Consider the following 57,143-nt stretch of genomic DNA (forward strand, 5'->3'; position numbering starts at 1 on the left):
TCGGGGGACGCGTAGTGCTGGACGAATTGGGACTCAAGGGACGCATTCTGCTGTTGAGCGTCCTCCCGACCTGCTGCATGGCGGCCCTGCTCGGGGTCTACTTCAGCTGGGTCCAGCTGTCGGACATGCGCAGCCAACTCATCGAGCACGGCCAGCTGGTCGCCCAGCAGATGGCGCCTCTCATCGCGCCGGCCATGCGCACCGGTGACAACGAGCAGCTCAATCGCATCGCCCAACGGGCCCTCGATCAGGCCGACGTCCGGGCGATCAGCTTCCTCGATGCCGATGGCAACGTCCTCGCCCATGCCGGCCCCTCCATGACCGTGGAGCTGACCGGGCGCGACTTCCAGACCATCAGCATGAGATCCGGCCTCGACATCACCCACTTCAATCTGCCGGTGCAGACCCACGATCTGCGCCTGACCCGCAGCGACGGCAGTCCGGCCTCGCCCCAGACCCTGGGCTGGATCCAGCTCGAACTCTCCCACCACGCCACCCTGCTGCGCGGTTATCGCAATCTGGTCGCCGGCCTGCTGCTGATCCTGCTGGGCCTGGCCTTCACCGCCTTCATCGCGGTGCGCATGGGCCGGCGGATCAATCGTCCGCTGCAGGTGATCGCCCAGGGCGTCAGCCAGCTGCAGGAAGGCCGCCTGGAAACGCGCTTGCCCACCCAGCTCGGCAGCCCCGAATTCGACGAACTGGCGACCGGTATCAATCGCATGGCCGAAGCCATGGAAAACGCCCAGTTCGAGATGCAGAACAACATCGATCAGGCCACCGAAGACGTACGCCAGAATCTGGAAACCATCGAAATCCAGAACATCGAACTGGACCTGGCACGCAAGGCCGCCCTGGAGGCCAGTCGCATCAAGTCGGAATTCCTGGCCAACATGAGCCATGAGATCCGCACCCCGCTCAACGGCATCATCGGCTTCACCAACCTGATGCAGAAAAGCGAGCTGACTCCCCGCCAGCAGGACTACCTGAGCACCATCCAGAACTCCGCGGAAAGCCTGCTGGGCATCATCAACGAGATCCTCGACTTCTCGAAGATCGAGGCCGGCAAGCTCGTGCTGGAAAACCTGCCGTTCAATCTGCGCGACATGATCCAGGACACCCTGACCATCCTCGCGCCCTCGGCCCACGAAAAGCACCTCGAACTGGTCTGCCTGGTGTATCGCGACACCCCGACCCACCTGGTCGGCGATCCGCAGCGCCTGCGCCAGGTGCTCACCAACCTGGTGAGCAACGCCATCAAGTTCACCCACTCCGGCACCATCGCCGTACGGGCCATGGTCGAGGAAGAAACCGACGACCATGCCCAGCTGCGCATCAGCGTGCAGGACACCGGGGTCGGGCTGACCGACGAAGACCGGCAGATGCTGTTCCAGGCCTTTTCCCAGGCCGACAACTCCCTGACCCGCCAGGCGGGCGGCACCGGGCTGGGCCTGGTCATCTCCAAGCGCCTGATCGAGCAGATGGGCGGCGAGATCGGCCTGGAAAGCATTCCCGGCGAAGGCTCGGAATTCTGGATCACCCTTACCCTACCCAAGGCCCATGGCAGCGTCGAAAACCACAAGCGCATCGCCCTGGCCGGCCGTCGCGTTGGCCTGGTGGAACCGCACCCCCTCACCCGCCAGGCGCTGCAGCACCAGCTCGAGGAGTGCGGCCTGAGCGTCGAAGTCTTCGAGACCCTTGAACAGCTGAGTGACGCCGTCGCCCATCCGGCGTCCGGCAAGCTGCCGGTCAGCCTGGCGGTGCTTGGCGTCAGCGCGCGTACCATTCCCCCGGATCTGCTCACCGAGCGCATCTGGGAGCTGGGTCGCCAGGACTGCAACACCCTGGTCTATTGCCCGACCACCGACCAGGCGGTGTTCCACGCCTCCCTGCCGGACGTCCACTGCCAGCTGCACGCCAAGCCGGCCTGCAGCCGCAAGCTGGAGCAGGCCGTGGCCGAACTGCTCAACCAGCGCCCACAGCGCAACGAAAGCGGCGGGATGGGCATCACCGACCGTCCGCCCCGCCTGCTCTGCGTGGATGACAATCCAGCCAACCTGCTGCTGGTAGAAACCCTGCTGACCGATCTTGGTGCCCAGGTCACCGCGGTGGACAGTGGCTATGCCGCGGTGGAGGCAGTCCAGCAGGAGCGCTTCGACCTGGTATTCATGGATGTGCAGATGCCTGGCATGGACGGTCGCCAGGCCACCGAGGCCATTCGCGACTGGGAAGCCAGCGAGGGCGGCACCCCGGTGCCTATCGTCGCGCTTACCGCCCACGCCATGGCCAACGAGAAACGCGCCCTGCTGCAGAGCGGCATGGACGACTACCTGACCAAGCCCATCAGCGATCGGCAACTGGCCCAGGTCATTCTCAAGTGGACGGGCTTGCGCCTGCTGCACAGCTCGGCACCCGAGGTCACCAGCCTCAACAGCGGCGGCCAGGACATTTCCACCCTACCGGTGATGGACGCGGACGAAGGCCTGCGCCTCGCCGCCAACAAGCCCGACCTGGCCAAGGACCTGCTGAGCATGCTGCTCGCCTCCCTGGCGGCGGATCGCCAGGCCATCCGCCAGGCCCGCGAGGACGGTGATCGCATTGCGCTCATCGAGCGCGTCCACCGCCTGCATGGCGCTACCCGCTATTGCGGCGTACCCCAGCTGCGGGCCGCCTGCCAGCACAGCGAAACCTTGCTCAAGCAGGGTGCTCCGACCTCCAGCCCGGCGCTGGAAGAGCTGGACGCCGCCATCGTCAATCTCTCCGCCCAGGCCAAGAGCCCGCTCTAGTGGGCGCTAGTCCTCGAACAGCCTGAGCTGCAGCGCGGCTTCGCGCAGATCCAGCAGGCGCACGCCGACGCCCAGCAGCCGGACCGGCCGATTGCCACGGCGATAGGCCTGCTCCAGCAGGCGCCGATAGCTGTCGAGATCCCGACCGGCGCCCTGCTGCTCCAGGGTGGTCTGGGTGAAGTCGTGGAACTTGACCTTGATGAAGGGCCGTTCCGGGCGATAGCGATCGGCCAGCCGCACCAACCGCTCTTCGAGCTTGGCCAGCAATTCCGGCAACTCCTTCACACAGGCAGCGGCGTCAGGCAGGTCCTGGTCATAGGTGCGCTCCACGCTGGCCGATTGCCGCTGACTGTCCACCTTGACCTGGCGCTCGTCGATACCATGGGCCAACGACCAGAGTCGCTCGCCGAAGCTGCCGAATTCTCGCAACAGATCGAAGCGCGACCAGGTCTGCAGATCGCTGCACAGGACGATGCCGCGCCGCTTGAGCTTGTCCGCGGTGACCTTGCCGACGCCGTGCAGCTTGGCCACCGGCAATGTGGCGACGAAATCATCCACCTCGTGCGGCGCGATGACGAACAGGCCGTTGGGCTTTTTCCAGTCGCTGGCGATCTTGGCAAGAAACTTGTTGGGTGCCACCCCCGCTGACACCGTGATGTTCAGTTCCTGCCACACCCGACGGCGGATGTCGCGCGCGATCAGGGTAGCGCTGCCGTTGAACAGGTCGCACTGGGTGACATCCAGGTAGGCCTCGTCGAGGGACAGCGGCTCGATCAGCTCGGTGTAGTCCTGGAAGATCCCATGGATCTGCCGCGACACTTCCTTATAGACATCGAAGCGCGGCTTGACGAAGACCAGGTCGGGACAGAGCTTCTGCGCCTGATGGGACGACATGGCAGAGCGCACACCGAAGGCGCGGGCCTCGTAATTGCAGGTAGCGACCACCCCACGCCGATCAGGGGTACCGCCTACCGCCAGGGGCTTGCCGCCCAGACGCGGATCGTCGCGCATCTCGATGGACGCATAGAAGCAGTCGCAATCGACATGAATGATCTTGCGCTGACGCTTGGGGGGAAGTTGGGCGGTGGAGTTGTCCGGAGCCATGGAGAGAGATGCCGGGCCGGGCACTGCGGCTGATTATCCGTACAGTAAGCCAAGCCCGCCCGCATTTGTCCATGGCGAACGACGAATCGACCGTTAACCGACGTCCTGCAACAGGCGCTGGCGATGAACGACCTCTTCGCGCAGCTCATCGACCACGGCCTTGAGGTCATGGGCGTGATGCAACTGATCATAATAGAGGTGACGCTCGGCGATTACCCCATCCGGCGTGGTGACCATCAGTCGCGCGAAATGGTCGCTGCGCTCGAAGAACTCGATACGCCCCAGACCCTGAAGATGATGAAGCAAGGTTTCCAGCAGGAGATTCATGGCGGCCCCTTGGACTTTCCTGGTCAAACGGCTCAGTCGCGCTGCCCATCGTCGAAAGGTGCACTCTCGTCGCCGGCGATGACGATCCGATCTTCTAATTGGCCGGATCGAACATGGCGAGACGGGGTATCCAGCAGCGCTTGCGCTGCGGTACGAAGCGTCTTCATGTCGTCGACGAGCAATTCGACTTTCTGCACGACTTGAAGTGCCATCTCGCCAGCGCCGTTGATACTGCTGCCGGTCAGGGCAAGGGAAAGATTGCACAGCTGGGCGACGAGCGTCGCTACATCCTGTTCCATCATGCGCATGATGCGCTGATCCAGACAACTCGAATCCTGGGAAGGGTGCATGGGGTTCTCCGCGAGACACCTCGAGGATAGCATATGGCCACCACCGGCCCTGGTGGTGATGCGGCGTTTTGCTATCACCGTCTCACTTGCTCGCGCGCTCTCATCGGATTCGTGGACCCTTTGCCACGCACACGGGTCGACTGATGACGTGCAACCAGGAGATCCCCCATGAAACGCCCCCTACTGCTTTCTTCCGCCCTGTTGATCACCCTGGCACTCAGCGGCTGCTTCGACCGTGATCAGTCGGATCAGCAAAATCGCTCCAGCGGTGAAAAGGCCTCGGTGCAGATGCAGAAAAGCGATACCGACAAGTGACCTTACCTTGCCTCCTTAAATAAGCCTTTGAAGAATATTAAATTTTTCCTTGACGTTTTTTTTCTTGGCCCTATACTGAGCCACATCGGACGCGGGATGGAGCAGTCTGGTAGCTCGTCGGGCTCATAACCCGAAGGTCGTTGGTTCAAATCCAGCTCCCGCAACCAAATTCGAAAAAACCACTCTTCTGAGTGGTTTTTTTTTGCGCTGAATTTGACCTGGGCCAGATCCCAGCGGTGCGAACTCTGGAGCTACAAGAGCTACAAAGGTTGGTATAGAGCTTTTTTATCTGTACAAGGCTTGGCAAACCGCGCGCGAGCAGTAATCTGACGCGCGTTTCCTGTCTAGAGGAGTTTGCATGACTGCACCTGATCCAGCCAAAGAGGTCTCCTCGAAGCCGGTATCCCCTGCGGATCATCCCGTTTCGCCCCCTCCCGCCCTACCCTGGCGCCTGCTGGAACGGCTGACCGCCTACCGGCAACCCATCGAGCTGGGTCTCACGCTGGTGTTGTTCGCCGTCGCACTGGTGGTGTGCTGGCACCTGCTGAGCAGCATCGATGGCGAAGCCCTGCACGATGCCCTGCATGACATCCCGCACTCGTCACTGATCGGCGCCCTCCTGGCGGCGGCAGCCGGCTTCACCATCCTGTTGGGCTACGAGTGGTCGGCCATGCACTTCGCCGACGTCAAGCTGCCGGCGCGGACCTGGACCCTGGGTGGTTTCACTGCCTTCGCCATCGGCAACGCGGTGGGTCTGTCCATGCTGTCCGGTGGTTCGGTGCGCTATCGCCTCTATGCGCGCAAGGGCCTCAGTGCCCTGGAAGTGGCGCAGATGACGGTATTTTCCAGCCTGGCGCTGGGAACCGCACTGCCACCGCTGGCCGCTATCGCCGCCTTGACCAATCTGCAGGCCTCCACCCAGGCCCTGCGGGTACCGGAGGCGGTGATCATCACCGTGGCCGGGCTGATCCTGGTCGGCTATGCGGTGGGTATCCTGGCATTGCGTCGTTGGCGCGCCCCCGAACAGCCCTCTGCCCATGCCCTGCACTTCCGCATCGGCAAGAGAGCGCTGCGTCTGCCGACCCTGCGCCTGTCCGCCCTGCAGCTGGCGATCACCATCCTCGACGTCGTCGCCGCGTCCATGGTGCTCTACCTGCTGCTGCCGACCGCGCCACCCTTCGGTGCCTTCCTGCTCGTTTATCTGCTGGCGCTGGCCGCCGGGGTACTCAGCCACGTCCCGGGTGGCGTTGGGGTCTTCGAAGCCGTACTGCTGGCAGCCTTCGCCAACGAACTGGGCGCTGCCCAGCTGGCTGCCGCCCTGGTGGTCTATCGGCTGTTCTATGTGCTGCTGCCCTTCGTGCTCGCCTGCCTGGTGCTGCTGTTCAGCGAAGGCCGCCGCCTGCTGTCGAACAGTCCGGCAGTTCGCGTGGCGTCCGGCCTGGCGGCGCCCATCCTGGCTATCCTGGTGTTCTTTTCCGGGGTAGTCCTGCTTTTTTCTGGGGTCACCCCTGAAATAGACACCCGTCTGGAAGGCATGGATTTCCTGCTGCCCCAGCGGTTGATCGACGCCTCCCACCTGGGCGCGAGCCTGATTGGCGTCGTCTGTCTATTGCTGGCGCAGGGATTGCGCCGGCGCCTGTCCGCGGCTTGGGCGGTGACCTTGGTTTTACTGTTGCTGGGCTCTCTGCTGTCCCTGTTGAAAGGTTTCGACTGGGAGGAAGCCTCCATCCTGGCGCTGACGGCTGCGCTGCTCGCCATCTTTCGCAAATCCTTCTATCGCCGTAGCCGGCTGATGGAGCAGCCGTTCTCGCCGCTGTACGTGACCGCCAGCATCTGCGTGGTCGCGGCCTCGGTCTGGCTGCTGCTGTTCGCCTATCAGGACGTTCCCTACGATACGCGCCTGTGGTGGCAATTCGCGCTGGACGCCGATGCCCCCCGCGGTCTGCGCGCGGCCCTGGGCAGTTCGGTACTGCTGCTGATCATTGCCCTGGGCTGGCTGCTGCGCGCCGCGCCGCCACCCATCGAAGCGCCCGATACGGCAGAGCTCGAACGGGCCTTCGGCATCGTGCGCAAATCCAGTCAGCCGGATGGCGGCCTGGTGATGACCGGGGACAAGGCCCTGCTCTTCCACGAGAGTGACGACGCCTTCCTGATGTACGGTCGCCGCGGGCGCAGCCTGATCGCCTTGTTCGACCCCATCGGTCGGGCACAACCCCGCGCCGAGCTGATCTGGAAATTCCGCGACCTGTGCGATCTGCACCATGCGCGACCGGTGTTCTATCAGGTACGCGCCGAGAACCTGCCGTTCTACATGGACATCGGCCTGACAGCCCTGAAGCTGGGTGAGGAGGCGCGGGTCGATCTGCACGCCTTCGATCTCGACAGCAAAGGCAAGAAGGACCTGCGCTATACCTGGAACCGAGGCCAGCGCGATGGCCTGTCCATCGAATTCCATGCACCCGGCGAAGCGCCCTTCGACGAACTCAAGGCCATCTCCGACGTCTGGCTGGAGAGCAAGCAGGTGCGGGAGAAAGGCTTCTCTCTGGGCCGTTTCGATCAGGCTTACCTCAAGCACTTCCGCATCGCCGTGGTGCGCTTCCAGGACCGAGCGGTGGCCTTTGCCAATCTGCTGGAAACCGAACGGCCTGACCTGGCCAGCATCGATCTGATGCGCGTCACCGCCGATGCGCCCAAGCAGACCATGGAATTCCTCATGCTCGGCCTGATCCTGCATTTCAAGGCCGCCGGTTTCGCCCGCTTCTCGCTGGGCATGGTGCCACTGGCAGGACTACACCCCCGTCGCGGCGCACCCATTACCCAGCGCCTGGGCGCCATGGTGTTCAGGCGCGGGGAACAGTTCTATAACTTCCAGGGACTGCGTCGCTTCAAGGACAAGTTCGATCCGGAATGGGAGCCGCGCTACATGGCCGTGCCTGCCGGCCTGGATCCCCTGGTAGCCTTCGCAGACACCGCCGCCCTAATCGCCGGGGGTTATACCGGCCTGGTCAAACGTTGAGAGTCCTATGCTGAAACGTGCACTCGTCGTACTGCTCGTCCTTCTGCTGATCGCCGCGGGCCTGGGCTGGTGGTGGTTTCATCGCTGGCCATCGGCTCCCCAGGTCAAGGTCCTGGCGCAGCCGGACGGCCGTCTGCTGACCATGGCCGCGCCCAAGGGCGAGCCGCATGCCCGCGTCGTGCTGGCGACCCCGCCCGATCTGCAGCTGGCGGATGCCGACCTGCTGAGCCTGGCAACCGACACCGGCGCCGAGATCGTTCAGTACGAAATCAAGGTGCTCAACAGCTGCCAGGCCCAGGGTGACGATTTCGCCACTGCGGCCAAGGAACTGAGCGGTGCTCCAACCTTCGTCGGCGGTATCGGCCCAGGCGCGGCCCGGGCATGGCGCTGGCTGGCCACCCAGGACAACGCCAAGGCTGCGGCCCTGAGCGTCGGCTTCAACGTGGAATCCCTGGATTGCCCGGATGCACTGCCGGCCAAGGCCGCGAACGGCCACTGGCATATCGCCTGGAACGATCATCCCACCGATGACTCCGCCATCTTCGTGCGCCAGCAGAGCAATGCCGATCTGACCATCGCCGACTATGGCACCGCCCTGCCGGTGGTACTGCGCGAGCAGCTCAAGACCCGGCTGCTGGGCGAGCACAACGATATCCCCACCATCGAGATGCCGGCCGATCCGGACGTCAAGCCCGGCCACCCCGACGTAGTGACCATCTTCTACTCCGGTGACGGCGGCTGGCGCGACATCGATCGTCTCTCGGCTCAGGCCATGAACGAAGCAGGTTATCCGGTGATCGGCGTGGATTCGCTGCGCTACTTCTGGCAGCACAAGAGCCCGGAACAGGTGGCCGCCGACCTGGCCAACCTGATGCAGGAGTACCGCGAGAAGTGGAACGCCAAGCACTTCGTGCTGGCAGGCTACTCCTTTGGTGCCGACATCCTGCCGGCGGTCTACAACCGTCTGCCCAAGGCGGATCAGGACCAGGTGTCCTCGCTGCTGCTGCTGGCCTTCAGCCGCAAGAGCAACTTCGAGATCGCCGTGGAAGGCTGGCTGGGCAAACCAGGCGACGAAGCCGACACCCTGCCGGAAACCAGCAAGATTCCCGCTGCCAAGCAATTCTGCGTCTATGGCGAGGAAGAGAAGGACGACAGTGGTTGCACGCAACCCGGTCAGCCGGGCGAGAAGCTGGGGCGCCCGGGCGGTCATCACTTCGACGAGAACTACGACAGGCTGGCTGACTTCATGGTCAAGGCTATCGAGGCCCGTACGCCGCAGTAGCCGCTACGTAGAGCGGGCGTGAAGCCCGCTCTACGTCTCCTGAGTTGGAGACAGGCAGGCCTGCAAGGTCCCGTGAAACCCGCTGAAGACGGTACCGGAGTCGCCCGAATTTAAGACGGGCAAGGGAGCATCCTTCCAGGCCATGTCCAACGCAGCCTGACCAGCGCCTAGCAGAGACTGGGCAGTCACTCGGGGCCCGGACGAACGGCTGGAACAACAGGGCGGTCTCCCGCGGTCTATCGCTCCATCAGCCCCGGAGACCTTCGCCATGACTACACCGCTTTCTGCCGACGCCGCCAGCAAGATCCTGGTCGACGCCTTCCAGCCTCTGGGTTGCGTGGTGTCCTCTGGCGCCGATGGCCATGACCTGGCATTGGGCGTAGTCGATGCGCAAGGTAAGACGCTCTACGCGGAAGAGCAGCTCGGCGAAGCCGACTACAGCGATCCGCTACGCCTGGCCGGCTACATAGGTACCGTGCGCAGCGAACTGGAAGGCCGCGGCCAGACCCTCGATAGCTGGCAGATGCCCTTCATCACCGATCCTGACGCCCTGCCCCCGCCGGTATTCAACTAGACAAAGAAAAGGCCCCTTCCGGGGCCTTTGTTCTTTCTGCGCTCGGTCAGATCTCGACCTGGGTGCCCAGCTCGATCACCCGATTCACCGGCAGCTTGAAGAATCTCAGGTTGCCGTTGGCGTTCTTCATCAGGAAGACGAAGAGATTTTCTCGCCAGGGCGCCATGCCCAGGCGCTTGGAGGCGATCACCGTTTCCCGGCTGAGGAAGTAGGTGGTGCGCATCGGGGTGAAATCCAGACCTGGATAGGGGCAATGGCTGAGCGCCAGGGGGATGTCCGGCTCGTCCATGAAGCCGTAGTGCAGTACCACCCGATAGAAGCCGTCACCAAAGTCCTCGACCTCCATGCGCTCGCCGCGCGATACCCGCGGCCGGTCCTCATAGCGCACCGTGAGCAGCACCACCTGCTCATGCAGCACCTGGTTGTGCAGCAGGTTGTGCAGCATGGCATGGGGGACCACATCGGTCCGCGCCGTGAGGAACACCGCGGTGCCCTTGGCGCGGAATGGCGGCTGGGCGCGGATGCTGCTGATAAAGATCGGCAGCGGCAGCGCCCCGTCGTCCAGGCGCTCCACCACCAGCTGCCGGCCACGCTTCCAGGTGGTCAGCAGGATGAAGATGATGATACCGGCGATCACCGGGAAGGAGCCGCCGGAGAAGATCTTCGGCGCGTTGGCGGAGAAGTAAAGGACATCCACCATCAGGAAGCCGATCAGCAGCGGCACCATGATCCAGCGAGGCCACTTCCACAGCAGCAGGATCACCGCCGACACCAGGCAGCTGGTGATCAGCATGGTACCGGTCACGGCGACGCCATAGGCTTCGGCCAGGTTGGCGGAAGACTGGAAGGTGAGGATCAGGAAGATCACACCCAGCATCAGCGCCCAATTCATCAGCGGGATGTAGATCTGCCCCTGCTCCTGGCTGGAGGTGTGCTGGATCTGCATGCGCGGGATGTAGCCCAGCTGGATGGCCTGGCGAGTCATGGAGAAGGCACCGGTGATCACGGCCTGGGAGGCGATGACGGTGGCCAGGGTCGCCAGGCCGATCATCGGCAACAGCAGCCATTCCGGCGCCAGCAGATAGAAGGGATTGCGCACGGCCGCGGGATCAGCGAGCAACAGCGCACCCTGACCGAAATAATTGAGCACCAGTCCCGGCAACACCAGCATCAGCCAGGCGCGGGCGATGGGCTTGCGGCCGAAGTGGCCCATGTCGGCATAGAGCGCTTCGGCGCCGGTAAGCGCCAGCACGGCGGCGCCCAGGACGATGAAGCCCTTCACCGGGTTGACGGCGAAGAACTCCACCGCCCAGTAGGGATTGAAGGCCTTGAGCACCTCTGGCTGCTGGACGATGCCATAGACACCCAGGGCGCCCAGGGTGGTGAACCAGAGCACCATCACCGGCCCGAAGAACTTGCCGATGGTGGCCGTGCCGCGCTTCTGAATGGCGAAGATGCCGACCAGGATCACCAGGGCGATGGGTACCACCCAGGCTTCCAGCCCATCGAAGGCCAGTTCCAGGCCTTCCACCGCCGACAGCACCGAGACCGCCGGGGTGATCATGCTGTCGCCATAGAAGAGCGCCGCACCGAACAGGCCCAGCAGCACCAGGGTGGTGGCCAGCCGGGGCGAGCCTTGCGCCGCGCGACGGGCCAGCGCGGTCAGGGCCATGATGCCGCCCTCGCCCTGGTTGTCGGCGCGCATGACGAAGGTGATGTACTTGAGGGTGACGACCCAGATGAGCGACCAGAAGATCAGCGACAGGATGCCGAGCACGCTGTCGTGATTCAGCGGCAGGCCGTAGTGCGGGGAAAAGACTTCCTTGAGCGTATAGAGAGGGCTGGTGCCGATGTCGCCGTAGACCACGCCGGTGGCGAGCACGATCATTCCCAAGGCCGAAGGGGCTTTACCACCGTGCTCGTGTTCCGGACGGCTCATGCGGGGCTCCTAGAGTCGAAAATCGGCGCATCCTGCGCCGAAGCGGCGCCGGGATCAAGCTGAAAAGGCCAGGGGCGTGGTGCCGGCAACCTCTCAGCGCCGCGCTTCACGCACCCTAGACTCTCTCGTCGGCAAAAAGCTCCGTGCTGTCGACAGGGCTTGCATGCCCCTTCCAAGCAGTGGCAGAGATGGCTAGAATCGCGCGTTTTTTGATCAAGGCGCCTCCTGAGCGCCCGCCGAGGTTAGCCCATGTCCATCCAAACGTCCGCCCCCAAGGTCGGTTTCGTCAGCCTCGGCTGCCCCAAGGCCACCGTCGATTCCGAACGCATCCTCACCCAGCTGCGCATGGAAGGCTACGAGATCGTACCGACCTATGAAGACGCCGACGTGGTGGTGGTCAACACCTGTGGCTTCATCGACAGTGCCAAGGCCGAGTCCCTGGATGCCATTGGCGAGGCCATCGCCGAGAACGGCAAGGTGATCGTCACCGGGTGCATGGGTGTGGACGAGGGCAATATCCGCGGCGTCCACCCCAGTGTGCTGGCAGTGACCGGTCCGCAGCAGTACGAGCAGGTGGTCAGCGCCGTGCACGAGGTGGTGCCGCCGCAGCTGGAGCACAATCCGCTGATCGATCTGGTGCCGCCCCAGGGCATCAAGCTGACCCCGCGCCACTACGCCTACCTGAAGATTTCCGAAGGCTGCAACCACAGCTGCAGCTTCTGCATCATCCCCTCCATGCGCGGCAAGCTGGTCAGCCGCCCGGTGGGCGATGTGCTGTCCGAGGCCGAGCGGCTGGTCAAGGCGGGCGTGAAGGAGCTGCTGGTGATTTCCCAGGACACCAGCGCCTACGGCGTCGACCTCAAGTACCGGCTGGACTTCTGGAACGGCCAGCCGGTCAAGACGCGCATGCTGGAACTCTGCGAGGCGCTGTCGGGCATGGGGGTCTGGGTGCGCCTGCATTATGTCTACCCCTACCCCAATGTCGACGACGTCATCCCGCTGATGGCCGCCGGCAAGCTGCTGCCCTACCTGGACATCCCCTTCCAGCACGCCAGCCCCAAGGTGCTCAAGTCCATGAAGCGCCCGGCCTTCGAGGACAAGACCCTGGCGCGCATCAAGCGCTGGCGGGAGATCTGCCCGGAGCTGACCATCCGCTCCACCTTCATCGTCGGCTTTCCCGGCGAGACCGAGGAAGACTTCCAGTACCTGCTGGATTGGCTGACCGAAGCCCAGCTGGATCGCGTCGGCTGCTTTCAGTATTCGCCCGTTGAGGGCGCACCGGCCAACGAGCTGGGCCTGGAGCCTATTCCGGACGAGATCAAGCAGGATCGTTGGGAACGCTTCATGGCGCATCAGCAGGCCATTTCCGCGGCGCGGCTACAACTCAAGGTCGGTCGTGAGATTGAGGTGCTGATCGACGAAGTGGATGACCAGGGCGCGATCGGCCGCTCCTATGCCGATGCCCCGGAAATCGACGGCAACGTCTATGTCGACAGCGCGACTCCGCTCAAGCCGGGCGACAAGGTCTGGGTGCGGGTCACCGACGCCGATGAATACGATCTCTGGGCGGAAGTGATCTAATCCTGCAAGCGGTGAGTGCCGGGCACATGGGCATGCCCGGCCGCACTGCAACTGGCGGTGGTCGATGACGGCGCCGCCGGCTGGCCGAGTTCGCGCAGGATCCCGCAGCGATCCCCCTCGCCTTCCCCCTGGCACTGGCGCCTCAGGGTCACCAGTTGCTCGCGTAGCTGATCCAGCTCGCGGATGCGCACCTCGACATGGTGCAGGTGAGCACCGATCAGGGCATCCACCTGGGCACACCCGGGTTCGCTGGTATCGCGCAGAGCCAGCAACGCGCGGATCTCTTCCAGGGTCATGTCAAGGGAGCGGCAATGACGTACGAAGACCAGTCGCTCGACGTGGCGCTCGTCGTAACTACGGTAATTGCTGCTGCTGCGGGCGGCAGGACTCAGCAGCCCCTCACGCTCATAGTATCTGATGGTCTCGACCGCGCAGTCGGTGCGCTTGGCCAATTCGCCGATCTTCATCGCCCCCACCTCAAGACTCTGTCAGCCATACAGACTGCCGCGCCAGAGGCTCTGGAGCAAGGTTTATCGGCGCAGGAAGGAGGTACTGGTTCGGGAGCGTTAGTGGGCGGTGGAGAAAAGCCGACGCCCCGGCGATGAGTGGATCGCCAGGGCGTCGTGACAGCGACCAACCTAGTTGGCGTTGTTCTGGTAGAGCGCGGAGGCGCGCGCCGGATGTTCCGACTGGAACTGGGTCTGGGAATTGGCGCGAATGGACTTGCTGGACACATCACGGCTGGCAGCCGATGCGGTGCCTGACAGTAGACCCAGGAACAGAACGGTAACAATGGCTTGGACACCCAGGACTTTCATAGCGAATACCTCTTGGTTGTGCTGTTTCAATAGGCACAGCGTACCTCCAGTACCAATCCGCTAAAAAGTAGCCTTTTAGAGAGTGATCATTACCTAAAAGGCAAATATCGTAGGAGAACTCTTGCCACTCTCCGGTCGTCCCTTGCCTGATCGTCCAGCGGCTAGCGTAGCTCTACCAGATGCTTTTTCAGCCCCATGGCGTCATCAGCACCCAGACTGGTCATGTGGAAGAAGCCATAGTCCTCCAGATAGCTCCAGTGACTCAGGGGCCCCTTGCTCGCCTTGCCATGCCGACACTCCAGCGTCTTGGCTCGTCCGCTCAAGGACGCCAGTAGCTGGCGGGCCTCGCCCTCGGCTACCACCTTGCAGGACACCTGGATCTCCCGCTGCTCGCGACCCTGCAGATTGCCGGTCAAAGTCTGCTGCGCCTGATAACCGACCTGACTGCCCACGGCCAGCGCCCGCCAGTCACCATTGAACGTCAGGCGTGTCAGGCTGGCCGATTCCTCGACCGGCAACCCACCGTTGTCGACCTCCGTACGCCGCACCAGATCGATCAGGCCACGCCAGCTGAGCGCATCCATCCGTGCTGCCTTGCCCTGTGCAGTGAACCTGAACAGGCCTGGCAAGGGGCCGGCACTGACCTGCAGGGCCTGGCGATAGGGATGAGACTGGCCGGCGTAGCGACTCTCGCCCTCCTCCACCACGGTCTGAATGGCGGCACGGGGCGCGGGTAGCGCCAGCGCCTGGAGGGCCTGCAATGGCTGAGGCTGGGCCACAGGCAACTCGGTCGGAGGGGCCATGGTCGAGGCTGGGACCGCGGCGGCTGGAGTGGTCGCCACCGCAGGCATTCGCGGTGCGGCCAGCAGAGCGTCACGATGATCGCATACGGCTTCCAGCACATGCCGACGTTCGACCGGAGCGGTGGTGAAGGTCTCCTGGGTCAACCTGGCCGGTTCGCTATCGGTGATGCGACCGCTGTCATCGAGGCCATAGCGCGCCAGCAGGAGGTAGCGGCGCGCCGTGCAATCCGCGGCCAGGGATTCACGCCACTGGCGCACGGGGGCGCCGTAGCGCGGCGTCTTGACCGTAACGCCCAGTTGCTGCCCGCCCCAAAAACGACGGATGCCCTGACCGTCCACCAGGCTGTTGCGGTCGATGGCCAGGGTATCGCCACCGGCGGAACTGGCCAGGACGCGCCAATCCGTGTTCGCCGGCTGGGCGCAAAGTGCCGCGATATCGGCACGCTGCCTGAGCGCGCCGCTCTTGGCGGTGCTCAGGGGCAGCGGTGCGGCATAGGCATTCACCTGCCCCGGATAGACTCGCTGGGCGCCATCGAGATAGAGCAGCTCCGCCTGATCGGCGGCGCAGTCCAGAGCGACCAGCGCCGACCCCTCTTCCGGCAAGGCCAGCGCGAATTGGAGCCGAGAGCCGTCTCGTAGCACGCTTTCTGGCATGAGAGGACGAGTGAAGAGGTCTTCGGCCTGGGGAGCAGGCTCGGTCGACTGCTGCTGAAGGGTGCAGCCGGCCAGGATCGATAGCAGGCAGAGGGCGGAAAGACGACTGGGAATCATGGATCCTCTCGGCAGCAAATCGCGATGGATATCGCGAACAACGAACTGGACCTGAACGAAATGCGTCTGGTGCGGATCAATAAGGGAAGCATGTCGTTTGGCATGACCTCCCCCGTTCCCACAACACGAGGTGCATTTATGAATACCGATCAGATCATAGGCAATGCCAAGGACGCTACCGGCAAGGTCCAGGATAGCTTTGGTGCCGCCACCGGCAACACCGACTGGCAAGCCGAAGGCAAGTCCCGTCAGCTGGAGGGCAAACTGCAGGAGCAGTATGGCCAGGCTGTCGATTGCGCACGCAACGTGACTGCCGACAAACCCTTTACCGCACTGGCCGTGGCCGGTGGCATCGGTTTCGTCCTCGGCGTACTGCTGTCGCGCTCCTGATCGGAGACGCGGGGCTGGCCGTGATGCCAGCCCCAAAACAAAAAGGCCTGCTCAGACAGGCCTTTTTGTTTTGGGGCTTTTCACTGATTGAAGGTGAGGAGATGCTTGCGTACCGTCTCCACGATGTCGCCGATATTGAAGGGCTTCTGGAAGACGGCGTCGAACAGCTCGGAACTCTCCTGCGCCAGATGCGCCTGAGCGCCACTCATCAGGATGATGGGAAGGTGCTGCAGGCCCTGACGTTCACGTAGCGCTTCTGCGAGCTCGCGGCCATTCATCACCGGCATCATGAAATCGGTGATGACCAGCGACGGTAGTTCGCGATCGAATACGTCTAGCGCTCGGCGGCCGTTGCTCGCCTTGACCACCATGTAGCCTTCGTCTTCAAGAGCGAAGGCCAGGATGTCCGCTATCAGAAATTCGTCATCGACTACCAGTATCGTCGTCATGTGGAAGCTCTCCCAGCCGACGCGATCATGGTTGTATTGAGGGCATGGCTGAACCTGAAAGCACCTTCACCATGTCTTTGAACGCCTTTTTCAGTTCGATTCCCGAGTCATCTATCACCATCTCGCGTAGCGAGGGGTCATAAAGGCTATCCCGCACCTTGAGGATGGACAGGACCCTTTTGATCTCTGCCTCAGCCTCGACGAATCGCAGCAAAATCAGATTGTCCACCATGCTCGAAAGTTCGGGGGCCGGCGCTGCTATATCCGCGCCAAACACGTCCCGTAATTCCCAAGTGGCTAGAACTGTGACGCCCTGGGTACGCAGCTCGTTCAGTAATGCGCTGAAGTATTCGATGAGCCGCCCCTGGGGCAGGGCGAAGCGGGCGATGGCGCCCAGACTGTCGATCACCAGCCGCTTGATGCCATGCTGCTTGACCAGCGCGAGCAGCTTCAGACCAATTTCATCAAGACGCAATTCGGTCGTGGGCTGCCAGTGCATATGCAGCACGCCCTCGTCGATACGACCGGCCAGATCGAGCGCCAGGGCGTCGGCCTTGAGCTGCAGCCGCTCCGGCGGCTCATAGAAGCTGAACATCAGGCCGGGGGCCTCGGGCGTGCAGGCGGCCAGGAAGTTCAGGCAGATGGACGTCTTGCCGGCCCCCGAAGGCCCCATGAGCAGCGTGGTCGAACTTTCCGGCAACCCGTTTTCGATCATCGCATCCAGCGAGGCCACGCCGCTGGTCACCCGCTGGTGACCGACGCGGTAGGTCGCCCCGGCCGAGGGATCGCGATACAGGGTTTCCAGCCGTGGAAACACCGTGATGCCGGCATTGGAGATGGTGAATTCGTGAAAACCCGACAGGGCTCCGCTACCGCGGGTCTTGCGCAGCGCCATACGGCGGATACTGCGACTGCCGATGTCCTCTTCGTGCAGATCCAGCACGCCATCGACCATGGTGTGTTCCGGACTGCCGTCTTCGAGGCGAGCGCTGGTGAGAAAGATCACCGTGCAGCCGGCGAAGGCCGCGTGCCCCTGTAGTTCGGCGATGAACTTCTTGGTGTCGATGGGCGTTTCCGCGCGCGAGCGGGCATTGAGCAGGCCGTCCACCACCAAAAGACTGGCCTTCTGCCGGCTGATTTCTCGCCGCAAGAGACGCACGACTTCATCCAGCCCCTCGCCTTCCATGGTATCGAAGGCACTCAGGTACTGGACCTGATCCCCGATGCAGGAACGATCGAAGAAATCCAGTGTGGAAAAGAACTGGAACATCCGCTCGTGAGTTTCCGACAGCATGGTCGCGAACAGCACCCGGCCACCGCCACGCACATGATTGAAGGCGATCTGATTGGCCATGATCGATTTGCCGGAACCCGGACGACCCTGGATGACATAGGACGCACCTGCAACCAGGCCTCCCTTCAAGATCTCATCCAGCCCCTGGATACCGGTTACGACGCGCTCGAGTCGATTCAAGAACGATGCCTCAAACTAATGATGTGTCTGGGACGCCTTTGGACAGGCGCCCGGTGCTTCGCAGGCAAGAGGGTATAAGCCTGGTGCGCAAATAGCCAGCTAGAGCGCGCGCGTTCAGCCGCGTTTGCGAATCAGGCCTTCCTGGGCCACCGAGGCCACCAGCTGGCCCGCGCGGTTGTAGATGCTGCCGCGGCACAGGCCACGCGCGCCGCCCGCCCAGGGGCTGTCGATGGCGTAGAGCAGCCAGTCGTCCAGGCGGAAATCGCGATGAAACCAGACCGCGTGGTCGAGACTGGCGATCTGCAGCGAGCGATCCCAGAAACTGGTGCCATGGGGCAGCAGCGAACTGGGCAGCAGATTGAAGTCCGATGCATAGGCCAGCAGGTAGCGGTGCAACGCTGGCTGATCCGGCAGATCGCCGGTGGCGCGGAACCAGACGTGGCGGACCGGCTCGGCGGGTTCCGGGTGGAAGGGGTCGGTAAAGACCACTGGGCGCATCTCGATGGGGCGTGGTCCCAGTAGCTTGTCGCGCAGCGGCGCCGGAATCAGCTCGGCATACTGCTGGGCATGGGCGATCTCCGATTGCAGGGTCTCGGGCGCGGGCACCTCGGGCATGGAGGTCTGATGCTCGAAACCCGGCTCTTCTATATGGAAGGAGGCGCTGCAGAAAAAGATGGGTTGCTCATCCTGAAAGGCGGTGACCCGGCGCGTGGAGAAGCTGCCACCGTCGCGGATGCGATCCACCTGATAGGTCACCGCCTCCACCGCCGAGCCGGCGCGCAGGAAATAGCCATGCAGGGAATGCACGCGGCGCTCCGCCGGGACGGTCTGACTGGCCGCCGACAGGGCCTGCCCCAGTACCTGGCCACCAAAGAGCTGGGGAAAGCCGAGGTCCTGACTGCCGCCGCGATACAGGTCGGGAGCCAGGGAGTCGAGGCTCAGGAGATCGACCAGGTTGTCCAGCACCTTGCTCATGGGTAGGGTTCCTTGACAGAGAGCGGCCATCATACGCAAAACCGGTCAAATCCTGTGCGTTCGCCGTGCATCTGCCCACGTTACTCATCGTATGACGACAATTGGTGGAGCTTGTGGCTGCAATAGCGGTCACAATGACGTATTCGCTGTTCGCTCGCAGGCTTCCTCTCCATGACCGAAACCTCAACCGCTTCGTCTCCTGCACCCTCCGCGTCTCAGATTGCGGAGCTGGGCAAGCGTCTCGGGCACAACGACGTCTTCTTCGCCGCCGTGAAGAAGACGCGTATGCCGATGATCGTGACGGACCCGCATCAGCCGGACAATCCGATCATCTTCGCCAACGAGGCCTTTTTGCGCACCACCGGCTACGAGCTGGATGAAGTGATGGGCCGCAACTGCCGTTTCCTGCAGGGGCCTGATACCCGTCCGGAACACATCGCCGAAATCCGCAACGCCCTGCGCGAACACCGCGATTGCAACGTCGAGTTGCTGAACTACCGCAAGGATGGCACCACCTTCTGGAATGCCCTCTTCATATCGCCGGTCCTTGACGCGGAAGGCACGCTCATCTACTACTTTGCCTCGCAATTGGATGTGTCCCGCCGCCGCGATGCCGAGGACGCCTTGCGCCAGTCGCAGAAGATGGAGGCGCTGGGCCAACTCACAGGCGGTATCGCCCACGATTTCAACAACCTGCTGCAGGTGATGGTCGGCTACCTGGACATCCTGCGAATCAATCTGAATCGTCCCGAATTGGACCGCGACAAGGCCAAGCGGCATGTCGACAACACCCGCGATGCGGTGAATCGAGCCGCGACCCTGACGCAGCAGTTGCTGGCCTTCGCCCGCAAGCAGCGCCTGACCGGGCGTGCGGTGGACCTGAACAAGCTCATCGAAGCCGGACAGGGACGTTTCTCGCAGGCGTTGGGCGGCCCCTTCCGCTTCATCTTCCGTCCCGCCCACAGTCTGTGGAATTGTCGCCTCGATCCAATCCAGCTGGAAACAGCGCTGCTCAACATCATCGACAACGCCCGCCTGGCCATGCTGGAGCGTGGTACTGGCACCCTGACCCTGGAAACCCTCAATGTAGAGGTCAATGGGCAGGATCTGGCCCATGGTGGACTTTCCCAAGGACACTATGTCTGCATCGCCCTCACCGACACCGGATGTGGCATGTCCACCGATGTGCTCGGGCGTGCGCTGGATCCCTTCTTCACCACCCGTGACGAGGGCCAGGGCAGCGGCCTGGGCCTGTCCATGGTCTATGGCTTTCTCAAGCAATCGGGCGGTCTGGTCAGACTCTATTCCGAAGTTGGGATAGGGACTTCGGTACGTCTCTACTTCCCGGTCTCGGAGGAAGAGGCGCGCGAGCATCCGGCACCGCTCCCTAGCCTGCACGAGGATGGCGGTGGCTCCGAAACGATTCTGGTGGTGGACGACCGCCCGGACGTGGCAGCCCTGGCCCAGGCCATCCTGGAAGAAACCGGCTATCAGGTGCTGGTCGCCCACAACGGGCAACAGGCTCTGGATATCCTCGCCCGTGAGCCTTCCATCGATCTGCTGTTCAGTGATCTGATCATGCCCGGCGGTATGAACGGCGTCATGCTGGCCAAGGAGGCGCAAAAGCGGCAACCGCACCTGCGTATCCTGCTCACCACCGGCTATGCCAACAATGCCCTGGACGTCGAAGAAGGCAATGGCGAGCGTTTTCCCATCCTCAACAAGCCCTATGGTCGCCAGGATTTGACCCGTTGGATTCGCCGCATGCTGGACGCCGAGCAGCCATGAGTGACGAAGCCCTGGAGCGCGAGCCAGCCAGCTGTGACGCCGGGCAGGATGGCCCGGTGGATCTCCAGAGCTTCCTGGCCTGTCTCGAACGCGTGGGCAACAGTCCCGAACAGGTGTCGGTCCAGCATCTGATCGATGCCATCGGCAGTCGCTCCTTCGGCCCCATGATCCTCTTGCCAGGCGTGCTGGCGATCTCGCCGCTGACCGGCATTCCCGGCATCGCCACGGCCATTGCCGTCTTCGTGATGCTGGTGAGTGCCCAGTTGCTGCTGGGACGCGACCATTTCTGGCTGCCACGCTGGGTCCTGCAGCGCAATGTCTCGCGCGGCAAGCTGCGCAAATCGCTGCGGCTGCTGCAGAAGCCGGCGCGGTGGGTGGACAAGGTGGTCAGGTCACGCCTGCGGGTGCTCACCTCGCGACCGGCGCACTTCGTCACTGCCCTGCTCTGCATCCTCATCGCCGCGACCATGCCGGTGCTGGATCTGGTGCCCTTCGCCAACACCACGGCCGGGCTGGCCCTGACCTCCTTCGCCCTGTCGCTGATCGCCCGCGACGGGCTGCTATTCCTCCTGGCACTGGGCTTCTGCACCGGGATCGTCTGGTTCATCCTGGAGCTGTTGGTGTTTTGAGCGCCCGCCTGCCGCTGGTCTATCACGAGGACTACAGTCCGCCCTTCCCCGCCAGCCATCGCTTTCCAATGGATAAATTTCGCCTGCTGCACGAGCACCTGAGCGCGACCGGCATACTGGGCGCGGACAATTGGCAGCGCCCCGAGCCATGCCCAGACGCGCTGCTGGCCCTGGCGCACGCGCCCGACTACATCCAGGCCTTCCAGGCCGGCGAACTGGCACCGCCGCTGCAGCGCCAGCTGGGCCTGCCCTGGAGCGAAGCCCTGGTGCGCCGCACCGTCCGCGCGGTGGGCGGCTCCTTGCTCACACTGGAGCTGGCGCTGCGCCATGGCCTAGCCTGCCACCTCGCCGGCGGCACTCACCATGCCCACCATGACTATCCGGCCGGCTTCTGCATCTTCAATGACCTGGCGATCCTGGCGTTGTCACTGCTGGAAAGCGGTCGCGCCGGGCGGGTACTGATCCTGGATTGCGACGTCCACCAGGGCGATGGCACGGCACGCATTCTCGCCGAGGTCCCTGACGCCATCACCGTCTCGCTGCACTGCGCCACCAACTATCCGGCACGCAAGGCGCAAAGCGACTGGGATATCCCGTTGCCACGCGGCCTGGACGACGCTGACTATCTGCGGGTCCTCGACGACGCCCTGGGCTATCTGCTGCCCCTCCACCAGCCCGACGTGGTGCTCTACGACGCCGGGGTGGATGTGCATCGCGACGATGCCCTGGGGTATCTGGCGCTCACCGACGCCGGCCTCGCGGCTCGTGATGGCCTGGTCTTGCGACGCTGCCTGGCCGCGGATATACCGGTGGCAGGGGTGATCGGCGGCGGCTACTCGGCCGATCGCACCGCCCTGGCCCGCCGCCACGGGATCCTGCACCACACGGCGACCCAGGTCTGGCATGAGCTGGGCCTGAACTGAACGGGAGTTTTCATGAGCAAGACCGCCAAGACATCCGAATCCAGCCAGGCACGCCTGGCCGTGCAGATCGATGCTGACAACGCACCCGCCGCCATCGTCGACGGGCTCATGGCCGAGATCGCCCGCTTCGGCGTGGCCAGCGTCAAGCGCATCTATGGCGACTGGACCCAGCCGCAACTGAACAGCTGGAAGAAGGTGCTGCTCGACCATTCCATCCAGCCGGTGCAGCAATTCGGCTACACCAAGGGCAAGAACGCTACCGACAGCGCCCTGATCATCGACGCCATGGACCTGCTCTACACCCGGCGCTTCGATGGTTTCTGCCTGGTCTCCAGCGACAGCGACTTCACCCGCCTGGCCGCGCGACTGCGCGAGGAAGGGCTGACGGTCTATGGCTTCGGCGAGGAGAAGACGCCGGATCCCTTCGTCTCGGCGTGCGACAGATTCATCTACACCGAAATCCTCAGGTCCAAGCCACGCGAGGAAAATCGCGAGACGACGCCTGCCGACAAGCCCGCCAGCAGCAACCGCGGCAAGCCCAAGTTGAGCGCCATCCTCAAGCTCATCGAACAGGCGGTGGAAGATGCCTCCGACGAAGGCGGCTGGGCGAATTTGGGGCTGGTCGGTACCAACCTGGGCAAGGTGCGTCCGGACTTCGATGCCCGCCTCTATGGGCATCGCAAGTTCAGCGGCCTGGTAAAGGCCCATGGCGATCGATTCGAGGTTCAGGAACGGGATCCCGCCGATGGCAGCGCCGGCAAGGCCGTCTACATCCGCAACCGCTGACGCCGTCCCGCTTGCCCGGCTCTGGACCGGGCAATAGCAGCGAAAGCCGGTGATCGGTCGCCATCAAGGTGCCATACCATCGGTCTGACGTTGCGGAACCGCTCGGCTGGCGGCGGCCTCCACCTCTAGGTAAACGCTACCAACGGAGACCGCCATGCGAGCCTTGACCTACCACGGTGCCCACGATGTCCGTGTCGATACCGTACCTGATCCGACCATCCAGGATGCCGACGACATCGTCCTGCGGGTAACCGCCACGGCCATCTGCGGCTCGGACCTGCACCTGTATCGCGGCAAGATTCCCACGGTCGAGCATGGCGATATCTTCGGCCACGAATTCATGGGCGTCGTCGAGGAAACCGGACCAGCCGTCACCGCGGTCCAGAAAGGCGACCGGGTAGTGATTCCCTTCGTCATCGCCTGCGGCAGCTGCTTCTTCTGCAACCAGGATCTCTACGCGGCCTGCGAGACCACCAATACCGGGCGCGGCGCCATTCTCAACAAGAAGCAGATCCCGCCGGGCGCGGCGCTGTTCGGATTCAGCCATCTCTACGGTGGCGTACCGGGCGGCCAGGCCGAATACGTGCGCGTACCCAAGGCCAATACCGGCCCCTTCAAGGTGCCCGGCACCCTCGCTGACGAAAAGGTACTGTTCCTTTCCGATATCCTGCCCACCGCCTGGCAAGCCGTGCTCAACACCGGCATCGGCCAGGGTTCGAGCATCGCCATCTATGGCGCCGGACCGGTCGGCCTGCTGTCGGCCGCCTGCGCGCGGATGCTGGGTGCCGACCGTATCTTCATGGTCGACCACCACCCCTACCGCCTGGCCTATGCCCAGCAGACCTATGGCGTGATCCCGATCAATTTCGACGAGGACGACGATCCAGCGGCCACCATCATCGAGCAGACGCCCGGCAAGCGGGGCGTGGACGGAGTAGTGGATGCCGTGGGCTTCGAGGCCAAGGGCAGCACCACCGAGACCATTCTCGCCAACCTCAAGCTGGAAGGCAGCAGTGGCAAGGCCCTGCGCCAGTGCATCGCGGCCGTACGACGCGGTGGCACCGTGAGTGTCCCCGGGGTCTATGCCGGCTTCATCCATGGCTTCCTGTTCGGCGACGCCTTCGACAAGGGCCTGACCTTCAAGATGGGCCAGACGCATGTCCAGCGCTATCTGCCGGAGCTGCTCGAACACATCGAGCGCGGCGATCTCGCCCCTGAGGCAATCATTACCCACCGGATGTCCCTGGAGCAGGCGGTCGAAGGCTACAAGATCTTCGACAAGAAGCAGGAAGACTGTCGCAAGGTGATCCTCACGCCCGGCCGGACCGAGCCACTGGTGCCCGAGCGCCTGGAAGAGCCCTTGGCAGCGCCACTGGGCCAAGCCGGCGTGGTCTAAGAGCCTAGCACCTCGCGTACAATGGCGGCCTTTCCGTAGTCCCCTGGATGCCGCCATGCCGCTCTCCCCTTCCACCCCTGCCGTCGCTGTCATCGGGGGTGGCCCCGCCGGTCTGATGGCGGCCGAGACCCTGGCCGCAGCCGGCATGCCTGTCGACCTCTTCGATGCCATGCCCTCTGTCGGCCGCAAGTTCCTGCTGGCAGGCGTGGGCGGTATGAACATCACCCATGCTGAAGAACAGGCAGCGTTCCGTCAGCGATACCGTGAGCGCGAAAGCCAGGTAGGCATCTGGCTCGACACCTTCGACGGCGACACCTTGCGCGCCTGGATCCATGAGCTGGGCATCGAGACCTTCGTCGGCACCTCGGGGCGGGTGTTTCCCGCCGACATGAAGGCCGCGCCCCTGCTGCGCGCCTGGCTACATCGCCTGCGTGACCAAGGGGTGCGAATCCATACCCGCAGCCGTTGGCTCGGCTGGGACACTGAAGGCCGGCTACGCCTCGCCACTCCGGAAGGCGAACGGTTGTTGCAACCACAAGCCTGTGTGCTGGCATTGGGCGGCGGCAGCTGGCCACGCCTGGGCTCGGATGGCGCCTGGCAAACCCTGCTGGCCTCGCGCGGCATCGAATTGCGACCCCTGGAGCCGGCCAACTGCGGTTTCGAGGTAACGGGCTGGAGCGATTTTCTCAAGACCCGCCATGCCGGCGCACCGATCAAGCCCGCCGCCCTGGCCTTGCCCGGCCGGCCAGCGCGCCAGGGCGAATTCGTCCTGACCAATACCGGGATCGAAGGCAGCCTGGTCTACGCGCTAGCCGCCGAGATCCGTACGGCCATCGACCGCGACGGCCAGGCGACCCTGAGCCTGGATCTGGCACCCCAGCGCAACCTGGCCGAACTGGACCGGGCCCTTTGCAGACCCCGTGGCAGCCAGTCCCTTGCCAACCATCTGCGGCGCCATGCCGGGATCGACGGTGCCCGGGCCGCCCTGCTTCGGGAGCTGGCTCCGGCCGAGGCCTTCCAGGACATGACCCGGCTGGCCCAGGCCTGCAAGGCTGTGCCCCTCACCGTGGTCCGACCGCGTCCCCTGGCGGAAGCCATCAGCAGCGCTGGCGGCGTGCCCCTGGAGGCGCTGGACGACGGCCTGATGCTCCGGCAATTGCCGGGCGTCTTCTGTGCTGGCGAGATGCTTGATTGGGAAGCTCCCACGGGCGGCTATCTGCTCACCGCCTGCTTCGCCAGTGGTCGGGCAGCGGGCCAGGGCGTGTTGCGCTGGCTGGCCGGCCGCTAGCGTCAGGCCGGGCGCTCGACGAACTCGGTGGCTGGGGAGCCATTGGCATTGTGCTGGCGGATCACCGCCGGGCGCCCTTCCTCATCCAGTAGCACCTGACCGATACCGGCCCCGTTCCACAGGCGCTCGCCAGCCTCGCGGCGGTCCGGCAGACGCGGCTGCAACTCCCAGCGCCGTCGCTTGGTGAAGCCGTTGAGCGGCGACCAGGGCGCATAGAGCCAGCGATTGAGCCTGTCCAGGGTCGCCAGCAGACGCGGCGGAAACTCGTTCTTGATACCGCTACTGGTGATCTGCCACAGCCGTGGCTCGCCGCGCCTATCGCGAATACGGATGTCGTAGGCGAAGGAATAGTGGACATCGCCGGAGAGCACCACATAGTTGCCCGGGGTACGGCGATGGCGAAAGATATTGAGCATGGTCTTGGCGGCACCGGGGTGGGCCATCCAGTTCTCGGCATCCACCATCAGCGGCTGGCCGAACCAGGTGAAGATCCGCTGCACCGCCTCGATCAGCTTGACGCCGAACATGGGCGCGGCCGAGACGATCACCGCCGAGGGATGATCCAGCAGCTCCTGCTGCAGCTCGCACAGGGCCTCCCAGTCCATCAGCCCCGAGGGGTGCCCCAGACGCCGCTCGCTGCGCCAGCGGCGGGTACGGGTGTCCAGCACGATCAGCGGCGGTTCGGTCTTGAGCACATAGTGCCAGCCCTGGAAACGCAAGAGGTCGTCGATGCAGGCATTTTGCGTCTGGCAATCCAGCCAGCCGTCTTCGGCGGCCGTGGCCAGTAGTCGATCGGCCGCCGCCAGGGGTTCGGCCACCGACTCGGGCGCGTTACCCCAGGCCTGGCAGAGAAGATAGGCCAGCAGGGCGTTGCCGATGATCCGACGGGAGAACGGATGACCATAGGCGGTCTCCTCCCAGCGCGCCGATAGATTCCAGTCGTCGGTGACATCGTGATCATCGAAGATCATCAAGGTCGGCACTCCGGCCAGGGCCCGCGCCGCCTGGGGCAGCGTCGCGACGAAAGCCCTTATGCACTCCGATTCGGCCGCGTACCGCTCGCGGTCCTTGTCGTCGAGCACGGGTGGCACGACCTCGATCAGGGTCCAGGGCGTCGGCGACCAGCTGAGCAGGTACAGCGCCAGCACCTCGCTCAGGGTCACCAGATGATTGTGGGCATTGGTGGAGGTGAAGATCGGCTTTTCCACCCCACCGAAGAAGCGCTCGCGCAGCGCCCGATTGGACTTGAAGGCCGGCAGCAGGTCTTCGCGGTGATAGAGGTTGGCGGCATGGGCCATCAGCGCATCGCTGTCCGCCACCACGGCGCCTTCGAGACATTCGCCATAAAGGCCGAGGCGCCGGATCAGCGCCTGTACGGCCAGCAGCATGGGGCCGGCCACGTCGTCGGCATAGACCTGGTCACCGGTGAGCAACAGCGCCGCCGGCCGCTCCTCGGGCGTCGCACAGTCCTGCAGCAGGCGATCGACCGCGACCAAGCCATCGGCCGAGGAGTGATGGGGCTTGCGACAGGAACCGTGGAGCAGATGATCGAAGCGGGTGCGCAGGACCAGGCGTGGCAGGTCGCCGTTGGCCGAAAGCAGATGCGGCGCCCAGTCGCGGATCCCGCCCGCGCTCAATTGCAGGTCGTATTGGATGAAGGTATCCAGCGGCAGCTCGATCTCGGGCCGGACGTCCAGCAACTGCAGATAGGCCTGCTCGCCCAGGCGCAGGCACTGGACCTCGCTCTGTATCCCCCACTCGGCCTCACCCTGCCAAAGCCGCGGCACAGGTGGCTCGGTGGTGGTGGTCACCAGCCAGAGCAGCAACCGGGACGACTCGACCCGGCGCAACAGCGGACCGGCCAGTACCGGGGGCAAGGCAGAGGTATCGCTCATGGGCTCTCCTGTGGACGCAGAACTGACCACTATGCCGCGTCCGGATTCAGCCCGCAGCCGCCGCTTGGCTACAAAGTTTGAGCGCGCATCACAGTCAGCCTAGAATTCGCTCCCTTTTCGTCGCCATCCGGGCCTGTCATGACCTTTGCCGACCTCGGCCTCATCGATCCGCTGCTGCAGGCGCTCGCCGCCCTGGAGCACAGCTCCCCCACTCCCATCCAGCGCCAGGCCATCCCGGCGGCGCTGGCCGGACGCGATCTGCTGGCCGCGGCCCAGACCGGTACCGGCAAGACCGGCGCCTTCGGGCTGCCGCTCTTGCAGCGACTGGTGCAGGAAGGTCCGGCGGTGGCGCCCAACCATATCCGCGCGCTGATCCTCACGCCCACTCGCGAACTGGCCGAGCAGGTCCATGCCAGCCTGCATGACTATGCCCGGCACCTGCCGCTGCGCACCGCGGTGGCCTATGGTGGCGTGAGCATCAATCCGCAGATGATGAAACTGCGCAAGGGTGTCGATGTGCTGGTGGCGACCCCGGGTCGCCTGCTCGACCTGTTCAGCCAGAACGCCGTGCGCTTCGATCAGGTGCAGCTGCTGGTGCTGGATGAAGCCGATCGCATGCTTGACCTCGGCTTTTCCCGCCAACTGGGCGAGCTGTTCGTCATGCTGCCGCGCAAGCGCCAGACCCTGCTGTTCTCGGCGACCTTCTCCGACGCCGTGCGCCAATTGGCCGCCCCGGTGCTGCGCGATCCCCAGACGATCGACGTCAGCCCGCGCAACACGGCTGCCGTGACCGTCAAGCAGTGGGTCGTGCCGGTGGACAAGAAGCGCAAGACCGAACTCTTCCTGCACCTCTATCGCAGCGGTCCTCGCCAGCAGGTGCTGGTGTTCGCCAAGACGCGCAAGGGCGTGGAGCAACTGGTGGAGGTGCTGCAGGCCGAAGGCCTGGCGGCGGAATCCATCCATGGTGACAAGCCCCAGCCGGCGCGGCTGCGCGCCCTCGCTCGCTTCAAGGCTGGCGAGGCGGATATCCTGGTCGCCACCGACGTGGCCGCCCGCGGCCTGGACATCCAGGACCTACCCCTGGTGGTCAACCTGGACCTGCCCATCGTCGCCGAGGATTACGTGCATCGCATTGGCCGGACCGGCCGCGCGGGCAACCAGGGCCAGGCGGTTTCGCTGGTCTGCGCCGATGAAGTGGACCAGCTGGCGGCCATCGAGACCCTCATCGGCCAGGTCCTGCCGCGCCGCGACGAACCGGACTTCATCCCCGATCACCGTGTTCCGGAAACCCGGCCCAACGGGCTGGTGGTGAAAAAGCCCAAGAAGCCGAAGAAGCCCAAGGTTGGCGCATCGGTGTCCGACAAGCCGTTGGGGCGCTGGGTGGAAGATGGCAAGCCCAAGGTCAAGTCGGTGCGCAAGTCACCCGGCTTCGGCAAGGCGCGCAAGAAGCCCTGAGGATTGGGGTGGTGGACAAGGCTGCGCCGTTGTCCACCCTACGACGCTGATGTTTTGCCAATCGCGGCCATGGGCCGCTCCTACGGAAGCGCTGCAGTCCCGTAGCCTGGAAAACCGCGCAGCGTTTTCCGGAGGAGGAGCCGTTCCGGTGCCATAGAGCCCGGTAGCCTGGAAAACCGCGTAGCGTTTTCCAGGAAGGACCTACCCCGGCACCAGGGCAAGGTGACGAGGCTGCGCCGTTGTCCACCCTAAGGGGTTAGCAGTGGAGCGGCGGTAGAGGGTGATCGCGGCCATGGGCCGCTCCTACAAGAGAATCCGTACCGATAGCCTGGAAAACCGCGCAGCGTTTTCCAGGGATGGGATCGAAGTGTATTGAACCGGGTGAAGGAGGCGGAGCCGTCATTCACCCGGCCATGACTCCTACTCCGCCAGGCGCCAGGTGGTGCCGCCCTTGCCGTCTTCCAGCACCACGCCCAGAGCGGTGAGCTGGTCGCGGATACGGTCGGATTCCGCCCAGTTCTTTTCGGCACGCGCGCTCAGGCGCGCCTGGATCAGTGCCTCGACCTCGGCCGCATCCACCCGGCCCGCCGCATCGGCGCGCAGGAAGGCTTCCGGCTCCAGCTGCAGCACACCCAGCACATCAGCCAGCTCGCGCAGACGCCCGGCCAGACCGGCCGCGGCGGCGGGATCGCTCTCGCGCAGGCGATTGATCTCACGCGCCAGTTCGAACAGCACGCCGCAGGCACCGGCGGTGTTGAAGTCGTCGTCCATGCACTGGGCGAAGCGCTCGGCGTAGCTTTCGCCGCCTTGCGCCGGAGCCTGGGGCAAACCCTTGAGCGAGTGGTAGAAGCGCTCCAGGGCGCCCTTGGCTTCGCGCAGGTTGTCTTCCGAGTAATTGATCGGGCTGCGGTAATGGCTGGCGATCAGCAGGTAGCGCACCACTTCCGGGTGATACTTCTCCAGCACCTCGCGCAGGGTGAAGAAGTTGCCCAGGGACTTGGACATCTTCTCGCCATTGATGGTGATCATCCCGCAGTGCAGCCAGGCGTTGGCGTAGGGCTTGCCAGTGGCCGCCTCGCTCTGGGCGATCTCGTTCTCGTGGTGCGGGAATTCCAGGTCGTTGCCGCCACCGTGGATGTCGAAGGTGTCGCCCAGGCAGCAGGTGGACATCACCGAGCACTCGATGTGCCAGCCCGGACGCCCGGCGCCCCAGGGCGACGGCCAGCTCGGCTCACCCGGCTTGGCGGCCTTCCACAGGACGAAGTCGAGCGGATCTTCCTTGGCCTCGCCTGGCTCGATGCGAGCGCCGATGCGCAGGTCCTCGACGCGCCGCCGCGACAGCTTGCCGTAGCCGGCGAAGCGGTTGACCCGGTAGTAGACGTCACCGTTACCCGGGGCATAGGCATAGCCCTTGTCGATCAGGGTCTGGATCATGGCGTGCATGCCATCGATGTGATCGGTGGCGCGTGGCTCCTGGTCCGGCTTCTTGATATTCAGCCGTGCCTCGTCCTCGTGCATCGCCTCGATCATCCGCGCCACCAGGTCGGTGAAGGGCTCATCGTTGGCGTTGGCGCGGTTGATGATCTTGTCGTCGATGTCGGTGATATTGCGCACATAGGTCAGCTCATAGCCGCTATGGCGCAACCAGCGCGTGATAACGTCGAAGGCCACCATGCTGCGACCATGACCCAGGTGGCAGTAGTCGTAGACGGTCATGCCGCAGACGTACATGCGCACCTGCCCCGGTACCAGCGGCGTGAAGGCTTCCTTGGTCTTGGTCAGGGTGTTGTAGAGGTGCAGCGCCATCATTGCCCCCAGGAATCGCGCAGGGTCACGGTACGGTTGAACACCGGCTTGCCCGGCGCCGAATCCTTCAGATCGACGCAGAAGTAGCCTTCGCGCTCGAACTGGAAGCGGTCTTCCGGCTGGGCCTGGGCCAGCGACGGCTCGGCACGGCAGCCCTTGAGCACCACCAGGGAATCAGGATTGATGTTGTCGAGGAAGCTGCCGCCCTCCTCGCTCTTCTCCGGCTGCGCCGAACGGAACAGGCGATCGTAGAGGCGCACCTCGCACTCCACGCTGCCCTCGGTCGGCACCCAGTGGATCACGCCCTTGACCTTGCGCCCTTCCGGGTTCTTGCCCAGGGTGTCCGGATCGTAGCTGCAACGCAGTTCGACCACGTTGCCGTCGGCATCCTTGATGGCCTCGTCGGCGCGGATCACGTAGCTACCGCGCAGGCGCACCTCGCCACCCGGCTCCAGGCGCTTGTAGCCCTTGGGCGGATTCTCTTCGTAGTCACCCTGGTCGATGTACAGCTCGCGGGCAAAGGGCAGCTGACGCAGCCCCAGATCCTGCTTGGGATGCCGCGCCAGTTCCAGGTTTTCCACCTGACCCTCGGGGTAGTTGGTGATCACCACCTTGAGCGGCTTGAGCACGCACATGGCACGCGGCGCGTTCTGGTCCAGGTCCTCGCGAATGGCGAATTCCAGCATGGCCACGTCGACCACGCCATTGGAGCGGGTCACGCCGATCATCTCGCAGAAGTTGCGGATGGCGGCCGGGGTGTAGCCACGACGACGATAGCCCGACAGGGTCGACATGCGCGGATCGTCCCAACCCTGCACATGGGCCTCGTCCACCAGTTGCTTGAGCTTGCGCTTGCTGGTGACGGTGTAGTTCAGGTTGAGGCGGGCGAATTCGTACTGGCGCGGCTGGGCCGGCACCGGCAGCTTGGCCAGGAACCACTCGTACAGCGGACGATGGTCCTCGAACTCCAGGGTGCAGATGGAGTGGGTCACGCCTTCCAGGGCATCGGACTGACCATGGGTGAAGTCATAGCTCGGGTAGATGCACCAGGCGTCACCGGTCTGGTGGTGATGGGCGTGGCGGATGCGATAGAGGATGGGATCGCGCAGGTTCATGTTGGGCGAGGCCATGTCGATCTTGGCGCGCAGCACCTTTTCGCCGTCCTTGAATTCGCCGGCCTTCATGCGGGCGAAGAGGTCCAGGTTCTCGGCCACCGAGCGATCGCGGAAAGGACTGTTGCGACCCGGCTCGGTGAGGCTGCCGCGGTATTCGCGAGCCTGCTCGGGCGTCAGGTCGCAGACATAGGCCAGGCCCTGCTCGATCAGGTTCACCGCCCAGGCATAGAGCTGGTCGAAATAGGCGGAGGCGTAGCGCACCTCGCCGGCCCAGTCGAAGCCCAGCCAGTGCACGTCGCTCTTGATGGCGTCGATGTATTCCTGGTCTTCCTTGGCCGGGTTGGTGTCGTCGAAGCGCAGATGGCAGTCGCCGCCGAATTCCTTGGCCAGGCCGAAGTTCACGCAGATCGACTTGGCGTGGCCGATGTGCAGGTAGCCATTGGGCTCCGGGGGAAAGCGGGTGACGATCTTGGCCTGCTTGCCGGCGTCCAGGTCAGCCTGGACGATCTGCCGCAGGAAATGCGCGGGGGCGGCTTTGGCGGCGGTGGACGAGTCGGAAGTCGGCTTGCTCATGGGATCCTTAACTGGGCAGGCGCACGGCCAGGGTAGGCCGAGCAAAGGTAAACCCGTATCATAGCCCAACCCGTCAAGTCCCGGCGAAACCCTTGAGGCCCTCGCCGGGTCTGGATGCTGTCCCCCTTAGCTACGGATTCGCTGCCATGATCAAGCTGCACACCAACCACGGCGTCATCACCCTGGAACTGTTCGAGGACAAGGCGCCCGAAACCGCGGCCAACTTCAAGGAATACGTCAAGAGCGGTCACTACGACGGCACCATCTTCCACCGTGTGATCAGCAACTTCATGGTCCAGGGCGGTGGTTTCGAGCCGGGCATGAAGCAGAAGCCGACCCGCGCCCCGATCAAGAACGAGGCCAACAACGGCGTTTCCAACGAGATCGGCACCGTCGCCATGGCTCGTACCATGGATCCGCATTCCGCCTCGGCGCAGTTCTTCATCAACGTGTCCGACAACACCTTCCTCAACCACACCGCGCCTACCAGCCAGGGCTGGGGCTATGCAGTGTTCGGCAAGGTCGTCGAGGGCATGGACGTGGTCAACGCCATCAAGGCCGTCGCCACCACCAGCAAGGCCGGTCACCAGGACGTGCCGAGCGAAGACGTGATCATCGAAAAGGCCGAGATCGTCGAGTGATTTTACTGGTCTCCGACCTGCATCTCGAACCGCAACGCCCGGACCTGGTCCGGGCGTTTTTGCATTTCCTCCAGAACCGCGCCCGCGGTGCCGAGGCGCTGTACATCCTTGGAGATCTGTTCGAGGCCTGGATCGGCGATGACGCCATGGGTCCCTTCGAGCAGGAGATCGCCACCGCCCTGCGCCAGCTGGCGGACAGCGGCACGGCCGTCTACCTGATGCATGGCAATCGCGACTTCCTCATCGGCAAGGCCTTCTGCCGCCAGGCCGGCTGCCGCCTGCTGCCGGATCGCCATATCGCCGACTTCCACGGCCGCCGGGTGCTGCTGATGCATGGTGATACCCTCTGCACCCGTGACGAGGGCTACCAGAAGCTGCGCCGCATCCTGCGTAATCCCCTCACCCTCTTCGTGCTGCGCCACCTGCCCCTGGCCAGCCGCCAGAAGCTGGCGCGCAAGCTGCGCAGCGAAAGTCGCCAGCAGACCCGGGCCAAGGCCATGGACATCACCGATGTCACCGAGGCCGAGGTCGAGCGAGAGATGCGCGCTGCCCGGGTGACGGCGCTGATCCACGGCCATACCCACAGGCCCGCTCGCCATGAGCTGCTGCTCAATGGCCAGCCGGCCGAACGTATCGTGCTGGGGGACTGGGACCGCCGAGGCTGGGTGCTGGAAGCCAGCCAAGCGGGCCTGACCCAGGTCGATTTCGCTCTCGACGAACGGTAATGGCGCGGCCAGGCATGCCTGGCTTTCTTGCAGCAATTACCTGATCAGCAAGGCAATTTTGCTTGGCTACCCGGTCGCGGCCACTCCGGCTGCGACCGATCGTCACATGACCGCTACAGAAATCCGCGCAGGCGACCGATGACGAGGGTGTAAGGAGATGTAACCCTTTTCGCGGAGACGCCCATGCAACTCGATACCCTCTTTGCCCAGCTGCACAACCTGCCCAACGTCCCCGAAGTGGCGCAGGTCCTGATCCAGCAGTTCGACGACCCCAACACCAGCATCGAAACCCTGTCGCGCACCGTGGCGCGTGACCCGGTCATTGCCGCCAAGGTACTGCGCCTGGCCAACTCGGCGCGTTTCCGTGGCGCCCGCGAATCTACCAGTATCGAAGACGCTGCCCTGCGCCTGGGCTTCAACACCCTGCGCACCCTGGTGTTGGCCTCGGCCTTCGCCAGCGGCTTCAAGGCCGCGCCTGGCTTCGACCTGCAGGCCTTCTGGTACAACAGTTTTCTGGTCGCCAGCCTGTGCAAGCCACTGGCCAAGCAGGCCGGCCTGGACCAGGAAACCGCCTTCACTTGCGGCATGCTGCATGACATTGGCGAATTGCTGATCCAGAGCGGCGCGCCCGAACTGGCACCGAGCCTGGCCGGTCGCGCGACCGCCAGCAGCCACCGCGCCGCCGACGAGACCCTGCAACTGGGCTTCGGCTATCCGGAAGTCGGTGCGGAACTGGCCCGCCGCTGGCAGCTGCCCCAGGTACTGCGCGACGCCATCGCCTTCCAGGCGCGTCCGCTGCAGGCGCCCGAGGGCAAGGGCTATGCACTGATCGTGGCCCAGGCAGTGGCCGTGGCCGAGGTCCTTCACGAGAACGCCGGTGACAGCAAGGTGCAGGACCTGGGCGGCCCGCTGTTCGCCAGCATCGACCTGGAACAGCTCACCGCCGTACTGCCAAGCGCCCGGGATACCGCGGCAAGCTTCAGTCAGGCCGCCTGAATTCCTGGCGCCTGGCCGAATCGCAGGCAAGAAAAAACCCCTGGAGCTTGGCTCTCAGGGGTTCTCTCAGATCTGGCGGTGAGGGAGGGATTCGAACCCTCGATAAGATTTCTCCTATACACACTTTCCAGGCGTGCTCCTTCAACCGCTCGGACACCTCACCAGATTTGCTCGGCATCTGCATCTGCATCACCGAGGCGCGCAACTATAGGCAAAGACGATTTCGATGGCAAGCTTTTTCTTCAATCTATTCATGCATTTGCACGACGCACTGGCGCGAGGGGGTCGTAAGCACCGTTCACAGGATGACCGGCCGGTCGCTGTTGCTAGCCCGCCCGCCTGTCAGGCGTCCGACCAATGGTAGCGTCGTAACCAATTCACTAATCGCCTGAAAGCAAAGGAGAAATATTGCAAGACGACACTTTTGATAACCAGTTGGTCGTTACCTGCCACAAAACTGAAATTTATGTTCTATAGCTACTGGATAGTGCTTAAGTCCGCGGGAATCAGTAGCTACATGCCGCTGTTGCGCAAGCGCTACGCGCTGAAGACGTAAAGGCTCTAAACAGCTAACAATAAAGGCCCCGAGTCATGTTCAAGAATCCCGTCCCCAAGTGGCGTCAGGCGAGCTTCGTATTTATCGTTACCACCGTGGTGTTGGTCATACCCAACCTCTCGCGGTTCTTTGGCTGATCTCCCAGGACCACCGTTCGCGGGTGCGTCCCTTCGCCCAGCCCTTGCATGAGGCCTGGACGCCGGGTTCATTGCATCCCCGAAGCGCCGGCTACTGGCCTGCATCCGAATGAATCTTGGCTGGACCATCGGTACCAGCGGCAGCCCTAACGGCACGTCGCTGCGGATGACAAGAAGACAGCGCGCCGCGCACGCCATCGCTAGCAGGCAATCGAGCATTGGCTTGTCTTACCTGTTCACACCGATCTGGCGAGCAGACCTATCGTGGACGACACCTGTGCCATTGCCGTGAGACTGCTCTATGGCAGCGCAAAAAAGACGAAGGTGGCCCCTGGCCGCCTCCGCGTTTGTTGCAGGCACCTTGATCACTGCTGTTGCTGCACCTGCTGCAGCGGCTCGACCAGCACCCTGGCTTCCATCTGTTCTACCCCACCACCTCGGCGCATGCCCCGTACCGGACAGGCATCGAGGTAGTCCAGGCCTATGGCCAGGCGCAGGTGGCGCTCCGGCCGGATCAGGCGATTGGTGACGTCATAGCTGTACCAGGCACCTTCATGCCAGGCTTCGGCCCAGGCATGGCTGGAGAGGTGCGCGCTGTCGTCGGTGCATAGATAGCCGGACACGTAGCGCGCCGGAATGCCCAGACTGCGGGCGCAGGCCAGGAAGGCATGGGCATGGTCCTGGCAGACGCCAGCGCCCTTGGCGAAAGCCTGGGCGGCGTTGCCATCCACCTCGGTGGAACCAGGTAGATAGGTCATGCGCTCGTGTAGTCGCTCCATGAGCTGGATCAGCGTGGCGCGATCCCGGCGACCGTCGCAGATGTCACGGGCGAAGGCCGTCAGGGCCTCGTCGGCGTCCGTCAGGCGGGTCTGACGCAGGAAGGGAAAGGGTGAGGCCTGGCAGGGCTCGGATTCGAAGCCCTCGTCGATTTCCACCTGACCACTGGCGGTGATGGTGATGGCGTCATGCGGGGTGTCCAGGGTCAGGACATGCAGGATGTTGCCGAAGGGATCGCGCTGTGCCCGCGCCGGGCGCGGCAACGACAGTTCCCAGCCGAGGATTCGCTGACGCGCGTCATCCTGGGGCGTGAGCCGCAGGTACTGGATGCTGGCGCGAACCTGGTCGGCGTAGCGATACAGCGTTTCGTGATGGATCGCGAGCCTCATACGGCCTCCAGATAAGCGGTGTTGATGGCGCTGGCGAGCTGGCGGACATGGACGATGAAGCCGCCGATCCAGGCATGCAGCCCTTCGTCCAGCACCTCGTCGATGCTGGTATAGCGCAGCCGCGCCTCCAGGCCGGCGGCCAGGCGCTTGGCCTCGCGGCCGTTCTCGCCGGGCAGGCTGGCCAGCACCCGGTGCAGTTCGATCACGCAGGCCAGCAGCGAGCGTGGCAGGTCTTCCTGCAACAACAGCAACTCGGCACCGTTGCGCACATTGAGGGCATCGCGATAGAGCTCGGTGTAGGCCTCGAAGGCGCTCAGGGCGCGCAAGAGCGCACTCCACTGATAGAAGCCGCGGGCGGAGGCGTCGCTGATGGCTTCGGCCTCCTCCTCGCCCAGTACCTGGTAGCGGGCGTCGAGCATGCGCAGCGTGTTGTCGGCGCGCTCGACGAAGGTACCCAGGCGGATGAAACGATAGGCGTCGTTTCTCATGATGGTGCCGACGGTGGCCCCACGGAACAGGTGGGACCGCTCCTTGACCCATTCGCAGAAGCGGCTGATGCCGAAGCGGATCAGGCCGGTGACGGCGATCTCGCGCATCTCCAGCCAGGTGGCGTTGACGTTCTCCCACATGTCGGCGGTGATGCGCCCACGCACCGCGTGGGCATTGCTGCGCGCGGCCTGCAGACAGCAATAGATGCTGCCGGGATTGCGCTCGTCCAGGGCGAAGAAGTGCAGGAGGCGCTCGGGGTGCAGGGCCCCGTGTTTTTCCCGGTAGTCATCCAGGGTGCCGGTGATGAGCAGTGGCATGGCCAGTTCATCCAGGCCTCCGCCCTGCCCGCTCTGCGGCATCATCGACAGCGAATAGCTCACGTCCAGCATCCGCGCGAGATTCTCGGCGCGCTCAAGGTTGCGGGACATCCAGTACAGATCGGCAGCGGTACGACTCAACATGGTGGGGTCGCCTTTCAAAGGTCCTTGCGGGGCCGCCGTGGCGGCCACTGTTCTGTGGCGATCTAGTCCTGGACCACCCAGGTGTCCTTGGTGCCGCCGCCTTGGGAGGAATTCACCACCAGCGAGCCTTCCCGCAGCGCGACCCGGGTCAGGCCGCCGGGCACCAGACGCGTCTTGCGCCCGGACAGCACGAAGGGCCGCAGGTCGATGTGCCGCGGCGCGATGCCGCTTTCGACGAAGGTCGGACAGGTGGACAGCGACAGGGTCGGTTGGGCGATGTAGGCGCTGGGATTGGCCTTGAGCCGCGCGCGAAAGGCTTCGATCTCCATGCTGCTGGCGGTGGGACCGACCAGCATGCCGTAGCCGCCGGAGCCATGGACTTCCTTGACGACCAGCTCGGGCAGATTGGCCAGCACATGGGACAGCTCGTCCGGCTTGCGGCACTGCCAGGTGGGCACGTTGTAGAGGATGGGTTCCTCACTGAGATAGAAGCGAATCATCTCCGGCACATAGGGATAGATCGACTTGTCGTCAGCGACCCCGGTGCCGATGGCATTGGCCAGGATGACGTTACCGGCGCGATAGGCGGCCAGCAGGCCCGGCACGCCAAGCATGGAGTCCGGATTGAAGGCCAGGGGATCGAGGAAGGCATCGTCGAGACGTCGGTAGATGACATCGACCTTTCGGAAGCCCGACGTGGTACGCATGAACACCTGTTCGTCGCGCACCAGCAAGTCGGCCCCCTCCACCAGCTCCACGCCCATCTCACGAGCCAGGAAGGCATGTTCGAAGTAGGCGCTGTTGAAACGGCCTGGTGTGAGGACCACCACCGTGGGGTTATTGACCGGGGTGGAGCTGCGCAAGGTATCGAGCAGGATGTTCGGATAGTGGTCGATGGGCGCGATGCGCTCCAGGGTGAACAGCTCGGGAAACAACCGCATCATCATCTTGCGGTTTTCGAGCATGTAGGACACCCCGCTCGGAGTGCGTAGGTTGTCTTCCAGCACGTAGTAGGCACCATCGCCGTCGCGGACCAGATCGACACCGGCGATATGGGCATAGATGCCGTTGGGCAGATCCAGCCCCTGCATGGCCAGCTGGTACTGGTCGTTGGCCAGCACCTGCTCGGCCGGAATGACCCCGGCCTTGATAATGCGCTGGTCATGATAGAGGTCATGGAGAAACATGTTCAGCGCCTGGACCCGCTGAATGCAGCCGCGCTCGATGATCTGCCATTCGCTGGCGGGAATCGCCCGCGGCAGGGCGTCGAAGGGAATCAGACGTTCCGTGCCCTGCTCGTCCCCATAGAGGGTGAAGGTGATACCCGCGCGATGGAACAGCAGGTCGGCTTCGCGGCGGCGCTGGGCTAGGAGTTCAGGGGGTGTTTCCTTCAGCCACTGGGCATAGCGACCATAGTGCGGTCGGCATTGCGCCTGGACGTCGTACATCTCGTTATACAGTTGGCGGCTCATGCCGATCTCCTTGTCACCCACGGTGCAGCGTCGCAAGCCGCGTGCCACCGTAAGGGCCCTCAAGATCAGGCCCTCGCGTAGCTGCGAGGCGCGCGGTGCACCAAAGCCAGGCACGTAAGCGTGCGCATGCACCGCAACGTTTCCGTCATGAGCCTAAGACGGTGCGCCAGGCGGAAAGTGCGATGATTGAGGGGCGCGACGGTTACCGGAGATGAGACGGGCATCCCGTCCGGGATGCCGCCTCGCAACGCGTGGGATCAGGCGGGGCTGCGGTTGACTTCCTGGGTGACGCCCCAGCCATCGAGCTGCCCGCCGAGAGGTACCACCACGGCCTCGAGATCGCTTTCGAAATCATCGATGGTGGCGTGGGTAGCGAACATCACCTTGCTGACCTGCAGGTGCCAGCCGCCCTCTTCGTGGGGCACCACCTGGGCGTTGAGGGACTCGCCGTGAAACTGGTCCGCAGCGATGCGGGCCTTGCCTTCATCGGCGAAGATGGCGAAGAAGTCGATGGGATGAAAGCGGGCAAAATCGAAGCCGCCCTCTTTCATACGCTGCAGCAGGTTCAAGCTCACATCATCGGCAAACGACAAGGACATAGGACTTCCCTCCTCTGGTTCGGATGATCGTCTCGCTGGCCATCGCTACCGACGCCAGCGAGTCGCGGCTGAGAACTCGAACGGTGCCGCGACCGCCAGGGCTTACGCCTTGCCGATGGCCTCCAGCACGTATCGAGGTAGAGCAAAGGCAGCGGCATGCAGCTCCGGGGTGTAATAACGGGTCTGGATGCCTGTATCACTGTAGCGTTGCGCCAGGGTTTCGGCACTCTGCCGACGCAAGGTCGGGTCCTTGCTACCCCAGGCCAGGGTCATGACGCCCCCTATGTAGGTAGGCACCGCCGACAGATAAAAGTGCCAATCGGCGAACAGCCCGGACAGGCGGCTGGCGGTGGTCTTGACCTCGTCCAGCTGCAGGAACGGGGTACCGTTCTGCGCGACCATCACACCGTTGTCGTTCAGGCAGCGGTGGCAGGCCTCATAGAAATTCTCGGAAAAGAGCACCTCGGCCGGGCCGATGGGGTCGGTGGAATCGGAGATGATGACGTCATAGCGCTCGGTGGTGTTGGCGACGAAATTCATGCCATCGTCGATCACCAGATTCAGGCGCGGATCGTCGAAGGCGCCCGCCGAATGGCCGGGGAAGTATTCCTTGCACATCTCCACCACCGAGCCGTCGATCTCGACCATGGTGATGTGCTCGACGCCCTGATGCTTGGCCACTTCACGCAGGATGCCGCCGTCACCACCGCCGATGATGAGCACCCGCCGCGGGGCCGGATGGGCGAGCAGGGGCACCTGGGTCAGCATCTCGTGATAGATGAATTCATCGGCCTCGGTGGTCTGGATGACGCCATCCAGGGCCATGACCTTGCCCAGCACCGCGTTCTCGAAGATCACCAGGTGCTGATGCTCGGTCCGCACCTCGTGGAGCAGGCGCTGGACGGTGAACCGCTGACCGTAGCCGTCGTAGAGGGTTTCCAGGTAGTCGCTCATGTCGATCTCCGCAGGTAGCTGGCCGAGACAGACAATGCCCGACCAAAAGCCGGGCATTGTAAGAGCTGGATGTGACAGGCTCCAGCGTTGCGCTGACTAGCCTTTATGGGTAGGCGCGGTGGCCGATCGATTGCCGCGCGGACCGGCGGCGGCCCAGGCGATCAGGCCGATCACCGGCAGTACGATGATGAGCACCGTCCAGACGATCTTGGCGTTGCTGGTGCTGTCACTGCGGATCACATTGACGATTGCCCAGATGTCGAGCAGGAAGACGATGAAGCCCAGTACACCGCCGATGGTGGAATTGATCATGTCGCGACTCCCGTTGCGAGGACAAAGGTCTCGTCAATTGGGACTGGCGATGAGGGCGTGGAGTTCGGCCGGCTCGCTTGGCAGCGGCGCCGGCCGTGAGCCTCAACCGAAGGCGGTGAGATCGATGTCGGCGAAGGACGTAACGCAAGGATGATCGCCCAGCTGTCCGCCGGCACGCACCAGGCCACAGGTGGGCAGACCGGCCTGCCGCGCGGCATCCAGCTCTTCCACCACGTCGGACAGGAACAGCAGTTCCGCCGGCACGTGGGTGGTAGCCGAAGCGATGCGCGCATAGGACTCGGCCTCGCGCTTGCCGCCGGTCAGGGTATCGAAATACCCGGAAAACAGCGGAGTGAGATCACCATGCTCGGAGCAGCCGAAGATCAGCTTCTGCGCCTGCACCGAGCCCGAGGAATAGACGTACAGTGGAATACCGGCAGCGTGCCACTGGCGCAGGGCCTGGACGGCGTCGGGATAGACGTGCCCCTGGAGCGTGCCAGCGCGATAGCCCTCCTCCCACACCTGGCCCTGCAGCGCCTTGAGCGGCGTGGCCTTGCGGTCGCTGGCGAGCCACTCCAGCAGGATGACGATCACTCGCTCCACATCGGCATCCAGCTCGCCGGCTTCGGCGCGCACGGCGTCGAGCTGTTCGGCTACTGCCGGCTCCCCGGCATGGGCACGGACATGGGCCGGCAGATGCTCGCGGGCATAGGGAAAGAGCACGTCGAAGACGAAGCTGACGGCGCTGGTCGTGCCTTCTATGTCGGTCAGGATGCCCTTGATGGTCACGCCTCGACCTCCAGGCGCGGGAAGCGCTGGGCGATGTCCACGCCGGTGAAGTGGGCGACCCAGCCGTCGGGATTGTCGAACAGGCGGATGGCGACGAAGGACGGCGACTCGCTCATGTCGAACCAATGCGGCGTGCCGGCCGGCACCGAGATGAGGTCATCCTTCTCGCAGAGTACGGCATAGACCTGGTCGTCGATGTGCAGGGTGAAGAGGCCCTGACCGGCGACGAAGAAGCGCACCTCGTCCTCGTTGTGACGGTGCTCTTCGAGGAACTTGGCACGCAATGCCTCCCTCTGCGGGTGCTCCGGGCTCATGCTGATGACGTCGACGGTCTGGTAGCCGCGCTCCTGGATCAGGCGGTCGATCTCCGGCCGGTAGGCGGCGATCACCTCCTCCTGGCTGGCACCGGGCGCCACCGGTGCGCTGGCCTGCCAGCGCTCGAAACGCACCCCGACCTCGGCCAGGGTGGCGGCGATGTGTTCGCCATCGCTGATCACCTTCAGCGGCTGGCGGGGTTCGGCATCATGGTAGACGGTCAGTCGGCTCATGGGCGCAGGCTCCGGGTCTTGAGTTCGCATTCGAAGAGGAATTCGAAGGCTTCCACGTGGCGCAAGGCATCGGCCATGCGCGGACCCCAAGTATAGAGGCCGTGTCCGCGGATCAGGTACCCCACGCAGTCGGGGTGCACGTCCAGCCAGGTCTGCACCTGGTCGGCCAGGCGCGGGATGTCCTGGTCGTTATCGAACACCGGGATCTCCACCCTGACGTCATGGGTGGTGACGCCGTGCAGGGCTTTTTGCAGCTCATAGCCATCCAGCAGCAGACGATCGCCTTGGAGCTGGCGCGAGAGCACCGTCGAGTTCACCGAATGGGTATGCAGCACCGCGCCGATCTCCGGCTGCCAGCGGTAGAGCTGGGTATGCAGCGCCGTCTCCGCGGAAGGCTTCTTGTCCTCCAGCGGGGTACCGTCGAGATCCGTGGCGAGGATGTCGTCCAGCTCCAGTTGACCCTTGTGCTTGCCGGAGACGGTCAGCAGCAGGCGGCTGTCGGACAGCCGTACCGAGTAGTTGCTACTGGTGGCCGGCGACCAGCCGCGGCCATAGAGGAAGCGACCGGCGTCGATGATTTCCTGGGCCAGTTGCTCACGCTGCTGGATCATGGAGGGTTCTCCTAGGTTCTGTACGAAAAGTCGCCGAGCGACGGTCAGGCGAGGCGCAACGACCAACGGGAGTAACAGCCAACGGCTGGCCCAGAGGGTGAGCGCCAGCGAATCAAAACGCTGAGGAAGCGGAGTTTACGAGAGGTAAATGAGCATTGCGACCGGGCTGGCGATCCAGGTGTTTTTCAACGAAGCATCACCGAGCGCAGGCACTTTTCGTACTGGACCTAACGGACAAGAGGATGAGGAAGGCCCCTGCCAATGCCGCCAAGGAGGCACCGGCAAAGGCGGCAAGGGCGCCGGATACCTGCCAGGCATAGCCAGCATACAGCGCGCCCAGCGCGCCGCCAGCCCCGGAAAGTGCCGCGTAGAGCGATTGGGCCTGGCCCTGGCGGCGGCGGTCGAAATGGGATTGGACGAACTGAATGGCGGCGGCGTGGAAGCAGGCGAAGGTGGCCGCATGCAGGAGCTGGGCGAACAATAGCACTGGCAACTGGTCCGCCAGGGCGCCCAGCAGCAGCCAGCGCCCGGCAGCGATCAGGAAGGCGCCGACCAGCAGGGTGGTCAGGGCGATCCGCGCCAGCAGCTGGGGCATGAACAGGAAGATCAGCACCTCGGTGATCACCCCCAGGGACCAGAGCTGGCCAATGACGCCGCGGCCATAGCCAAGGGCTTCCAGGTGCAGGGTGAAGACCGTGTAGTAGGGCCCGTGGGACAGCTGCATCAGCGCCGCGGCAGCGAAGAAGGCCAGTACCCGTGGTTGCCGCAGGGTGGTCAGGAAGGGCTCGGCCGGCGCCTCTGGGCGCTGGCCGGGATCCACCGCCACCCCGGGCACCGCCAGCGAGGCGAGCAGGATGATCGCCATCACCAGCAGCAGATAGGCCGGATAGAGATCCAGGCTGACGTATTCGAAGGCCCAGCCGAGTCCGGCCACCGCGGCGATGAAACCCACCGAGCCCCAGAGGCGGATACGCGCATAGCGCTGGGGCTGGTCACGCAGATGGGCCAGGGTGATGGCTTCGAACTGGGGCAGCACGGCGTGCCAGAAGAAGGCATGGCCCGCCATGATCAGCGCCAGCCAGGCGAACCCCTGGCCCAGGTAGATGCCGGAGAAACACAGCAGGGTGCAGGCGGCGCCCAGGCGGACGATGCTCAACCGGCGCCCGGTACGATCGGCCAGCCAGCCCCAGAGATTGGGCGCCAGCACCCGCATCAGCATGGGAATGGCCACCAATTGGCCGATGGCGGTGCCGGAAAAGCCCAGGTGGTGGAAGTACAGCCCCAGGTAGGGCGCCGTGGCACCCAGCAAGGCGAAGTAGGCGAAGTAGAAGCCTGACAGTCGCCAATAGGGAACCGGCATCGTCTGCCCGGTGCCTGGCGCGCGTTCAGGATCTCGCGAGCTAGAGGCAAACAAGGCGAAAATGCCTGAGGAAGCGGAGTTTACAAAAGGTAAATGAGCATTCCGAAGGCATTTTCAACGCCGTTTGGCCGACGCGCAGCTGATCATGAACAGGTGCTCAGAGCTGGGGCAGGACGGGCGTGGAGACCCGCACCTCGGCGTTCTGCGCGCGATGGCGCAGGAGGTGATCCATCAACACCAGGGCCATCATGGCTTCGGCGATGGGAGTGGCGCGGATGCCCACACAGGGATCGTGGCGACCCTTGGTGATGAGTTCGACCGGATTGCCGTGGACGTCGATGGAGCGTCCCGAGGTGGTGATACTGGAGGTGGGCTTGAGCGCCAGATGGGCAACGATGGGCTGGCCGGACGAGATGCCGCCCAGCACGCCACCGGCGTTGTTGGACAGGAAGCCTTCCGGGGTCAGCTCGTCACGGTGCTCGGTACCGCGTTGGGCGACGCTGGCGAAGCCGGCGCCGATTTCCACGCCCTTGACCGCGTTGACGCTCATCAGCGCATAGGCCAGTTCGGCGTCGAGGCGGTCGAAGATGGGCTCGCCCAGACCGGGTGGCACGCCGTCGGCGACCACGGTGATGCGCGCACCCACCGAGTCCTGGTCGCGACGCAGCTGATCCATGTAGGCCTCCAGCTCCGGCACCTTGGCGGGGTCGGGGCTGAAGAAAGCGTTCTCTTCCACGCTATCCCAGGTCTTGAAGGGGATCTCGATCGGACCCAGCTGGCTCATGTAGCCGCGCACCCGGATGCCCTGGGTCGCCAGGTACTTCTTGGCGATGGCACCGGCCGCCACACGCATGGCGGTTTCCCGCGCCGAGCTGCGACCGCCGCCGCGGTAGTCGCGCAGGCCATATTTATGGTGGTAGGCGTAATCGGCGTGGGCCGGGCGGAACAGGTCCTTGATCGCCGAGTAGTCCTTGGACTTCTGGTCGGTGTTGCGGATCAGCAGACCAATCGGCGTGCCGGTAGTGACCCCTTCGAAGACCCCGGACAGGATCTCCACCTCGTCCGCTTCCTGGCGCTGGGTGGTGTGGCGGCTGGTGCCGGGCTTGCGCCGATCCAGGTCGCGCTGCAGGTCGGCGGTGTCCAGGGGCAGTCCGGGTGGGCAACCGTCGACGATGGCGACCAGCGCCGGGCCATGGCTTTCGCCGGCGGTGGTGACGGTAAACAGCGTGCCGAGGGTATTGCCGGACATGCGAGGGCTCCGCGCTACGGGTGAAAGGTATAGATTCAAAATGGGAATGGGCGATTTTACACGCGCCGTGGTCTTTTACACGGATTGTGTGCGGGATAGGCCCCCACACCCCAGCCTTCGGTGCCCTCCTCGTCATGCGTCTGCTGTTCTCCCTGCTGCTGTGCCTCGCCCTGCCCGCCCTGGCCAAGGCCGCCGACCCCGTGCTCTTTCGTCCCCTCCAGCTCGACACCGGCAGCGGCGTGCTCAAGGGCAGCCTGATCCTGCCCCGCAGCGAGCGTCCGCAACCGGTGGTGCTCTTCGTTTCCGGCTCGGGCCCCCTCGACCGCAATGGCAACGCCCCCGGCGCCCGCAATGCCGCCCTGCAGCGCCTGGCCGAGGCCCTCGGCAAGCGGCGGATCGCCAGCGTGCGCTTCGACAAGCGCGGCGTGGCGGAGAGCCGCAGCGCCGAGCCGGACGAGAGCCATTTGAGCGTAGAGCGCTATGTCGACGATCTGGTCGGCTGGATCCGGCTGCTGCGCGCCGATCCGCGCTTTTCCGAGGTGATCCTGCTCGGTCACAGCGAAGGCGCCCTGATCGCCAGCTTGGCCGCCGACCGGGTGCCGGTCGCGGGCGTGGTGACCCTGGCCGGCAGCGGCCGCCCGATCGACGTGGTGCTGCGCGAGCAGCTGGCGGGCAAGCTGTCGCCCGCGGCCCTGGCCAGCGCCCAGTGGATCATCGACCAGTTGCTGCGCGGCACGCCGGTACCCGGGGTGCCGAAGGAGCTGCTGGTGCTGTTCCGCCCCAGCGTCCAACCCTATCTGATCTCGCTGTTCCGCCAGGATCCGGCCGAGGCCTTTGCCGGCATCCAGGCACCGGCGCTGATCATCCAGGGCACCCACGATGTCCAGGTGGAGGTCGATGACGCCCGGGCGCTGCACCGGGCCAAGCCGGATGCCGAACTGGCGATCATTCCCGGGATGAACCACGTGCTGCGCATCGCCCCAGCGGACTTCCAGGCGCAACTGCCCACCTACGACAATCCCAACCTGCCCCTGGCCCGCGAGTTGATCGAGCGCGTAGCCGCCTTTGTCCAGCGCTCAGGTTCCCCGCACACCGGCCGATAAGCCGTAAAGGCGCCCAGGAGGCGCGCCAGCTGGAGCCTGCCCGTGGAAACCCCTGACCAAGAATCGCCGGCCGTCGAGGCTGCCCCCCATGAGCCCCATCCCTGGGCCAGCCTGCCGCCCGAGCGTTTCCAGCTGCTGCGGCTGATGCCCCAGCCGGCGGATCGCCGAGTCGGTGCACGCCCTCTGCGCTTCGTGCAACTCGGCCTCGTCGAGCGCCATGGCGAGGAGGAAAGCCTGCTGCGGCTGACGGTGCAGATTCCCGGGCAACTGTTGCACCGGGAGGTCAACGTGCTGGAGGTCTGGGTCGACCATCGCCTCGGCGAAATCCGCCTGGGCCCCGAGCGGGGTCTGCAAGTCGAACCGGAAGAACGCGGCCTGGGACGCTTCCTGCTGGCCCGAGCGGCCGCCTGGGCGCGCCTGCGCTGGAACCACTACCGGGTACAGGACCTGCCCCTGGCGCGCCGCGACGCCCTCGACGAAGACAGCCGCAAGCGCCGCGACCACGTGCTCAGTGCCCAGGGCTTCACCGTCGAGACGGCCGCGGACGACGAGCGCCAGCAGCTCTGCCGGGCGGCACGGGTCAGCCAGCTGCGCGAGGACTGGAATGCCGACAAGGTGCAGCTGCTGTCGCTGCTGGACGGCGCCACCCTGCTGGAACAGTGCGATCGGGTGATCGACGAGCGTGACGCTAGCCTGAGGCAGCTGGAGGACCGCATCGCCCTCTATCGCCGCGATGACATCTCGCTGCGTTTCGCCATCGGCTGCCTGGCGGTGTTCTGCCTGTTCCAGGCCGCGCTGCTGATCTGGATGGCCCTGCGCTAGGTGGCAGGCCCGGACGACCTATCGGCAGCGCCCAGGCGCCACCCCTCGCCAGAGGCTTGCTCCCCCCGTGGACCCTGCTAACGTAGCCACCCGTTCGCATCCATCCGCTCGGAGTGCCCGCTGTTCATGGTCTCGCCTCTTTCCTTTCGCCGGCGCGCGCCTCTGCGCCTCGCTACCCTCGGCCTGTTGACCGCCCTTGCCGGTTGCCAGTACTTCGCCGAGGAGCAGCCGACTCGCAATCAGCCGCAACTCAAGGGCAGCCTGCCCCTGCGCGGCCTGGCGCAGACCGCTTCGGTGCGCCGTAACGCCGATGGCCAACCGTTGATCGAGACCACCACCTTCCACGACGCCCTCTTCGCCCTCGGCTATGTTCACGCCAGCGAACGCCTGGCGCAGATGGTCGAGCTGCGCCTGCTGGCCCAGGGCCGACTGGCCGAAGCCTATGGTGACAGCCGGCTGGATACCGACCGGTTCATGCGCGCGGTCGATCTGCGCAAGGCTGCCCAGGTGGCTTACAGCAACGCCTCGCCGCGTATGAAGACCTTTTTCGAGGTCTATGCCCGGGGCGTCAATGCCTACCTCTATCGCGCCAGCGAGCGAGTCGAGTTGGATGGCCACGAGTACCGCACCGAGTACTGGAAGCCGGAAGACAGTGCCCTGCTCTTCGAACTGCTGAACTTCGCCCAGGCAGTGGACCTGCGCAAGGAGACCGCCGCGCTGGCACTGGCCGCCCAGGTCGGCCCCGAGCGCCTCGCCTGGCTGCTGCCCACCTATCCGGACGAACCCCTTCCCGAGGAGGAGACGGCCAAGCTGCGTGGCTTGAATCTGCGGGGCCAGTTGCCCGGCCTCGACGCCCTGCTGGACGTCCAGCGCCAGCTGGCTCAACTGGCGCCCTTCGGTGGCCCGACCGGTACCGCCTGGGCGGCCACTCCGGGCCACACCCGCAGCGGCCGCAGCCTGCTCGGGGTGGACAAGGTCAGCGCCTTCAATGGCCAGTCGCCCTTCACCCTGGTGACCCTGAGAGCGCCCCGTTTCGAAGCCGTGGGCACCACCCTGCCCGGCCTGCCGCTGCTGCTCGATGGCTACAACGGCAAGCTGGCCTGGGGCGCCGCGACCCTGATGGGCGACAGCCAGGACCTCTACCTCGAGCGCCTGCAACGCCAGGGCGGTCGCCTGCAGGTGCAGAGCGGCGGCCAGTGGCAACCCGCCGGCGAACGGGTGGAAACCTTCTTCGTGCGCGGCGAGAAACCGCGTCGCGAAACCCTTTACACCAGCCCGCGTGGCCCCCTGCTGAATCTGGAGCTGGCGCCGGACGCCAACGGCTATGGCCTGGCCTTGCGTAGCAGCCGTCTGGAAGCCGACAAGAGCCTGGACGCCCTCTTCGACCTGTCCCGCGCCAAGGACGTGGAGCGCGCCTTCGAACTGGCCCGCGAGCTGCGCGCCAGTGACTGGAACCTGGTGTTCGCCGATGCCGAGCACATCGGCTGGCAGGTGACCGGGCGCTACCCCAATCGCCGCAGCGGCCTGGGGCTGCTGCCCTCGCCCGGCTGGGACGAGCGTTACGCCTGGGACGGCTACGCCGATCCCATGCTGCACCCCTATGATCAGGACCCGGCCCAGGGCTGGCTGGGCGCCGCCAACCAGCGTGTGGTGCCGCGCGGCTACGGCATGCAGCTGTCCAGCAACTGGTCGGGCCCCGAGCGCCAGGAGCGCCTGGCGCAACTGGCCGGGCGCTCGGCGCGCCTGGACAGCCGCGACGCCATGGCGCTACAGCAGGACCAGACCACCACCCTCGCCGCCAAGCTGAAGACGCAGCTCGATGCCCCCGGCTTCGCCGCCCCGCTGCGCCAGGCCATCGCGGCGCTACCCGCTGCCCAGCGCCAGGCGGCGGAAGAAGCCCTGCGGCGTCTGCAGGGCTTCGACGGTCGCCTGGCCGCCGGCTCCGCCGATGCGGCGCTCTACGAGGCCTTCTTGCAGGTTTTGGCCGAACAGACCTTCGCCGATGAACTGGGTGGCACCAGGAGCAAGGCCTGGCAGGCCTTCACCACCCTTAGCGACACCGGCTACAACGCCATCGTCGATCACCTCCTGGCCCGCGACGACAGCCCCTATTGGGATGACGTCAGCACGCCCACTCGCGAAGACAAGCCGGCGATCTTCGCCCGCGCCCTGGCCAGAGCCATCGCGACCTGCGAGGCCAAACTGGGCAGCGATCGCGCCGCCTGGCAGTGGGGCCGCCTGCATCGTCTAGACGGCAATGCGAGCGGTGGTGACGGCTCGACCCTGGACCTGACCGCCAGCCATTGGGGCGGTAACGATCAGGTCTGGCTGGCACCCGCACTTCGCCTAGTGGTGGACTTCGGCCTGGCCGAACCCCTGCAGGCGAGTCAGGCCGGCACCCTGGGCAAGGGGTGGGCCCGCGGGCAGTACCAGAGCCTGCCGCTACAGCCGCAGAATCTGGAGCGCGTCTATGGGCGCGACCGCCTGCTGTTGATTCCGCAGAAGTAGACTTCTCCACCGGCAACCCGCGACTTGGCGCGGGTTTTGCCCCTTCCCTGGCAGACCTCAGCCGGCGTCGCTTCCTTCCACCGCGCCGCGGACCGCTGCAGAGGCGCGGTCCCGCAGGTGCCTGGCAATGGAAGCGCCCGGTGATGGTGCCGTGCCTGTCACCACAATGGTGCAGGCCCTAGTCGAGACGTCCATAGCGGTGCACAGAAAGGTGCCCTGGCGTCCGTCAGCTGCCGGAGACACCATGCCTGCCCAGTTTCCTCCTCACGCCGCGCATCTCTGGGTCGCGGGTTCGGATGCCCCGGAAAAGCCCGAGCTCAATCTGGGCTTTCTCCCGCTGAGCGACGCCGCCTCGCTAATCGTGGCGGCGACCCAGGGCTTTGGCGAGCCACACGGCCTGACCCTGAACCTGCACCGCCAGCCATCCTGGTCGGCCCTGCGCGACAACCTGCTCAACGGCCACCTCGACGCCGCCCACTGCCTCTATGGCCTGGTCTATGGTATGCACCTTGGGCTGGGCGGCACTCCCGCCACCAACATGGCGGTGCTGATGGGTCTCGCGCAGAATGGCCAGAGCCTCAACCTGGCGCGCAGCCTGACCCGGGAAGGGGTTCAGGACACGGCCTCGCTGGTCGAGCGGATCCGCCAGCCGGGCACCAGCCCCCTGACCCTGGCGCACACCTTTCCCACCGGAACCCACATTTTCTGGCTCTACTACTGGCTGGCTGCCCAGGGCATTCATCCGCTACGGGACGTGCGCACCGCGTTGGTGCCGCCACCGCAGATGCCCGAGCACCTGGCCGCCGGCCGGGTCGATGGCTTCTGCGTCGGCGAGCCCTGGGGCGCCGCCGCCGTCGCACGCGGCCAGGGTTTCACCTTGACCACCACCCAGGCGATCTGGCCGGACCACCCGGAAAAGGTGCTGGCCTGCACCGGCCGCTTCGCCGAGCGCTATCCCAATACGGCCCGGGCGCTGATCCGCACCCTGCTCGATGCCAGCCGCTTCATCGAGGAAAGTCGTGAGAACCGCCTCGGCACCGCCCAGCTGATCAGCGATGCCGCCTACGTGAACGCCGATCCGGCGTTGCTGGCCGGACGCTTCCTCGGCCACTACGAAGATGGCCTCGACCGCCGCTGGGAGGACGAACATCCCCTGGCCTTCCATCGCCAGGGCGCGGTCAACCCGCCCTATCTCTCCGACGGCCTCTGGTTTCTCACCCAGTTCCGCCGCTGGGGCCTGCTGCGCGAGGACCCGGACTACTTGGCCATCGCCGAGGCCGTGCAATGCACCGAGCTGTACCGCGAGGCTGCCACCGAGTTCGGTCTGGCGGTACCGCCGCCCCGGCGCAGCAGCACCCTGTTCGACGGTCGCACCTGGGACGGCAGCGATCCAGCCGGTTACGCCCGCAGCTTCGCCATCCACGCGCTCAGCGATCACTAGGGAGAACGACCTTGCGCATTCTGCTCATCGACGACACCCCAAAGCAGGTCGGCCGCCTGAAGAGCGCGCTGATCGAAGCCGGTTTCGAGGTCATCGAGGAATCCGGCCTGACCATCGACCTGCCGGCGCGCATCGAGACGCTACGGCCGGACGTCATCCTGTTCGACACCCAGTCACCCGGTCGCGACGTCATGGAACAGGTCTGTCTGGTGACCCGCGACCAGCCGCGCCCCATCGTCATGTTCACCGACGAACACGACCCGGCGGTGATGCGCCGGGCCATCCAGTCCGGGGTAAGCGCCTATATCGTGGAGGGCATCCAGACCAGTCGCCTGCAGGCCATCATCGACGTCGCCCGCGCCCGCTTCGAGACCGACCAGGCGCTGCGCGCCGAACTCCAGGCCCGCGAGCAGCAGTTGCTGGAGCGCAAGAAGGTCGACCAGGCCAAGGGCCTGCTGATGAAGATGCGCGGCTGCAGCGAGGACGAGGCCTATACCCTGATGCGCCGCCAGGCCATGAGCAAGCAGCAGAAGCTGATCCAGGTGGCCGACCAGATCATCGCCATGAGCGAATTGCTGGGCTGAACCGGCGCCAGGGGCAGAACTCTGGAAATAGTCTGGCACCGATTTGTGTGGCAATATCCGCGCCCCCTGGATATCCACGCTCGAAAAGGACTTCTGTCATGAGCTCGCTGCAAGCTGAAATGCTGGTCGAACAAAAGGTCGCCAATGCGCGCAAATCCACCGGCGCCGCCTACCTGATCTGGTTCTTTCTCGGCATGCTCGGCGGTCATCGCTTTTACCTCGGCCGCACCGGCACCGCCGCCATTATGCTGGTGCTCTCGCTGCTCGGCTGGGTTACCTTCTTCATCCCCTGGATCATCCTGGGTATCTGGTGCCTGATCGACGCCTTCCTCATCCCTGGCATGATCCAGCAGCATCAGGACAAGGCACGCCAGCAGGCGCGGCTGGAAGTGGCGGCGCTGCAGACGAGCAACGCGCTCTGAGCCGTTCCGGGGCGCTTCGCCACCCGACAGCACCCCGCTGATTTTTTCCTCGACAAGCGCAGCGGCCTGCGGCTACTGTCCGCTGCAGGTCACCTCCTGTGACCCACGTCGCTCGGACGGTTCCGGGCGCTTACGTACTTCGAGGAACGCATGACTGATTCCAGTCCCGTGCGCCGCTTTGCGCGCATCGATCGCCTGCCCCCCTACGTCTTCAACATCACCGCCGAACTCAAGATGGCCGCGCGCCGTCGGGGTGAGGACATCATCGACCTGTCCATGGGCAATCCCGACGGCCCTACCCCGCCGCACATCGTCGAGAAGCTCTGCCAGGTCGCCCAGCGCGAAGACACCCACGGCTATTCCAGCTCCAAGGGCATTCCCCGCCTGCGCCGCGCCATCTCCCACTGGTACCGCGACCGCTACCAAGTGGAGATAGATGCCGACAGCGAAGCCATCGTCACCATCGGCTCCAAGGAAGGTCTGGCGCACCTGATGCTGGCGACCCTGGATGCCGGCGACACCGTACTGGTGCCCAACCCCAGCTACCCGATCCACATCTATGGCGCGGTGATCGCCGGGGCACAGGTGCGCTCGGTGCCCCTGGTGCAGGGCATGGACTTCTTCGCCGAACTGGAAAGAGCCATTCGCGAGAGCATTCCCAAGCCGAAGATGATGATTCTCGGTTTCCCCTCCAACCCCACCGCCCAATGCGTGGAGCTGGACTTCTTCGAGCGCGTGGTGGAGTTGGCCAAGCGCTACAACGTGCTGGTGGTGCATGACCTGGCCTATGCCGACATCGTCTTCGACGGCTGGCAGGCGCCCTCCATCATGCAGGTGCCCGGGGCCAAGGACATCGCGGTGGAATTCTTCACCTTGTCCAAGAGCTACAACATGGCCGGCTGGCGGATCGGCTTCATGGTCGGCAATCCCGAGCTGGTCGCCGCCCTGGCGCGGATCAAGAGCTACCACGACTATGGCACCTTCACCCCACTGCAGGTGGCGGCCATCGCCGCCCTGGAAGGCGACCAGCAGTGCGTGCGCGACATCGCCCAGCAGTACCAGCAGCGTCGTGACGTGCTGGTGCGTGGCCTGCACGAAGCCGGCTGGATGGTGGAGATCCCTAAGGCCTCCATGTACGTCTGGGCCAAGATTCCCGAGCCCTACGCCCAGCTGGGCTCGCTGGAGTTCGCCAAGAAGCTGCTCGCCGAGGCCAAGGTCTGCGTCTCGCCAGGTCTGGGCTTCGGGGACTACGGCGACGACCACGTGCGCTTCGCGCTGATCGAGAACCAGGACCGCATCCGCCAGGCGGTGCGCGGCATCAAGCAGATGTTCCGCGCCGATGGCCTGCTGCCCAAGGTTGCCTCGCGTAAAACGGGGGTCGAACCGGCCTGAGTCCTCGCCGCGCCGTCGACCGGTGGCGCGGCGAATCCTTGCCGGTTCTGGTGTTCCAAGCTATAAGCGCCTAGTGCACCCTCGGGATATCGTCATGCTGAAAGGCCTGTTCAACCTGCTCAAATCGCCCTCCGCGGACGACCTCAAGCTGGCCGCGAGCATCAACAACTCCTACAAGTCCATGCGCGTGGTCGGCCGCGGCACCCTGCGCATCGACCCAGCGGAGGTCTTCGACTCCCCCGAATTCAAGGAAGACCTGGACCGCGCCCGGCGGCTCATCAACCGCTGATGTTCCTGCTGCTGCTCCTGCCGATCCTGGTCAGCGGTTTTCTCGTCTGCCACAAGCATCCACTGTACTTCTATCGCCTGCATCGCTACGAGGGCCAGTACCTCTATCTGCAGAGCGCCCGCTTCGGTCTGTTCTGCACCCTGCTCGCCGTGAGCCTGCACCTGGGCCTCGCCCAATTGCTGCAGGGGCGCAGCTGGTCATGGGGTGATCGGACCTTTTCCTTCGACTATTTCGCCGGTCTCGCCGAGTTGTTGCGCCGTACCGGTACCCTGGACGATCCGCTGCAGGCCGCCTGGATCCTGCTGGTGACGGTGACCGCCTTGCTGATCCCCACGGCCTGGGCAGCACTGGCTCGCTCGACCATCAAGCGCAAGTACGGCCTGACCGAGGACAATTACCGCACCTTTATCCTGGCCGGCATCCTCAAGGACAGTCCGCTGGACGATCTGCTGATGACCGCCTCGATCAACCGGGAGACGCTGATGCTGACCCTGGAAGAGCGCAAGGTGTACGTCGGTCGCATCACCACCCTGGGCGAGCCGAGCGAAACGGAAGGGGCCGACCAGGACGTCTGCATCAAGCCGATCATGAGCGGCTACCGCGACAAGGACAAACTCTGGGTGACCTTCACCACCCATTATGCGGACAAGGGCAAGGACATCTACCTGACGCTGAAACAGAGCCAGATCGTCTCGGCGACGCGCTTCGATTTCGACGCCTATGAAGCGTTTCGCTCAAGTGTCAGCCGCAATTGATAGGGTTTGACGACGCTTTCGCAGGGAACGTATGACTTTTTGGGCAGGTCCCATTTTGCAGGCGCGTTCACTGCCACGCGGTGACGCCCTTTCCTAACTGCCTAAGAAATCAGGAGCACGTCCATGACGCCCATGCTGAAGAAAGCCTCCAGCCTGTCCCTCGCCATCCTGCTGGCTGCCGGTGCCGGTCTGGCCCAGGCCGCTGACAAGCTGTCTCCGGCCGAATTCGTCGACGACGCCTCGGCCAAGGGCATCGCTGAGATCGAAGCAGGCAAGCTGGCCCTGGAAAAGAGCAAGTCCCAGGACATCAAGACCTTCGCCCAGAGCATGATCGACGACCACACCAAGGCCAACGAGCAGCTCAAGAGCCTGGCCCAGGAGAAGAAGCTGAAAGTCTCCACCGACGCCGAGCTGATGGACAAGGCCAAGGCCATGATCCTGCAGGTGCGTGACGACTCCTTCGACCGCTCCTACGCCAACAACCAGGTCGTCGCCCACGAGCAGACCATCGAGATCTTCCGCAATGAAGCCAAGACCAGCGATGACGCCGCGCTGAAGGCCTTCGCCGAGAAGACCCTGCCGACGCTGGAGCACCACCTGAAGGAAGCCAAGGCGCTGCAGACCAAGTACGCCAAGTAATAGCGTTATCCCGATAGAAAAGGCCGTGGCGAGTGATCGCCACGGCCTTTTTTTCGAGCCTATCGCGGCCATGGCCGCGATGGTGTGCGTGCCTTATGAAGTACACCTCCACAGGGCGCCAATAGAGGGCGACTTCTTGTAGCTACGCCCAATACTTGGGCGCCGGCTTGCCCCGATACCCATTCCGGATCCCGCCAAGGCCCGTGACTACCGGGCTCGCACGACTTGGCGTCGCTCTTGCAAAGACCTGGGCAGCGGTGGCCAACGGCGGTCACCCCAATCGACAAAGGCGTCAGTTCACCTCCCGGCAACGGGTCAGGGTGACTGGCGCCTTTTTCATGCCCGTGACGTGCCCGAGGTGCCTCCATGAGTCCCAGTTTCTGGAAAGCCGGCCATGCGCCGACCCTGTTCGCCGCCTTCCTCTACTTCGATCTGAGCTTCATGGTCTGGTACGTGCTCGGCCCCATGGCCGTGCAGATCGCCACTGACCTGCAATTGACCACCCAGCAGCGCAGCCTGATGGTGGCGACGCCCATCCTCGCCGGTGCGGTCCTGCGCCTGATCCTGGGCTTCGTCGCTGATCGACTGTCGCCGAAGACCGCCGGCATCATCGGCCAGGTGGTGGTGATCCTGGCGCTGCTGGTGGCCTGGCAGCATGGCGTGCACAGCTATGAGCAAACCCTGGTGCTGGGCCTATTCCTCGGCTTCGCCGGGGCCTCCTTCGCCGTAGCCCTGCCGCTGGCCTCCCAGTGGTATCCGCCGCAGCACCAGGGCAAGGCCCTGGGCATCGCCGGCGCCGGCAATTCCGGCACCGTGTTCGCCGCCCTCTTCGCCCCGGCGCTGGCCAAGGCCTTTGGCTGGACCAACGTGTTCGGCTTCGCGCTGATCCCGTTGATCCTGACCCTGGTGGTCTTCGTGCTCTGCGCCCGTAACGCACCGGAACGCCCGGCCCCGAAGAAGCTGGCGGACTACGCCCGTGCCCTGGGCGACCAGGACAGCTGGTGGTTCATGTTCTTCTACAGCGTGACCTTTGGTGGCTTCCTGGGTCTGGCCAGCACCCTGCCCGGCTACTTCCATGACCAGTACGCCCTGGAGCCGGTGATCGCCGGCTACTACACCGCCGCCTGCGTCTTCGCTGGCAGCCTGATGCGGCCTCTGGGCGGCGCCCTGGCCGACCGCATCGGTGGTATCCGTGCGCTGCTCGGCATGTACACCGTGGCGGCCATCTGCATCGCCGCCGTGGGCTTCCACCTGCCCAGCGCCATGGCCGCCCTGGCGCTGTTCGTGGTCGCCATGCTCAGCCTGGGCGCCGGCAACGGCGCGGTGTTCCAGCTGGTACCCCAGCGCTTTCGCAAGGAGATCGGCGTCATGACCGGATTGATCGGCATGGCGGGCGGCATCGGCGGCTTCGCCCTCACCGCGGGCCTGGGCACGATCAAGCAGGCCACCGGTGACTACCAGATCGGTCTCTGGCTGTTCGCCGGCTTGGGCGTGCTCGCCTGGTTCGGCCTGCTGAGC

Annotated in this window: 52 protein-coding genes and 2 tRNA genes (1 of these 54 cut by a window edge); 29 read left to right on the top strand and 25 right to left on the bottom strand. The window is 64.6% G+C overall.

The window, feature by feature from the left end:
• The first annotated feature begins 14 nt into the window (after positions 1-14).
• Positions 15-2,783: a response regulator gene (locus PJ259_RS07315; protein WP_271655303.1), complete on the top strand. Its 2,769-nt coding sequence runs from the start codon at positions 15-17 to the stop codon at positions 2,781-2,783.
• Positions 2,784-2,789: 6 nt separating this feature from the next.
• Here PJ259_RS07315 and dinB read toward each other — a convergent pair whose 3' ends face one another.
• From dinB to PJ259_RS07330, 3 genes are all read right to left on the bottom strand, one after another.
• The gene (dinB, locus tag PJ259_RS07320) at positions 2,790-3,887 is read right to left on the bottom strand and encodes a DNA polymerase IV (RefSeq protein ID WP_271655304.1); all 1,098 of its coding nucleotides are present in this window, start codon (positions 3,885-3,887) and stop codon (positions 2,790-2,792) included.
• Positions 3,888-3,980: 93 nt separating this feature from the next.
• The gene (locus PJ259_RS07325; protein ID WP_059315399.1) at positions 3,981-4,214 is read right to left on the bottom strand and encodes a hypothetical protein; all 234 of its coding nucleotides are present in this window, start codon (positions 4,212-4,214) and stop codon (positions 3,981-3,983) included.
• Between the two features lie 32 nt (positions 4,215-4,246).
• Entirely contained in the window at positions 4,247-4,564 is a 318-nt protein-coding gene (locus tag PJ259_RS07330) for a hypothetical protein (protein WP_059315400.1), read from the bottom strand.
• A 168-nt stretch (positions 4,565-4,732) separates the two neighbouring features.
• Between PJ259_RS07330 and PJ259_RS07335 the strand changes: the two genes are divergently transcribed.
• The 5 genes from PJ259_RS07335 to PJ259_RS07355 all read left to right on the top strand — a co-directional run bounded on the left by PJ259_RS07335 (position 4,733) and on the right by PJ259_RS07355 (position 9,751).
• Positions 4,733-4,879: a hypothetical protein gene (locus PJ259_RS07335; protein WP_167348565.1), complete on the top strand. Its 147-nt coding sequence runs from the start codon at positions 4,733-4,735 to the stop codon at positions 4,877-4,879.
• Between the two features lie 90 nt (positions 4,880-4,969).
• Positions 4,970-5,046, top strand: a tRNA-Met gene (locus PJ259_RS07340).
• A 191-nt stretch (positions 5,047-5,237) separates the two neighbouring features.
• On the top strand, positions 5,238-7,895 hold the full coding sequence (mprF, locus tag PJ259_RS07345) for a bifunctional lysylphosphatidylglycerol flippase/synthetase MprF (RefSeq protein WP_059315401.1): 2,658 nt from the start codon (positions 5,238-5,240) through the stop codon (positions 7,893-7,895).
• 7 nt (positions 7,896-7,902) lie between these two features.
• Entirely contained in the window at positions 7,903-9,177 is a 1,275-nt protein-coding gene (locus PJ259_RS07350) for a virulence factor family protein (RefSeq protein ID WP_059315402.1), read from the top strand.
• A 268-nt stretch (positions 9,178-9,445) separates the two neighbouring features.
• A complete protein-coding gene (locus tag PJ259_RS07355) occupies positions 9,446-9,751 on the top strand; it encodes a hypothetical protein (RefSeq protein WP_059315403.1) in 306 nt (101 codons plus the stop codon).
• Between the two features lie 46 nt (positions 9,752-9,797).
• Here PJ259_RS07355 and PJ259_RS07360 read toward each other — a convergent pair whose 3' ends face one another.
• On the bottom strand, positions 9,798-11,639 hold the full coding sequence (locus PJ259_RS07360) for a potassium transporter Kup (RefSeq protein ID WP_271655846.1): 1,842 nt from the start codon (positions 11,637-11,639) through the stop codon (positions 9,798-9,800).
• Between the two features lie 306 nt (positions 11,640-11,945).
• On the opposite strand from PJ259_RS07360, the gene rimO reads away from it, so the two are divergent.
• On the top strand, positions 11,946-13,271 hold the full coding sequence (gene rimO, locus PJ259_RS07365; protein ID WP_271655847.1) for a 30S ribosomal protein S12 methylthiotransferase RimO: 1,326 nt from the start codon (positions 11,946-11,948) through the stop codon (positions 13,269-13,271).
• Here the strand turns inward: rimO and cadR are convergent.
• The 3 genes from cadR to PJ259_RS07380 form a co-directional block, all read right to left on the bottom strand.
• Complete coding sequence (gene cadR / locus PJ259_RS07370; RefSeq protein ID WP_271655305.1) at positions 13,268-13,738, bottom strand: Cd(II)/Pb(II)-responsive transcriptional regulator; 471 nt, start codon at positions 13,736-13,738, stop codon at positions 13,268-13,270. The genes rimO and cadR overlap by 4 nt on opposite strands.
• Before the next feature lie 171 nt (positions 13,739-13,909).
• On the bottom strand, positions 13,910-14,089 hold the full coding sequence (locus PJ259_RS07375; RefSeq protein ID WP_059315406.1) for a hypothetical protein: 180 nt from the start codon (positions 14,087-14,089) through the stop codon (positions 13,910-13,912).
• A gap of 161 nt (positions 14,090-14,250) precedes the next feature.
• Positions 14,251-15,663, bottom strand: a complete 1,413-nt coding sequence (locus PJ259_RS07380) for a hypothetical protein (protein ID WP_271655306.1) — start codon at positions 15,661-15,663, stop codon at positions 14,251-14,253.
• Between the two features lie 138 nt (positions 15,664-15,801).
• On the opposite strand from PJ259_RS07380, the gene PJ259_RS07385 reads away from it, so the two are divergent.
• On the top strand, positions 15,802-16,053 hold the full coding sequence (locus PJ259_RS07385; protein WP_059315408.1) for a CsbD family protein: 252 nt from the start codon (positions 15,802-15,804) through the stop codon (positions 16,051-16,053).
• Positions 16,054-16,133: 80 nt separating this feature from the next.
• On the opposite strand, the gene PJ259_RS07390 is transcribed toward PJ259_RS07385, so the two are convergent.
• From PJ259_RS07390 to tesB, 3 genes are all read right to left on the bottom strand, one after another.
• Positions 16,134-16,502: a response regulator gene (locus PJ259_RS07390; RefSeq protein ID WP_271655307.1), complete on the bottom strand. Its 369-nt coding sequence runs from the start codon at positions 16,500-16,502 to the stop codon at positions 16,134-16,136.
• Between the two features lie 25 nt (positions 16,503-16,527).
• On the bottom strand, positions 16,528-17,976 hold the full coding sequence (locus PJ259_RS07395) for an ATPase domain-containing protein (RefSeq protein ID WP_271655308.1): 1,449 nt from the start codon (positions 17,974-17,976) through the stop codon (positions 16,528-16,530).
• A gap of 114 nt (positions 17,977-18,090) precedes the next feature.
• Entirely contained in the window at positions 18,091-18,951 is an 861-nt protein-coding gene (gene tesB / locus PJ259_RS07400) for an acyl-CoA thioesterase II (protein WP_271655309.1), read from the bottom strand.
• A gap of 171 nt (positions 18,952-19,122) precedes the next feature.
• On the opposite strand from tesB, the gene PJ259_RS07405 reads away from it, so the two are divergent.
• The 6 genes from PJ259_RS07405 (at position 19,123) to PJ259_RS07430 (ending at position 25,761) form a co-directional block, all read left to right on the top strand.
• Positions 19,123-20,739 carry a histidine kinase famiy protein gene (locus tag PJ259_RS07405; protein WP_271655310.1) on the top strand — a complete coding sequence of 539 codons (1,617 nt, stop codon included), beginning with the start codon at positions 19,123-19,125 and terminating at the stop codon, positions 20,737-20,739.
• Positions 20,736-21,368, top strand: a complete 633-nt coding sequence (locus PJ259_RS07410) for an exopolysaccharide biosynthesis protein (RefSeq protein ID WP_059315413.1) — start codon at positions 20,736-20,738, stop codon at positions 21,366-21,368. Before PJ259_RS07405 ends, PJ259_RS07410 begins: the two co-directional genes overlap by 4 nt.
• On the top strand, positions 21,365-22,291 hold the full coding sequence (locus PJ259_RS07415; RefSeq protein WP_271655311.1) for a histone deacetylase family protein: 927 nt from the start codon (positions 21,365-21,367) through the stop codon (positions 22,289-22,291). Before PJ259_RS07410 ends, PJ259_RS07415 begins: the two co-directional genes overlap by 4 nt.
• A 12-nt stretch (positions 22,292-22,303) precedes the next feature.
• Complete coding sequence (locus tag PJ259_RS07420) at positions 22,304-23,077, top strand: NYN domain-containing protein (RefSeq protein ID WP_271655312.1); 774 nt, start codon at positions 22,304-22,306, stop codon at positions 23,075-23,077.
• A 154-nt stretch (positions 23,078-23,231) separates the two neighbouring features.
• Complete coding sequence (locus PJ259_RS07425; protein WP_059315416.1) at positions 23,232-24,473, top strand: zinc-dependent alcohol dehydrogenase; 1,242 nt, start codon at positions 23,232-23,234, stop codon at positions 24,471-24,473.
• 55 nt (positions 24,474-24,528) lie between these two features.
• A complete protein-coding gene (locus PJ259_RS07430; RefSeq protein ID WP_271655313.1) occupies positions 24,529-25,761 on the top strand; it encodes a TIGR03862 family flavoprotein in 1,233 nt (410 codons plus the stop codon).
• A 2-nt stretch (positions 25,762-25,763) separates the two neighbouring features.
• On the opposite strand, the gene PJ259_RS07435 is transcribed toward PJ259_RS07430, so the two are convergent.
• Positions 25,764-27,656 carry an alkaline phosphatase family protein gene (locus tag PJ259_RS07435; protein WP_271655314.1) on the bottom strand — a complete coding sequence of 631 codons (1,893 nt, stop codon included), beginning with the start codon at positions 27,654-27,656 and terminating at the stop codon, positions 25,764-25,766.
• Positions 27,657-27,794: 138 nt separating this feature from the next.
• Here PJ259_RS07435 and PJ259_RS07440 point away from each other — a divergent pair, with 138 nt between their 5' ends.
• Positions 27,795-29,111 (top strand): DEAD/DEAH box helicase, encoded by a 1,317-nt coding sequence (locus tag PJ259_RS07440; RefSeq protein ID WP_271655315.1) that lies wholly within the window; start codon positions 27,795-27,797, stop codon positions 29,109-29,111.
• 420 nt (positions 29,112-29,531) lie between these two features.
• On the opposite strand, the gene cysS is transcribed toward PJ259_RS07440, so the two are convergent.
• Together cysS and PJ259_RS07450 are read right to left on the bottom strand one after the other, a co-directional pair.
• Positions 29,532-30,917 carry a cysteine--tRNA ligase gene (cysS, locus tag PJ259_RS07445; protein WP_271655316.1) on the bottom strand — a complete coding sequence of 462 codons (1,386 nt, stop codon included), beginning with the start codon at positions 30,915-30,917 and terminating at the stop codon, positions 29,532-29,534.
• Complete coding sequence (locus tag PJ259_RS07450) at positions 30,917-32,605, bottom strand: glutamine--tRNA ligase/YqeY domain fusion protein (RefSeq protein ID WP_271655317.1); 1,689 nt, start codon at positions 32,603-32,605, stop codon at positions 30,917-30,919. Before PJ259_RS07450 ends, cysS begins: the two co-directional genes overlap by 1 nt.
• Positions 32,606-32,751: 146 nt before the next feature.
• Here PJ259_RS07450 and PJ259_RS07455 point away from each other — a divergent pair, with 146 nt between their 5' ends.
• The 3 genes from PJ259_RS07455 to PJ259_RS07465 all read left to right on the top strand — a co-directional run bounded on the left by PJ259_RS07455 (position 32,752) and on the right by PJ259_RS07465 (position 34,967).
• Positions 32,752-33,246, top strand: coding sequence for a peptidylprolyl isomerase (locus tag PJ259_RS07455; protein ID WP_059315422.1), 495 nt, complete (start codon positions 32,752-32,754; stop codon positions 33,244-33,246).
• The gene (lpxH, locus tag PJ259_RS07460; RefSeq protein WP_271655318.1) at positions 33,243-33,971 is read left to right on the top strand and encodes a UDP-2,3-diacylglucosamine diphosphatase; all 729 of its coding nucleotides are present in this window, start codon (positions 33,243-33,245) and stop codon (positions 33,969-33,971) included. The genes PJ259_RS07455 and lpxH overlap by 4 nt, the downstream gene beginning before the upstream one ends.
• A 183-nt stretch (positions 33,972-34,154) precedes the next feature.
• Positions 34,155-34,967 (top strand): HDOD domain-containing protein, encoded by an 813-nt coding sequence (locus tag PJ259_RS07465; RefSeq protein ID WP_064308253.1) that lies wholly within the window; start codon positions 34,155-34,157, stop codon positions 34,965-34,967.
• Positions 34,968-35,040: 73 nt separating this feature from the next.
• Here the strand turns inward: PJ259_RS07465 and PJ259_RS07470 are convergent.
• From PJ259_RS07470 to aroC, 12 genes are all read right to left on the bottom strand, one after another.
• Positions 35,041-35,130: transfer RNA gene (locus tag PJ259_RS07470), tRNA-Ser, on the bottom strand.
• A gap of 895 nt (positions 35,131-36,025) precedes the next feature.
• Positions 36,026-36,826, bottom strand: a complete 801-nt coding sequence (locus PJ259_RS07475) for a transglutaminase family protein (protein WP_059315425.1) — start codon at positions 36,824-36,826, stop codon at positions 36,026-36,028.
• Positions 36,823-37,776 (bottom strand): alpha-E domain-containing protein, encoded by a 954-nt coding sequence (locus tag PJ259_RS07480; RefSeq protein ID WP_059315426.1) that lies wholly within the window; start codon positions 37,774-37,776, stop codon positions 36,823-36,825. The genes PJ259_RS07475 and PJ259_RS07480 overlap by 4 nt, the downstream gene beginning before the upstream one ends.
• A gap of 62 nt (positions 37,777-37,838) precedes the next feature.
• The gene (locus PJ259_RS07485) at positions 37,839-39,248 is read right to left on the bottom strand and encodes a circularly permuted type 2 ATP-grasp protein (RefSeq protein WP_059315427.1); all 1,410 of its coding nucleotides are present in this window, start codon (positions 39,246-39,248) and stop codon (positions 37,839-37,841) included.
• Between the two features lie 257 nt (positions 39,249-39,505).
• On the bottom strand, positions 39,506-39,847 hold the full coding sequence (locus PJ259_RS07490; RefSeq protein WP_059315428.1) for a ribonuclease E inhibitor RraB: 342 nt from the start codon (positions 39,845-39,847) through the stop codon (positions 39,506-39,508).
• 102 nt (positions 39,848-39,949) lie between these two features.
• Positions 39,950-40,801: a polyamine aminopropyltransferase gene (gene speE, locus PJ259_RS07495; RefSeq protein ID WP_271655319.1), complete on the bottom strand. Its 852-nt coding sequence runs from the start codon at positions 40,799-40,801 to the stop codon at positions 39,950-39,952.
• 96 nt (positions 40,802-40,897) lie between these two features.
• Positions 40,898-41,110 (bottom strand): PLD nuclease N-terminal domain-containing protein, encoded by a 213-nt coding sequence (locus PJ259_RS07500; RefSeq protein WP_420480519.1) that lies wholly within the window; start codon positions 41,108-41,110, stop codon positions 40,898-40,900.
• Positions 41,111-41,215: 105 nt separating this feature from the next.
• Entirely contained in the window at positions 41,216-41,902 is a 687-nt protein-coding gene (gene mtnC / locus PJ259_RS07505) for an acireductone synthase (protein ID WP_271655320.1), read from the bottom strand.
• Positions 41,899-42,450 carry a 1,2-dihydroxy-3-keto-5-methylthiopentene dioxygenase gene (locus tag PJ259_RS07510; RefSeq protein WP_271655321.1) on the bottom strand — a complete coding sequence of 184 codons (552 nt, stop codon included), beginning with the start codon at positions 42,448-42,450 and terminating at the stop codon, positions 41,899-41,901. The genes mtnC and PJ259_RS07510 overlap by 4 nt, the downstream gene beginning before the upstream one ends.
• Positions 42,447-43,061 (bottom strand): methylthioribulose 1-phosphate dehydratase, encoded by a 615-nt coding sequence (locus PJ259_RS07515; RefSeq protein ID WP_059315433.1) that lies wholly within the window; start codon positions 43,059-43,061, stop codon positions 42,447-42,449. Before PJ259_RS07515 ends, PJ259_RS07510 begins: the two co-directional genes overlap by 4 nt.
• A gap of 196 nt (positions 43,062-43,257) precedes the next feature.
• Positions 43,258-44,421 carry an MFS transporter gene (locus PJ259_RS07520; protein WP_271655322.1) on the bottom strand — a complete coding sequence of 388 codons (1,164 nt, stop codon included), beginning with the start codon at positions 44,419-44,421 and terminating at the stop codon, positions 43,258-43,260.
• A 157-nt stretch (positions 44,422-44,578) separates the two neighbouring features.
• Positions 44,579-45,670: a chorismate synthase gene (gene aroC / locus PJ259_RS07525; RefSeq protein WP_271655323.1), complete on the bottom strand. Its 1,092-nt coding sequence runs from the start codon at positions 45,668-45,670 to the stop codon at positions 44,579-44,581.
• Positions 45,671-45,804: 134 nt separating this feature from the next.
• Between aroC and PJ259_RS07530 the strand changes: the two genes are divergently transcribed.
• The 11 genes from PJ259_RS07530 to PJ259_RS07580 all read left to right on the top strand — a co-directional run.
• Complete coding sequence (locus PJ259_RS07530; RefSeq protein ID WP_271655324.1) at positions 45,805-46,773, top strand: alpha/beta hydrolase; 969 nt, start codon at positions 45,805-45,807, stop codon at positions 46,771-46,773.
• Positions 46,774-46,815: 42 nt separating this feature from the next.
• A complete protein-coding gene (locus PJ259_RS07535) occupies positions 46,816-47,595 on the top strand; it encodes a hypothetical protein (RefSeq protein WP_271655325.1) in 780 nt (259 codons plus the stop codon).
• Positions 47,596-47,721: 126 nt separating this feature from the next.
• Positions 47,722-50,103, top strand: a complete 2,382-nt coding sequence (locus PJ259_RS07540; protein ID WP_271655326.1) for a penicillin acylase family protein — start codon at positions 47,722-47,724, stop codon at positions 50,101-50,103.
• A gap of 244 nt (positions 50,104-50,347) precedes the next feature.
• Positions 50,348-51,544, top strand: a complete 1,197-nt coding sequence (locus tag PJ259_RS07545) for a CmpA/NrtA family ABC transporter substrate-binding protein (protein ID WP_271655327.1) — start codon at positions 50,348-50,350, stop codon at positions 51,542-51,544.
• 11 nt (positions 51,545-51,555) lie between these two features.
• Entirely contained in the window at positions 51,556-52,128 is a 573-nt protein-coding gene (locus tag PJ259_RS07550; protein WP_059315440.1) for an ANTAR domain-containing response regulator, read from the top strand.
• 98 nt (positions 52,129-52,226) lie between these two features.
• On the top strand, positions 52,227-52,550 hold the full coding sequence (locus PJ259_RS07555; RefSeq protein ID WP_271655328.1) for a TM2 domain-containing protein: 324 nt from the start codon (positions 52,227-52,229) through the stop codon (positions 52,548-52,550).
• Between the two features lie 150 nt (positions 52,551-52,700).
• The gene (alaC, locus tag PJ259_RS07560; protein ID WP_059315441.1) at positions 52,701-53,942 is read left to right on the top strand and encodes an alanine transaminase; all 1,242 of its coding nucleotides are present in this window, start codon (positions 52,701-52,703) and stop codon (positions 53,940-53,942) included.
• 94 nt (positions 53,943-54,036) lie between these two features.
• A complete protein-coding gene (locus PJ259_RS07565) occupies positions 54,037-54,231 on the top strand; it encodes a hypothetical protein (RefSeq protein WP_017642174.1) in 195 nt (64 codons plus the stop codon).
• Positions 54,231-54,986, top strand: coding sequence for a hypothetical protein (locus tag PJ259_RS07570; protein WP_271655329.1), 756 nt, complete (start codon positions 54,231-54,233; stop codon positions 54,984-54,986). Before PJ259_RS07565 ends, PJ259_RS07570 begins: the two co-directional genes overlap by 1 nt.
• 123 nt (positions 54,987-55,109) lie before the next feature.
• Positions 55,110-55,625 carry a DUF4142 domain-containing protein gene (locus PJ259_RS07575; RefSeq protein ID WP_271655330.1) on the top strand — a complete coding sequence of 172 codons (516 nt, stop codon included), beginning with the start codon at positions 55,110-55,112 and terminating at the stop codon, positions 55,623-55,625.
• Positions 55,626-55,991: 366 nt separating this feature from the next.
• Positions 55,992-57,143 carry the 5' portion of a nitrate/nitrite transporter gene (locus PJ259_RS07580; protein WP_271655331.1) on the top strand. Its footprint extends 60 nt past the window's final position, so only the first 1,152 of its 1,212 coding nucleotides appear in the window; the start codon lies at positions 55,992-55,994; the stop codon falls past the right edge of the window.

The sequence above is a fragment of the Pseudomonas sp. JBR1 genome, assembly GCF_028198185.1.
GTDB classification, from domain to species: domain Bacteria; phylum Pseudomonadota; class Gammaproteobacteria; order Pseudomonadales; family Pseudomonadaceae; genus Chryseomonas; species Chryseomonas oryzihabitans_E.

Coding starts and splice junctions, on each gene's coding strand:
- cadR (WP_271655305.1), bottom strand. CDS start 13,738: ATGAAGATCGGCGAATTGGCCAAGCGCACCGACTGCGCGGTCGAGACC.
- aroC (WP_271655323.1), bottom strand. CDS start 45,670: ATGTCCGGCAATACCCTCGGCACGCTGTTTACCGTCACCACCGCCGGC.
- PJ259_RS07405 (WP_271655310.1), top strand. CDS start 19,123: ATGACCGAAACCTCAACCGCTTCGTCTCCTGCACCCTCCGCGTCTCAG.
- PJ259_RS07570 (WP_271655329.1), top strand. CDS start 54,231: ATGTTCCTGCTGCTGCTCCTGCCGATCCTGGTCAGCGGTTTTCTCGTC.
- PJ259_RS07425 (WP_059315416.1), top strand. CDS start 23,232: ATGCGAGCCTTGACCTACCACGGTGCCCACGATGTCCGTGTCGATACC.
- PJ259_RS07555 (WP_271655328.1), top strand. CDS start 52,227: ATGAGCTCGCTGCAAGCTGAAATGCTGGTCGAACAAAAGGTCGCCAAT.
- cysS (WP_271655316.1), bottom strand. CDS start 30,917: ATGGCGCTGCACCTCTACAACACCCTGACCAAGACCAAGGAAGCCTTC.
- PJ259_RS07355 (WP_059315403.1), top strand. CDS start 9,446: ATGACTACACCGCTTTCTGCCGACGCCGCCAGCAAGATCCTGGTCGAC.
- PJ259_RS07465 (WP_064308253.1), top strand. CDS start 34,155: ATGCAACTCGATACCCTCTTTGCCCAGCTGCACAACCTGCCCAACGTC.
- PJ259_RS07490 (WP_059315428.1), bottom strand. CDS start 39,847: ATGTCCTTGTCGTTTGCCGATGATGTGAGCTTGAACCTGCTGCAGCGT.
- PJ259_RS07530 (WP_271655324.1), top strand. CDS start 45,805: ATGCGTCTGCTGTTCTCCCTGCTGCTGTGCCTCGCCCTGCCCGCCCTG.
- PJ259_RS07325 (WP_059315399.1), bottom strand. CDS start 4,214: ATGAATCTCCTGCTGGAAACCTTGCTTCATCATCTTCAGGGTCTGGGG.
- PJ259_RS07475 (WP_059315425.1), bottom strand. CDS start 36,826: ATGAGGCTCGCGATCCATCACGAAACGCTGTATCGCTACGCCGACCAG.
- PJ259_RS07545 (WP_271655327.1), top strand. CDS start 50,348: ATGCCTGCCCAGTTTCCTCCTCACGCCGCGCATCTCTGGGTCGCGGGT.
- PJ259_RS07335 (WP_167348565.1), top strand. CDS start 4,733: ATGAAACGCCCCCTACTGCTTTCTTCCGCCCTGTTGATCACCCTGGCA.
- PJ259_RS07360 (WP_271655846.1), bottom strand. CDS start 11,639: ATGATCGTGCTCGCCACCGGCGTGGTCTACGGCGACATCGGCACCAGC.
- PJ259_RS07540 (WP_271655326.1), top strand. CDS start 47,722: ATGGTCTCGCCTCTTTCCTTTCGCCGGCGCGCGCCTCTGCGCCTCGCT.
- PJ259_RS07380 (WP_271655306.1), bottom strand. CDS start 15,663: ATGATTCCCAGTCGTCTTTCCGCCCTCTGCCTGCTATCGATCCTGGCC.
- PJ259_RS07515 (WP_059315433.1), bottom strand. CDS start 43,061: ATGATCCAGCAGCGTGAGCAACTGGCCCAGGAAATCATCGACGCCGGT.
- PJ259_RS07350 (WP_059315402.1), top strand. CDS start 7,903: ATGCTGAAACGTGCACTCGTCGTACTGCTCGTCCTTCTGCTGATCGCC.
- PJ259_RS07385 (WP_059315408.1), top strand. CDS start 15,802: ATGAATACCGATCAGATCATAGGCAATGCCAAGGACGCTACCGGCAAG.
- PJ259_RS07440 (WP_271655315.1), top strand. CDS start 27,795: ATGACCTTTGCCGACCTCGGCCTCATCGATCCGCTGCTGCAGGCGCTC.
- PJ259_RS07390 (WP_271655307.1), bottom strand. CDS start 16,502: ATGACGACGATACTGGTAGTCGATGACGAATTTCTGATAGCGGACATC.
- PJ259_RS07455 (WP_059315422.1), top strand. CDS start 32,752: ATGATCAAGCTGCACACCAACCACGGCGTCATCACCCTGGAACTGTTC.
- PJ259_RS07410 (WP_059315413.1), top strand. CDS start 20,736: ATGAGTGACGAAGCCCTGGAGCGCGAGCCAGCCAGCTGTGACGCCGGG.
- PJ259_RS07330 (WP_059315400.1), bottom strand. CDS start 4,564: ATGCACCCTTCCCAGGATTCGAGTTGTCTGGATCAGCGCATCATGCGC.
- PJ259_RS07420 (WP_271655312.1), top strand. CDS start 22,304: ATGAGCAAGACCGCCAAGACATCCGAATCCAGCCAGGCACGCCTGGCC.
- PJ259_RS07510 (WP_271655321.1), bottom strand. CDS start 42,450: ATGAGCCGACTGACCGTCTACCATGATGCCGAACCCCGCCAGCCGCTG.
- PJ259_RS07450 (WP_271655317.1), bottom strand. CDS start 32,605: ATGAGCAAGCCGACTTCCGACTCGTCCACCGCCGCCAAAGCCGCCCCC.
- PJ259_RS07435 (WP_271655314.1), bottom strand. CDS start 27,656: ATGAGCGATACCTCTGCCTTGCCCCCGGTACTGGCCGGTCCGCTGTTG.
- PJ259_RS07565 (WP_017642174.1), top strand. CDS start 54,037: ATGCTGAAAGGCCTGTTCAACCTGCTCAAATCGCCCTCCGCGGACGAC.
- speE (WP_271655319.1), bottom strand. CDS start 40,801: ATGAGCGACTACCTGGAAACCCTCTACGACGGCTACGGTCAGCGGTTC.
- PJ259_RS07430 (WP_271655313.1), top strand. CDS start 24,529: ATGCCGCTCTCCCCTTCCACCCCTGCCGTCGCTGTCATCGGGGGTGGC.
- PJ259_RS07575 (WP_271655330.1), top strand. CDS start 55,110: ATGACGCCCATGCTGAAGAAAGCCTCCAGCCTGTCCCTCGCCATCCTG.
- PJ259_RS07485 (WP_059315427.1), bottom strand. CDS start 39,248: ATGAGCCGCCAACTGTATAACGAGATGTACGACGTCCAGGCGCAATGC.
- PJ259_RS07520 (WP_271655322.1), bottom strand. CDS start 44,421: ATGCCGGTTCCCTATTGGCGACTGTCAGGCTTCTACTTCGCCTACTTC.
- mprF (WP_059315401.1), top strand. CDS start 5,238: ATGACTGCACCTGATCCAGCCAAAGAGGTCTCCTCGAAGCCGGTATCC.
- PJ259_RS07375 (WP_059315406.1), bottom strand. CDS start 14,089: ATGAAAGTCCTGGGTGTCCAAGCCATTGTTACCGTTCTGTTCCTGGGT.
- tesB (WP_271655309.1), bottom strand. CDS start 18,951: ATGAGCAAGGTGCTGGACAACCTGGTCGATCTCCTGAGCCTCGACTCC.
- dinB (WP_271655304.1), bottom strand. CDS start 3,887: ATGGCTCCGGACAACTCCACCGCCCAACTTCCCCCCAAGCGTCAGCGC.
- alaC (WP_059315441.1), top strand. CDS start 52,701: ATGACTGATTCCAGTCCCGTGCGCCGCTTTGCGCGCATCGATCGCCTG.
- PJ259_RS07480 (WP_059315426.1), bottom strand. CDS start 37,776: ATGTTGAGTCGTACCGCTGCCGATCTGTACTGGATGTCCCGCAACCTT.